53 protein-coding genes (1 of these 53 cut by a window edge) are annotated in these 56,308 nt (G+C 71.6%); 23 read left to right on the forward strand and 30 right to left on the reverse strand.

Translation table 11 applies throughout. The features are described from left to right. The coding region (locus KDK95_RS13320; RefSeq protein ID WP_212518442.1) for a M56 family metallopeptidase at positions 1-777 on the forward strand (777 nt) is incomplete at its 5' end. Positions 778-974: 197 nt separating this feature from the next. Continuing rightward, positions 975-1,610, forward strand: coding sequence for a DedA family protein (locus tag KDK95_RS13325; protein WP_212518443.1), 636 nt, complete (start codon positions 975-977; stop codon positions 1,608-1,610). Positions 1,611-1,669: 59 nt separating this feature from the next. On the opposite strand, the gene KDK95_RS13330 is transcribed toward KDK95_RS13325, so the two are convergent. Continuing rightward, on the reverse strand, positions 1,670-2,185 hold the full coding sequence (locus tag KDK95_RS13330) for a gluconokinase (protein WP_249161133.1): 516 nt from the start codon (positions 2,183-2,185) through the stop codon (positions 1,670-1,672). Positions 2,186-2,305: 120 nt separating this feature from the next. Here KDK95_RS13330 and KDK95_RS13335 point away from each other — a divergent pair, with 120 nt between their 5' ends. From KDK95_RS13335 to KDK95_RS13345, 3 genes are all read left to right on the forward strand, one after another. After that, positions 2,306-2,476, forward strand: coding sequence for a hypothetical protein (locus tag KDK95_RS13335; RefSeq protein WP_212518444.1), 171 nt, complete (start codon positions 2,306-2,308; stop codon positions 2,474-2,476). A 267-nt stretch (positions 2,477-2,743) separates the two neighbouring features. Further along, a complete protein-coding gene (aspS, locus tag KDK95_RS13340) occupies positions 2,744-4,069 on the forward strand; it encodes an aspartate--tRNA(Asn) ligase (protein WP_212518445.1) in 1,326 nt (441 codons plus the stop codon). Between the two features lie 345 nt (positions 4,070-4,414). Next, positions 4,415-7,528: an EAL domain-containing protein gene (locus KDK95_RS13345; RefSeq protein WP_212518446.1), complete on the forward strand. Its 3,114-nt coding sequence runs from the start codon at positions 4,415-4,417 to the stop codon at positions 7,526-7,528. A gap of 90 nt (positions 7,529-7,618) precedes the next feature. On the opposite strand, the gene KDK95_RS13350 is transcribed toward KDK95_RS13345, so the two are convergent. Both KDK95_RS13350 and KDK95_RS13355 read right to left on the reverse strand, forming a co-directional pair. Next, on the reverse strand, positions 7,619-8,851 hold the full coding sequence (locus KDK95_RS13350; RefSeq protein ID WP_212518447.1) for an MFS transporter: 1,233 nt from the start codon (positions 8,849-8,851) through the stop codon (positions 7,619-7,621). 149 nt (positions 8,852-9,000) lie between these two features. Further along, positions 9,001-9,861, reverse strand: coding sequence for an aldo/keto reductase (locus KDK95_RS13355; protein ID WP_212518448.1), 861 nt, complete (start codon positions 9,859-9,861; stop codon positions 9,001-9,003). Positions 9,862-9,982: 121 nt separating this feature from the next. Between KDK95_RS13355 and KDK95_RS13360 the strand changes: the two genes are divergently transcribed. Both KDK95_RS13360 and KDK95_RS37685 read left to right on the forward strand, forming a co-directional pair. Next, entirely contained in the window at positions 9,983-10,858 is an 876-nt protein-coding gene (locus KDK95_RS13360) for a LysR family transcriptional regulator (protein WP_212518449.1), read from the forward strand. 7 nt (positions 10,859-10,865) lie between these two features. Continuing rightward, entirely contained in the window at positions 10,866-11,672 is an 807-nt protein-coding gene (locus KDK95_RS37685) for an Fpg/Nei family DNA glycosylase (protein ID WP_212518450.1), read from the forward strand. Positions 11,673-11,810: 138 nt separating this feature from the next. Here the strand turns inward: KDK95_RS37685 and KDK95_RS13370 are convergent, their stop codons facing one another. After that, positions 11,811-12,170 (reverse strand): DUF6204 family protein, encoded by a 360-nt coding sequence (locus tag KDK95_RS13370; protein ID WP_212518451.1) that lies wholly within the window; start codon positions 12,168-12,170, stop codon positions 11,811-11,813. An 83-nt stretch (positions 12,171-12,253) separates the two neighbouring features. Here KDK95_RS13370 and KDK95_RS13375 point away from each other — a divergent pair, with 83 nt between their 5' ends. After that, positions 12,254-13,240 (forward strand): LLM class F420-dependent oxidoreductase, encoded by a 987-nt coding sequence (locus KDK95_RS13375; RefSeq protein ID WP_212518452.1) that lies wholly within the window; start codon positions 12,254-12,256, stop codon positions 13,238-13,240. Positions 13,241-13,492: 252 nt separating this feature from the next. On the opposite strand, the gene KDK95_RS36930 is transcribed toward KDK95_RS13375, so the two are convergent. The 6 genes from KDK95_RS36930 to KDK95_RS13405 all read right to left on the reverse strand — a co-directional run bounded on the left by KDK95_RS36930 (position 13,493) and on the right by KDK95_RS13405 (position 21,515). Beyond that, positions 13,493-14,116 (reverse strand): TetR/AcrR family transcriptional regulator, encoded by a 624-nt coding sequence (locus tag KDK95_RS36930; RefSeq protein ID WP_212518453.1) that lies wholly within the window; start codon positions 14,114-14,116, stop codon positions 13,493-13,495. A 37-nt stretch (positions 14,117-14,153) separates the two neighbouring features. Further along, a complete protein-coding gene (locus tag KDK95_RS13385; RefSeq protein WP_212518454.1) occupies positions 14,154-14,930 on the reverse strand; it encodes an enoyl-CoA hydratase family protein in 777 nt (258 codons plus the stop codon). Between the two features lie 48 nt (positions 14,931-14,978). Next, positions 14,979-16,142 carry an acyl-CoA dehydrogenase family protein gene (locus KDK95_RS13390; protein ID WP_212518455.1) on the reverse strand — a complete coding sequence of 388 codons (1,164 nt, stop codon included), beginning with the start codon at positions 16,140-16,142 and terminating at the stop codon, positions 14,979-14,981. Further along, entirely contained in the window at positions 16,139-18,070 is a 1,932-nt protein-coding gene (locus KDK95_RS13395; RefSeq protein WP_212518456.1) for an acetyl/propionyl/methylcrotonyl-CoA carboxylase subunit alpha, read from the reverse strand. The genes KDK95_RS13390 and KDK95_RS13395 overlap by 4 nt, the downstream gene beginning before the upstream one ends. Positions 18,071-18,141: 71 nt before the next feature. Next, on the reverse strand, positions 18,142-19,746 hold the full coding sequence (locus tag KDK95_RS13400; protein ID WP_212518457.1) for an acyl-CoA carboxylase subunit beta: 1,605 nt from the start codon (positions 19,744-19,746) through the stop codon (positions 18,142-18,144). Continuing rightward, positions 19,743-21,515 carry an acyclic terpene utilization AtuA family protein gene (locus tag KDK95_RS13405; protein WP_212518458.1) on the reverse strand — a complete coding sequence of 591 codons (1,773 nt, stop codon included), beginning with the start codon at positions 21,513-21,515 and terminating at the stop codon, positions 19,743-19,745. Before KDK95_RS13405 ends, KDK95_RS13400 begins: the two co-directional genes overlap by 4 nt. Positions 21,516-21,682: 167 nt before the next feature. On the opposite strand from KDK95_RS13405, the gene KDK95_RS13410 reads away from it, so the two are divergent. Further along, entirely contained in the window at positions 21,683-22,324 is a 642-nt protein-coding gene (locus KDK95_RS13410) for a dihydrofolate reductase family protein (protein ID WP_212518459.1), read from the forward strand. Positions 22,325-22,684: 360 nt separating this feature from the next. On the opposite strand, the gene KDK95_RS13415 is transcribed toward KDK95_RS13410, so the two are convergent. After that, a complete protein-coding gene (locus tag KDK95_RS13415) occupies positions 22,685-23,965 on the reverse strand; it encodes an RICIN domain-containing protein (RefSeq protein WP_212518460.1) in 1,281 nt (426 codons plus the stop codon). Positions 23,966-24,384: 419 nt separating this feature from the next. On the opposite strand from KDK95_RS13415, the gene KDK95_RS13420 reads away from it, so the two are divergent. Further along, complete coding sequence (locus KDK95_RS13420; RefSeq protein ID WP_212518461.1) at positions 24,385-25,863, forward strand: dihydrolipoyl dehydrogenase family protein; 1,479 nt, start codon at positions 24,385-24,387, stop codon at positions 25,861-25,863. A gap of 424 nt (positions 25,864-26,287) precedes the next feature. Here the strand turns inward: KDK95_RS13420 and KDK95_RS13425 are convergent, their stop codons facing one another. From KDK95_RS13425 to KDK95_RS13440, 4 genes are all read right to left on the reverse strand, one after another. Next, on the reverse strand, positions 26,288-27,277 hold the full coding sequence (locus KDK95_RS13425; RefSeq protein WP_212518462.1) for a Gfo/Idh/MocA family protein: 990 nt from the start codon (positions 27,275-27,277) through the stop codon (positions 26,288-26,290). A gap of 195 nt (positions 27,278-27,472) precedes the next feature. After that, the gene (locus tag KDK95_RS13430; RefSeq protein WP_212518463.1) at positions 27,473-28,156 is read right to left on the reverse strand and encodes a hypothetical protein; all 684 of its coding nucleotides are present in this window, start codon (positions 28,154-28,156) and stop codon (positions 27,473-27,475) included. Further along, positions 28,153-29,079, reverse strand: coding sequence for an ABC transporter ATP-binding protein (locus tag KDK95_RS13435; protein ID WP_212518464.1), 927 nt, complete (start codon positions 29,077-29,079; stop codon positions 28,153-28,155). The genes KDK95_RS13430 and KDK95_RS13435 overlap by 4 nt, the downstream gene beginning before the upstream one ends. Then, positions 29,076-29,468: a GntR family transcriptional regulator gene (locus KDK95_RS13440; RefSeq protein WP_249161147.1), complete on the reverse strand. Its 393-nt coding sequence runs from the start codon at positions 29,466-29,468 to the stop codon at positions 29,076-29,078. The genes KDK95_RS13435 and KDK95_RS13440 overlap by 4 nt, the downstream gene beginning before the upstream one ends. A gap of 379 nt (positions 29,469-29,847) precedes the next feature. Between KDK95_RS13440 and KDK95_RS13445 the strand changes: the two genes are divergently transcribed. The 6 genes from KDK95_RS13445 (at position 29,848) to KDK95_RS13470 (ending at position 36,465) form a co-directional block, all read left to right on the forward strand. Continuing rightward, the gene (locus KDK95_RS13445; RefSeq protein ID WP_212518465.1) at positions 29,848-30,609 is read left to right on the forward strand and encodes a DeoR/GlpR family DNA-binding transcription regulator; all 762 of its coding nucleotides are present in this window, start codon (positions 29,848-29,850) and stop codon (positions 30,607-30,609) included. A gap of 151 nt (positions 30,610-30,760) precedes the next feature. Further along, the gene (locus KDK95_RS13450) at positions 30,761-32,146 is read left to right on the forward strand and encodes an ABC transporter substrate-binding protein (RefSeq protein WP_212518466.1); all 1,386 of its coding nucleotides are present in this window, start codon (positions 30,761-30,763) and stop codon (positions 32,144-32,146) included. 81 nt (positions 32,147-32,227) lie between these two features. Further along, positions 32,228-33,172 (forward strand): carbohydrate ABC transporter permease, encoded by a 945-nt coding sequence (locus KDK95_RS13455; protein WP_212518467.1) that lies wholly within the window; start codon positions 32,228-32,230, stop codon positions 33,170-33,172. Position 33,173: 1 nt separating this feature from the next. Then, entirely contained in the window at positions 33,174-34,034 is an 861-nt protein-coding gene (locus KDK95_RS13460; protein WP_212518468.1) for a carbohydrate ABC transporter permease, read from the forward strand. 65 nt (positions 34,035-34,099) lie between these two features. Continuing rightward, positions 34,100-35,557, forward strand: a complete 1,458-nt coding sequence (locus KDK95_RS13465) for a mannitol dehydrogenase family protein (protein WP_212518469.1) — start codon at positions 34,100-34,102, stop codon at positions 35,555-35,557. Beyond that, positions 35,554-36,465, forward strand: a complete 912-nt coding sequence (locus KDK95_RS13470; RefSeq protein ID WP_212518470.1) for a carbohydrate kinase family protein — start codon at positions 35,554-35,556, stop codon at positions 36,463-36,465. The genes KDK95_RS13465 and KDK95_RS13470 overlap by 4 nt, the downstream gene beginning before the upstream one ends. An 11-nt stretch (positions 36,466-36,476) precedes the next feature. Here KDK95_RS13470 and KDK95_RS13475 read toward each other — a convergent pair whose 3' ends face one another. Next, on the reverse strand, positions 36,477-36,671 hold the full coding sequence (locus KDK95_RS13475; protein ID WP_212518471.1) for a hypothetical protein: 195 nt from the start codon (positions 36,669-36,671) through the stop codon (positions 36,477-36,479). 11 nt (positions 36,672-36,682) lie between these two features. After that, positions 36,683-37,048, reverse strand: coding sequence for a hypothetical protein (locus KDK95_RS13480; RefSeq protein ID WP_212518472.1), 366 nt, complete (start codon positions 37,046-37,048; stop codon positions 36,683-36,685). 199 nt (positions 37,049-37,247) lie between these two features. On the opposite strand from KDK95_RS13480, the gene KDK95_RS13485 reads away from it, so the two are divergent. Next, positions 37,248-38,978, forward strand: coding sequence for a cholesterol oxidase substrate-binding domain-containing protein (locus tag KDK95_RS13485; RefSeq protein WP_212518473.1), 1,731 nt, complete (start codon positions 37,248-37,250; stop codon positions 38,976-38,978). A gap of 49 nt (positions 38,979-39,027) precedes the next feature. Here the strand turns inward: KDK95_RS13485 and KDK95_RS13490 are convergent, their stop codons facing one another. Further along, positions 39,028-40,257 carry an NAD(P)/FAD-dependent oxidoreductase gene (locus KDK95_RS13490; RefSeq protein ID WP_212518474.1) on the reverse strand — a complete coding sequence of 410 codons (1,230 nt, stop codon included), beginning with the start codon at positions 40,255-40,257 and terminating at the stop codon, positions 39,028-39,030. Between the two features lie 152 nt (positions 40,258-40,409). On the opposite strand from KDK95_RS13490, the gene KDK95_RS13495 reads away from it, so the two are divergent. Beyond that, positions 40,410-41,309 carry a dihydrofolate reductase family protein gene (locus tag KDK95_RS13495; protein ID WP_212518475.1) on the forward strand — a complete coding sequence of 300 codons (900 nt, stop codon included), beginning with the start codon at positions 40,410-40,412 and terminating at the stop codon, positions 41,307-41,309. Here the strand turns inward: KDK95_RS13495 and KDK95_RS13500 are convergent. Then, a complete protein-coding gene (locus tag KDK95_RS13500) occupies positions 41,233-41,631 on the reverse strand; it encodes a hypothetical protein (RefSeq protein ID WP_212518476.1) in 399 nt (132 codons plus the stop codon). The two genes, KDK95_RS13495 and KDK95_RS13500, sit on opposite strands and share 77 nt — an antisense overlap. A 192-nt stretch (positions 41,632-41,823) precedes the next feature. On the opposite strand from KDK95_RS13500, the gene KDK95_RS13505 reads away from it, so the two are divergent. Both KDK95_RS13505 and KDK95_RS13510 read left to right on the forward strand, forming a co-directional pair. Then, positions 41,824-42,195: a cupredoxin domain-containing protein gene (locus tag KDK95_RS13505; RefSeq protein ID WP_212518477.1), complete on the forward strand. Its 372-nt coding sequence runs from the start codon at positions 41,824-41,826 to the stop codon at positions 42,193-42,195. Between the two features lie 50 nt (positions 42,196-42,245). Continuing rightward, positions 42,246-42,986 (forward strand): VOC family protein, encoded by a 741-nt coding sequence (locus KDK95_RS13510; protein WP_212518478.1) that lies wholly within the window; start codon positions 42,246-42,248, stop codon positions 42,984-42,986. 7 nt (positions 42,987-42,993) lie between these two features. On the opposite strand, the gene KDK95_RS13515 is transcribed toward KDK95_RS13510, so the two are convergent. The 7 genes from KDK95_RS13515 to KDK95_RS13545 all read right to left on the reverse strand — a co-directional run bounded on the left by KDK95_RS13515 (position 42,994) and on the right by KDK95_RS13545 (position 50,689). Continuing rightward, complete coding sequence (locus KDK95_RS13515; RefSeq protein ID WP_212518479.1) at positions 42,994-43,950, reverse strand: catechol 2,3-dioxygenase; 957 nt, start codon at positions 43,948-43,950, stop codon at positions 42,994-42,996. Positions 43,951-43,976: 26 nt separating this feature from the next. Next, complete coding sequence (locus KDK95_RS13520; protein WP_212518480.1) at positions 43,977-45,020, reverse strand: PrpF domain-containing protein; 1,044 nt, start codon at positions 45,018-45,020, stop codon at positions 43,977-43,979. Then, positions 45,013-45,717 carry a 4-carboxy-4-hydroxy-2-oxoadipate aldolase/oxaloacetate decarboxylase gene (locus tag KDK95_RS13525; protein ID WP_212518481.1) on the reverse strand — a complete coding sequence of 235 codons (705 nt, stop codon included), beginning with the start codon at positions 45,715-45,717 and terminating at the stop codon, positions 45,013-45,015. Before KDK95_RS13525 ends, KDK95_RS13520 begins: the two co-directional genes overlap by 8 nt. Further along, positions 45,714-46,463, reverse strand: a complete 750-nt coding sequence (locus tag KDK95_RS13530) for a PIG-L deacetylase family protein (RefSeq protein ID WP_212518482.1) — start codon at positions 46,461-46,463, stop codon at positions 45,714-45,716. Before KDK95_RS13530 ends, KDK95_RS13525 begins: the two co-directional genes overlap by 4 nt. A 10-nt stretch (positions 46,464-46,473) precedes the next feature. Beyond that, positions 46,474-47,130 carry a GntR family transcriptional regulator gene (locus KDK95_RS13535; protein WP_212518483.1) on the reverse strand — a complete coding sequence of 219 codons (657 nt, stop codon included), beginning with the start codon at positions 47,128-47,130 and terminating at the stop codon, positions 46,474-46,476. Positions 47,131-47,238: 108 nt separating this feature from the next. Beyond that, positions 47,239-49,017, reverse strand: coding sequence for a tannase/feruloyl esterase family alpha/beta hydrolase (locus KDK95_RS13540; RefSeq protein WP_212518484.1), 1,779 nt, complete (start codon positions 49,015-49,017; stop codon positions 47,239-47,241). A gap of 91 nt (positions 49,018-49,108) precedes the next feature. Next, positions 49,109-50,689 (reverse strand): MFS transporter, encoded by a 1,581-nt coding sequence (locus tag KDK95_RS13545; protein WP_212518485.1) that lies wholly within the window; start codon positions 50,687-50,689, stop codon positions 49,109-49,111. 249 nt (positions 50,690-50,938) lie between these two features. On the opposite strand from KDK95_RS13545, the gene KDK95_RS13550 reads away from it, so the two are divergent. Together KDK95_RS13550 and KDK95_RS13555 are read left to right on the forward strand one after the other, a co-directional pair. After that, complete coding sequence (locus KDK95_RS13550; protein WP_212518486.1) at positions 50,939-52,198, forward strand: ROK family protein; 1,260 nt, start codon at positions 50,939-50,941, stop codon at positions 52,196-52,198. Positions 52,199-52,262: 64 nt separating this feature from the next. Further along, the gene (locus tag KDK95_RS13555) at positions 52,263-52,931 is read left to right on the forward strand and encodes a hypothetical protein (RefSeq protein ID WP_212518487.1); all 669 of its coding nucleotides are present in this window, start codon (positions 52,263-52,265) and stop codon (positions 52,929-52,931) included. Here KDK95_RS13555 and KDK95_RS13560 read toward each other — a convergent pair. The 4 genes from KDK95_RS13560 to KDK95_RS13575 are packed head-to-tail and all read right to left on the reverse strand — an operon-like array spanning position 52,882 to position 56,102. Beyond that, positions 52,882-53,148 carry a ferredoxin gene (locus KDK95_RS13560; RefSeq protein WP_212518488.1) on the reverse strand — a complete coding sequence of 89 codons (267 nt, stop codon included), beginning with the start codon at positions 53,146-53,148 and terminating at the stop codon, positions 52,882-52,884. The genes KDK95_RS13555 and KDK95_RS13560 overlap by 50 nt on opposite strands. 13 nt (positions 53,149-53,161) lie before the next feature. Then, positions 53,162-54,472, reverse strand: coding sequence for an NADH-ubiquinone oxidoreductase-F iron-sulfur binding region domain-containing protein (locus KDK95_RS13565; RefSeq protein ID WP_212518489.1), 1,311 nt, complete (start codon positions 54,470-54,472; stop codon positions 53,162-53,164). Then, positions 54,469-55,062, reverse strand: coding sequence for a ferric reductase-like transmembrane domain-containing protein (locus KDK95_RS13570; protein ID WP_212518490.1), 594 nt, complete (start codon positions 55,060-55,062; stop codon positions 54,469-54,471). The genes KDK95_RS13565 and KDK95_RS13570 overlap by 4 nt, the downstream gene beginning before the upstream one ends. Next, complete coding sequence (locus KDK95_RS13575; RefSeq protein WP_212518491.1) at positions 55,059-56,102, reverse strand: FAD:protein FMN transferase; 1,044 nt, start codon at positions 56,100-56,102, stop codon at positions 55,059-55,061. Before KDK95_RS13575 ends, KDK95_RS13570 begins: the two co-directional genes overlap by 4 nt. Between KDK95_RS13575 and KDK95_RS13580 the strand changes: the two genes are divergently transcribed. Further along, a protein-coding gene (locus KDK95_RS13580) for a hypothetical protein (RefSeq protein ID WP_212518492.1) crosses the window boundary here: on the forward strand, positions 56,082-56,308 show its 5' portion. It continues 184 nt past the right edge of the window; only the first 227 of its 411 coding nucleotides appear in the window; it begins with the start codon at positions 56,082-56,084; the stop codon falls past the right edge of the window. The genes KDK95_RS13575 and KDK95_RS13580 overlap by 21 nt on opposite strands.

Raw genomic sequence — 56,308 nt, forward strand, 5'->3', positions numbered from 1 at the left:
GCGGTGGCGCTGGGGGCCGCGGTGCTCGCGGCGGTGGCGTTCGCGGTTCGGCGGGGGCGGGCGCTGGCCGACGCTTGGAGGCACGCCCAATCGCTGCCGGGGCACGGCGAGCTCGTGGTGACCGGGGACGCGGCGGCGGACGCGTATGCGGTGCCGGGGTGGCCCGGGCGGATCGTCGTGTCGGAGGGGATGCTCGGCGCGCTCGACGATCGTGGGCGGGCCGCGTTGCTCGCGCACGAACGTGCGCACCTGAAGAACCACCATCACTGGTTCACGGCGGTTGCGCGCCTGTCGGCTGCGGCGAATCCACTGGTCAGGCCCCTTGCGTCGGCAGTTGAGTACGCCGTCGAGCGTTGGGCGGACGAGGCGGCCGCTGCGGAGGTCGGCGATCGGCAGCTCGTGGCGCGAGCGATCGCCAGCGCAGCGATGGCGGCGAAGGCCACCCGCGCCGCATCCGCAATGGGCGGCGCCCTCGGGGCCCTCGGCTCGGGAATCTGCGCGAGGGCGAGCGGGCGTGGGCAGATCGCGCAGTTCAGCGTCGGAGGACGGCGGCCGTTCGCCTGGTTGGCGGGCCGCGATCAGCGGCTCGCCGGCGCTGGGCCGGTTCCCCGGCGAGTGGCGGCATTGCTCGCACCGGCGCCCACGTCGCGCGGCGGTCTGGCCACGCTCGCGGCAAGCCTCCTGTTCCTCGGGGCCGTGACCGTCTGCGCCCTGGTGGCAGCCGACCACCTGCAGGATCTTCTCTCTTTCGCCCACGCGACCGTAGACCGGGGCTAGACCGGGACTAGACCGAGTTCTGGGCCTGGGCTGGTCCGCGGCCGCGCACGCGGAGGTCGACCCGGGCTGGGGCACACCGTTTCTCTCCAGCTTCTCCCCAGCCGGGCGTCGCCGTTGAAGCACGCAATCCTCTACACTGCTGTAAAAGTTCTACAGCGGCGTAGATTTGATCTCGAACCGGCCGGAGGGCCCACTCCATGCACTATCTGGCGTTCGACCCGCTCAGCGCGAACGGCTATCTCTCCAGCCTCGGCGCGTTCGGGGTGTTCCTTGTGCTCTTCGCCGAGACGGGGCTGCTTGTCGGGTTCTTCCTGCCGGGGGATTCGCTGCTGTTCACGGCCGGATTGCTGTGCACGACGTCGGCGGGCGGGAGCAGTGTGCATCTGAGCCTCGCGGCGGTGATCCCGGCGGCGATCGCGGGGGCGCTGCTCGGGGCGCAGGTCGGGTATGTGATCGGGAAGCGGGGCGGGCGGCCGTTGCTCGCGCGGAGTGAGAACAAGCATCTGCAGCGCGGGATCGAGCGAGCCGAGGAGATCCTGGAGCGCTACGGGCAGGGCAAGGCGATTGTGCTGGCTCGCTTCATTCCGGTCGTGCGCACGGTGCTCAACCCGCTCGCGGGCATCCTCGAGGTGCCCACGCGCACGTTCGTGCTCTGGCAGTCGATCGGCGGCGTGGTCTGGGTCGTCGGCGTCACACTCGCCGGGTACGCGCTCGGCTCCAGCATTCCGAACATCGACAAGTATCTGCTGCCGATCATCGCGGTCATCGTCGTCATCTCGCTGATTCCGCTGGCGTTGGAGCTGCGCCGCTCCCGCCGCAGCAGCGAGGGATAGCCGGCGAGGCGGGCGCGGCGGCGCGGTCAGGCCGGGTCAGGCCGGGTCAGGGGTGCCGCTCAGCCGAGGGCGGCGAGGATGTCGGCTACGACGTCGTCGGGGGTGGAGTCGGCGGTGATCGGGACGTCCAGCACGTGCTCGTCGGGGTCGGGCGCTTCCAGGTCACGGTACTGACTCGCCAGCAGGTCGGCTGGGAAGAAGTGGCCTGCGCGCCTGGCCAGCCGGGCGCCGACGAGGTCGGCCGGGGCGTCCAGGAACACGAAGCGGACGTTCGGCCGGCCCGTGCGGAGCTCGTCGCGGTAGGCGCGCTTGAGTGCGGAGCACGTGACCACCGCGGGGTGCTCTTCGGCGGTCGCCTCGTCGATGAAGGCGCCGATGGCCCTGAGCCAGGGCTCGCGGTCGGCGTCGGTGAGGGGCAGGCCGGAGGCCATCTTGGCGACGTTGGCGGGCGGGTGGAAGGCGTCGGCCTCGGCGTACACCCAGTCGAGGCGCTTCGCGAGAAGGGTGCCTATCGTCGTCTTGCCGCTGCCGGACACGCCGCACACGAGCAGCACCGGGACCTGGTTCGCCATCATGATCTGAAAAAATACGCCATCGGCGGCTGCCCGGTCTCCCGGCGGAATGCGGCGACGAGGGCGCTGGCCGACTCATACCCGACCCGCCTGGCCACACGGTCGACGGCCGCTCCTGCCACGGTGCTGACCCGGCTTCAGATGCTCGGGTTCGCGCAGATCACGGTGGTCCTGGACGAGAAGCTCAAGTTCACCGCCAGGAAGGCGGCCGCGAAGGTGGCCCCGCGAAATGCGGTTGCGGGACGAGGCGCCGAGGATCTAGCCTCGTCGCAACGCGCTGACGGAGACGAGTAGCCGCACCGGTTCAGGCAGTAGGAGAGAGCCGCCCCCAGGCTGAGAGGGCCCGGCACTGCCTCGGTCGGCGAAGACCCTCCCGAGTGCGGGGAGGAACGGAGCCGCCGTGCCGCGCGGCTCCCCATGCCCCGCCGGCCGGCCCCCGTCATCGGGCCGATTTCGAGGCCGCCGCCGTCGTACGGCAGCGGCGGCGAAGGTGCGGTGGTACCGCGAGTCCCCTTCTCGCCCGCACCCCCAAGGGATCACCACACATGTGAAGGCACTGTGATGATCTCCATCCCATCCACCGGCTCCGCGGAGCGGGTCCTGATCAGCGAACTGCCCGCGTGCGCGGACCGGCCGGTGTCCGTCGAGGGCTGGCTGCACCGGCGGCGCACGCTGAAGACGGTCACCTTTCTCGTCCTGCGCGACCGGACCGGTCTCGTCCAGGCCGTGCTGCGCGAGCCGCATGCGAGCGCCCTCGAGCATCTGACCGAGGAGAGCGTGCTGCGGGTCAGCGGGATCGTTAAGGCGAACAGGCAGGCTCCGGGCGGAATCGAACTGATCGAGCCGCACGTGGCCGTGCTCTCCGGCAGCACCGAGCCGGCCCCGTTCGACCTGTATCGGCCGACCGTTCCCGCGACGCTGCCGACGATCCTCGACCACTCCCCGGTCACCCTGCGGCATCCGCGACTTCGTGCGCCGCACGTGATCGCGGCCGCCTCCGTGGCCGGCTATCGGGCGGCGTTGGACGGGCTCGGGTTCACCGAGATCCACACGCCGAAGATCGTCGGGTCATCGACCGAGTCCGGCGCGAACGTCTTCGAGGTCGACTACTTCGGCACGCGCGCATACCTGGCGCAGTCCCCGCAGTTCTTCAAGCAGATGATGGTCGGCGTCTTCGAACGCGTCTACGAGACCGGCCCGGTCTTCCGCGCGGAGCCGAGTGACACGGCGCGTCACCTGGCGCAATACACGTCGCTGGACGCCGAATTGGGGTTCATCGACGACCACCGCGACGTGATGGAGGTGCTGCGCGAGGCCGTGGACGGCATGCTCTCCGCGGTCCGCGAGCGGGCGCAGGAGGAGTGCGAACTGCTCGGAGCGCGGCTGCCCGAGGTTCCAGCGCGGATCCCGGAGATCCATTTCGCGCAGGCGCAGGAGCTGCTGGCCGCGCACACGGCGCAGGACCCGCGCGGCGAGCCCGACCTCGCTCCGGCGCACGAGCGCTGGCTGTGCGAGTGGGCGGCGCGCGAGCACGGCAGCGAGTTCCTGTTCGTGACCGGCTACCCGATGCGCAAGCGGCCGTTCTACACGCACGCGGAGCCGGGCCGGCCCGAGTACTCGAACAGCTTCGACCTGCTGTTCCGCGGGCTGGAGATCGTCACCGGCGGGCAGCGGCTGCACAAGTACGAGGACTACGTCGCGGCGCTCGCGGAGCGCGGCGAGGGCGTCGAGGCGTACGAAGGCTACCTGCAGGCGTTCCGGCGCGGGATGCCGCCGCACGGCGGGTTCGCTATGGGGCTCGAACGCTGGGTGGCTCGGTTGGTCGGCGCGGAGAACGTTCGGCTCGCGACGCTCTTCCCGCGCGACATCACGCGGCTGAGCCCCTGACGGGGGATGAGCTCGAAGGGGTAAGGGAGCTGCCTCGAACGGGGCGGCTCCCCCTCGCCGCGTGCCGGATCTGCGTCGGGACCGGCGCGAGGCCGAAGTGGTCGGGGTCCGCGGCCGACCAGTTTGCGGCCGCCCAGTTTGCGGCCGCCGAGTCCGCGGCCGGCGCGCGGCGGCGACCCTGGCCGCCTGGAAGCGGTGGACGCGGAGCGACCAGGCCAAATCGTTACCTCACGGACTTCTCATGAATTCTGGACACTACATTATGTACTGGTATAGTCACTCGGGCCTGACCTCCGGACATAGGGTGAATATCTGAACTCGCTGTGCTTGGGAGGCTGATCCGCCTTGTCCCGCATCGAGGACCGAACGCTGCACCGGATCATCCGGTACGGGATCTGCCTCACAGCGCTCCTGCTCGCAGGGGCGCTCTCCTCGTCCGCCCGCCTGGCGACCTGGCCGGCCGCGGCGCTCCTCGCGCTGTCCGCGGTCTGCGTGGGCCCGGCGGTGAACCGCTCCGCCCGGCGCCGCGCGTGGTGGACCACGGCCGTCCTGCTGGCGGTCAACGCCGCGTGGATCATCACCGCGGTCGTCAATCACGGACATTCCGTCTATAACGGATCATTCGCCACCGGAAAGGTCATCCTGGCCTATCTGGTGACGGGGATCGCGGTGATGCTGACGATCACCGGGCGGATCCGCCGCTCGACCTGGCTCGGCGAGGTGGACCTGCTGGTCCTGCTCGTCACGCTCACGGCGCTGATCTGGACGCAGCTCGTCCTGCTGCTCACCCATGACTCGGCGAACACCGGCTCGTGGATCGCGATCATGGCCGCGTACGCGGCGGTCGACGTGATCGTGCTGGCCGCGCTGCGCCGGGAGCTGCGCCGCGAGCTGCCCGCCCCGCTGCGCGTCTGGGCGCTCGTGGCCGGCGCGCAGATGATGCTGCTGGCGGTGATCGGGTTCCTGATCACGCACCACGGCGGCGTCCACCTGCCGGACTACTGGTCCACGGCGATGCGCCTGATCTGGCTGACCGGCCTGGGACTGGTCGGCGGCTTCGCGATCATCCCCGCCCCGGCCGCCGCCGAGCCGAGCCGGGACGCGGCGCCCGCGGCGTGGTCCGCGACCTTCACCTCGGCCCCGATCGCCCGGCCGACGGCCGCGACCGCGACGCTGCTGTTCGTCGTGCTGCTCGGGCCGCCGCTGGAGATCGCCGAGCCCGACATCGCGGGCTTCGTGATGCTGCTGCTGATCGTCGTGGTCGCGCTGCTGCTGCGCGACGCGCGGCGCCGCGCGAAGACCGACGAGACGATCCGCGAGATCGCCGTCGCGCTGGCCGGGGCTCCGGACACGGCGCACGTGCTGGCGTCCACGATGTCGGCCGTCGCGGCGTGCCCGGCGACGCGGCGGCACGGCGGGATCGTGGTGTGCGCGAACGGCCCCGAGGGTCCGGCCGCCACGGCCACGCTGGCGGCGGACCAGGCGGCCGCCGAACGCGCCACGGACGACGCGCGGCCGGTCGCGCGGATCGGCCGGGTGCTCGCCGGGCGCCCGCACATCACCGTCGTCCCGCCGGGCCAGCCCTCTGACATGGCCCAGCTGGCGATCGGCGTGGTGGGCGAGGTCTCCGCGCTCGGTGCCGGCCGCGCGCCGCTGGAGCTGCTCGCCGCGCAGGCGAGCCACGCCCTCGACCGGGTCCGGCTGACCGCCGAGCGCTCCCGCCGGGCCGGCGAGGCGCAGTTCCAGACGCTGGTGCGCAACGCCGCGGACGTGATCATGATCGTCACCGGCAGCGGGGCGGTGCGCTTCGCCAGCACCTCGGCGCGCGAGCTATTCGGTGAGTTCGACCCCTCGCGGGCCTGGGCCGAGGACGTGTTCGGCGAGGTCAACGCGCGGGCCGTGCGGCACCGCTTCACACTCCCCTACGACGAGTCCGACGAGCAGGTCCCCGAGTACTGGACCGTCGAGCGCGGCAAGGACGCACTGGAGCTCGAGGTGCGGTTCGCGGACCTGCGCCAGGATCCGACCGTGCGCGGCATCGTGCTGACCATAAGGGACGTCACCGAGCAGAAGCGGCTGCAGCGGGAGCTGGAGTACCTCGCGTTCCACGACTCACTCACCGACATCGGCAACAGCCACCGCTTCGTCGCGCAGCTCGACGCGGCGCTCGCGCAGCCGCGCTCCTCGGCGCCCGGTTCGGCCCCGGTCGTGGCGATGCTGCAGATCAACAACCTCTGGGACATCAACAACCTGCGCGGCCTGGACATACTGAACAAGGTGACGGTCGCGGTGGCCCGGCGGCTCGAGGCGCTGACCGGCGCTCCCGCCCGGATCACCGGGGCCGTGTTCGGCGCGCTCGTGGTGCCCGACGAGTGCGGCTGCCACGACGCCGAGTCGCTGGCCAGGCGCCTGCAGATGGAGCTGTCGCGGCCGATCGAGATGGACGCCGACCTGGTCACGCCCGAGGTGATCGTCGGCACGGTGCCGCTGGTCGCGATCGGCAGCGCGCACGACGCGATCAGCCGGGCCGGGCTGGCGATGGCCGAGGCGAAGAACGACCTCCGGCGGCCCTGGCGCGCCTATCAGCAGTCGATGTCGGAGCGGGCCGTGAGCCGGTTCGCGCTGCGCAACGACCTGTCGACCGCGCTCGCCGGGAACGCGCTGAGCCTGCACTACCAGCCGGTCGTCGACATGAAGACGGGCGGCGTGGTCGCGTTCGAGGCGCTCTCGCGCTGGCAGCACCCGCTGCAGGGCGCGATCCCGCCGGACTCCTTCGTGCCGCTGGCCGAGGAGACGGGCCTGATCGTGCCGCTCGGACGCTGGGCGCTGCGGCAGGCGGTCGCCGACTTCGAGCACCTGCGGCAGCTGGCCACGCCGCCGTGCCGCTTGCTGCGGGTCGCGGTGAACGTATCGGCGCTGCAGCTCGCGGAGCCGGACTTCACGGCTGACGTCGCGGCCGTGCTGGAGTCGAGCGGGATGGCGCCCGCGTCGCTGTGCCTGGAGATCACGGAGAGCTCGGTGATCGACGGCACCGGCCGGACGCTGGAGGCGCTGCGCGATCTGAAGTCGATGGGCGTCTCCCTCGCGATCGACGACTTCGGCACCGGGCACTCGGCGCTCAGCTACCTGCCGGACATGCCGTTCGACGTGCTGAAGGTGGACAAATCGTTCATCGACACGATCAACACGTCCACGGCGCGGGCCGAGATCGTGCGGGGCATCGTCGGCATGGCGGCCGCCGTGGGCATGCGCGTGGTGGCCGAGGGCATCGAGACGCGCGAGCAGGCGCAACTGCTCAGGGAAGCGTCGTGCCACTACGGCCAGGGCTATCTGTACTCGAAGCCGCTGCCGCTGGCGAAGGCCGTCAGCGAGTTCGGTCCGGCGCAGGAGCCCAAGCCGCCGCAAGCGCGCGCGAACAACGGCCACCACGTGAAGCGGCCGAGCGTCGGCCTCGCGTAGACGGTGACCGGCGGACGGTAGACGGGCGGCCGGTAGACGGCTGTCGTCCGATCAGGCGTCGAAGTCGATCCGCCCGGAGCCCGTGGCCGGTCAGTTCACCTTGGCAAGCTGGTCGCTATCACGAGCCTCCGGCAGGAGCACGGACTCGCGTCCGTGCCGGCGCTCGACGAAGGTGGCGGCGACGGCCAGGCCGAGGCCGATGACGACGAGGATCCCGGCGACGAAGTTGGGCGAGCTGTATCCGTAGCCTGCGGAGATGGCCAGGCCCGCCAGGTACGCGCCGAGGGAGTTGGCGATGTTGAAGGCCGCCTGGATCGAGGCGGCGGCCAGGTTCGGGGCGCCGCCGGCGAGCGCGATGATGCGGCCCTGCATCGTGGGCAGGCCCGCGAGCGACGTGAGCGGGAACAGGAAGATGGCGATGGCCGCCGTGACGCGGTTGTGGTCGGCGCCGAGGAAGGCGAACGCGACGACGATCTCCGCCACCAGCGAGAGCAGCAGGGTCCGGGTCGGGAACCGGTCGGCTATTCGGGCGCCGGCCAGGTTGCCGACCGTCATGCCGAGGCCGAACAGGACGAGCAGCCAGGTGATGCTGGAGTCCGCGTATCCCGTCACGTTCGTCATCATCGGCGTGATGTAGCTGAAGGTGGCGAACAGCCCGCCGCCGCCGAGCATCGCGATGCCGAGGACGAGCCAGACCTCCGCCTTCGCGAAGGCCCGCAGCTCGTGCACGATCGAGACCTCGTGCTCCGGGTCGGCCGGGGCCGCGTCGCCGGGCACTGCGACGGCGATGGCGGCGACGGCCAGCAGGCCGATCACGCCGACGATCGCGTAGACCGCGCGCCAGCCGGTGTGCTGGCCCAGGATCGTGGTCAGCGGCACGCCGACGATGTTCGCGACGGTGAGCCCGGCGAACATCACGGCCATCGCGCTGTTCTTGCGATTCTTCTCGACGAGTGACCCGGCGACGACCGCGCCAGCGCCGAAGAACGCGCCGTGCGGCAGGCCTGAGACGAAGCGGCCGAGCATCACCAGGCCGAAGGTCGGGGCGGCGGCGGAGAGCAGGTTGCCCGCCGCGAACCAGCTCATCAGCACCAGCAGCACGGTCTTGCGCCGGAAGCGCACCGACGCGGCGGTCAGCAGCGGGGCGCCGACCACCACGCCGAGCGCGTAGACCGAGATCAGCTGCCCGGCCCGCGGGATCGAGACGGACAGGTCGGAGGCCACCTGCGGCAGGAGGCCCATCATGACGAATTCGCCGGTGCCGATGGCGAATCCGCCGACGGCGAGGGCGAGCAGGGCACGGCGGACGTCGCCGGTGAGCATTGCGCTGGCCAACTTTCCGTGAGGACGGCAGTTTCAGGTGAGAGTCGGCGACAGCGCTGTCACCCTCCGGAACAGCGCGAACGGCGAGCCCGGCTATTCCCGCTGTGGACTTAACGTCTCTGATTTCAAGCGGCGGCGAAGGCGGCCCTCTACGCGGCGTCGAGGCGGCCGAGCTCCTCGGCGCCGAGCGTGAGCGACGCGGCGGCGACCGAGTCGCGGATCGTCTCGGGCCGCGAGGAGCCGGGGATCGGGACGACGGCCGGCGCCTTGGCCAGCATCCAGGCAAGGCAGACCTGCTGCGGGCTCACCCCGTGCGCGGCTCCGATCTCCGCGTACACGGCGAAACGGTCGCCGAGGCCGGCGGCGCGGGAGATGCCGCCGAGCGGGCTCCAGGGCAGGAAGGCGAGGCCGAGCTCGTTGCACAGCTCGAGTTCCGGCTCGCTGGAGCGGAACGCGGGCGAGAACTGGTTCTGCACGCTGACCAGGTCCTCGCCGAGGATCTCGCGCGCCTGCCTGATCTGCGCCGGGTTCGCGTTGGAGATGCCGGCGCGCACGATCTTGCCCTCGTCGAGCAGTTCGCGCAGCGCGCCGACGGAGTCGGCGAACGGCACGCGCGGGTCGGGCCGGTGGAACTGGTAGAGCCCGATCGCCTCGACGCCGAGGCGCTTGAGCGAGGCCTCGCAGGCCTGCTTGACGTACGCCGGGTCGCCGTTCTGGGTCCAGGAGCCGTCGCCCGGGCGCAGGTGGCCGCCCTTGGTGGCGATCAGCACGCCCGAGGTGTCGCCGCCGTAGCTCGCGAGGGCGCCGGCGATCAGGCTCTCGTTGTGCCCGACCTCGTTGGCGTCGCGGTGGTACGAGTCCGCGGTGTCGATCAGCGTGACGCCCGCGTCGAGCGCCGCGTGGATCGTGGCCACGGACCGCTGCTCGTCCGGCCGCCCCTCGATCGACATCGGCATGCCGCCGAGCCCGATCGCGCTGACTTCCCGGTCACCGATCCAGCGAGTCTGCATGATGGGTTGACTCCTCCAAGGTCGTACGAATTCCCTCATCAAGACTCGCGGTTCGGGGATTAGTCTGTCCAACAGAAAATAATGATCCCACTGAGCACTCGCACTGATAGGTCCGTGAACCGTGGAACTGAGGCAGCTCGAGCACTTCGTCGCCGTGGCGCAGGAGTGCCACTTCACCCGTGCGGCGCAGCGTCTGCACATCGCCCAATCGGGTCTCTCGGCCTCGATCCGATCGCTCGAGAAGGAGCTGGGAGCCACGCTGTTCCTGCGCAGCACGCGGCAGGTGCAGCTCACGGCCGCGGGCCAGGCGCTGCTCGTCGAGGCGCTGCGCGCGCTGTCGGCGAGCAGCGCGGCGAAGGAGGCCGTCGCCGCGGTCCAGGGGCTGCTGCGCGGCTCGCTCTCGATCGGCTCGCTCCAGTGCCTGCACGCCGTCCACCTGCCGACGCTGCTCACCGGCTTCCTCAGCGACCACCCGGGCCTCGAGATCCGGCTGCGCCAGGGCGGCTCCGAGGAACTGATCGAGCACGTGCGCACCGGACGCCTGGACATCGCCTTCGTCTCGCGGCCCGCGCGCGACCCCGAGAACGTGCTCGTCAGCGCCCTCGACAGCGAGAACCTCGTCCTGGCCTGCGCGCCCGGGCACCCGGCCGCCGCGAAGCCGCGGGCCAAGCTGCAGGACCTGATGGACGAGCAGTTCGTCGACTTCCCGCCCACCTGGGGCACGCGCGACCTCGCGGACCGGGTGCTCTCGGCGGCGGGCGTCGAGCGGCGGGTCTCGCTGGAGGTCACGGACGTGCACTCGCTGCTCGACCTCGTCGCCTGCGCCCTCGGCGTCGCACTCGTCCCGAGCTCGTTCTCCGTCAAGAACAGCCGGGTGCGCTTCATCCCCCTCGACGGCGAAGTCCCTGCGTGGGAGACGGTCAGCGTCACCGCCGACCCGCCGAGCCCGGCCGCCGCGGCGCTTCTGGTGCAAGTGCACGCCGCGCAGGTGAAATGATGGGGACGTGCCCGAGGGAGACACGGTCTATCAGACGGCGGCGCGCCTCGACGATGCGCTGGCAGGACGCGAACTGACGCGCAGTGACCTGCGGGTGCCGAGGCTCGCGACGGTCGACCTCACCGGCGACGTCGTCGAAACCGTCCAGTCGCGCGGAAAGCACCTGCTGATGCGGCTGGACAACGGCTGGACCCTGCACTCGCACCTGCGGATGGAGGGCTCCTGGCGCATCTTCGAGGCCGGCGAGCCGTGGCGCGGCGGGCCCTCCCACCAGATCCGCGCCATCCTCGGCACCGCCGCCCGAACGGCCGTCGGATACCGCCTCCAGGTCCTCGAAATGCTGCGGACGGCGGAGGAGCACCGCGCCATCGGCCACCTCGGACCCGACCTGCTCGACCCCGCCTGGAGCGGCCCGCTCGCCGACGAGGCGGTCCACCGGCTGCGGGCGGCCCCGGAGCGCCCGGTCGGCGAGGCGCTGCTCGACCAGCGCAACCTGGCCGGGATAGGGAACGTCTACAAGTCAGAGCTCTGCTTCCTCAGCGGCGTCACCCCGTGGACCCGGGTCGCCGAGGTCCCCGACTTGGCGCGCCTGGTCGACCGCGCCCACCGCCTCCTCGTCGCCAACCGCGACCGCCCGATGCGCATCACCACCGGCGAGACCCGCCCCGGCCGCAACCTCTGGGTCTACGGCCGCAAGCGCGGCGAGTGCCTGCGCTGCGGCACCCCCGTCCGCTCCGCCGACCAGGGCCCGGCCGGCGAGAAGCGCGTCACGTACTGGTGCCCGCGCTGCCAGCAGGGCCCGGGACCGGCTTAGCCCGCGGCTCCGCGCGTCGTCCGACGGCGGGTCAGCGGCGTCACGCATCGCCCGACGGCGGGTCCGCGGCGTCACGCATCGCCCGACGGCGGTTCGGCGGCTCCGCGCGTCGTCCGACGGCGGGTCCGCGGGGCGCGCCTACGCCTGCGTCTTGCGGATCTGCTGCTTCTGCCGCTTGCCGAGGGCGGCCTGCGAGAGGTCCTCGGCCTGGGACTTGAGGTTCTTGTAGGCGTAGCCGTGCTGCTCGAGCCAGGCCTGCGCGGACTGCTCGGCGCGCTCGGCGGCGAGCAGGATGTCGGCCTCGTCCTCGCCGGAGTCCTCGAAGCGGAAGGTGAAGGCCGGGCGCGCGGCGATGTCGTATGTGAGGTGGCCCTCGCGGGTGTACGTCGCCTCGAGGATGTCGTGGGCCGCGGCGTCGGCGAGAAGCGCGGCGCGCTGGTCGGCGCCGAGGTCGGCGAAGGTGCCGCGGACGGTGATGCGGAAGGTGCGAGAGGTCACCCGGGGATCGTAGCCGCGCGATCCGGATCGATCACCGGATTATCGCGGCCGAGGTAGTTGACCATGGAACTAAGCTGGGGGCCATGCGCTTCGGATTGTTCATTCCCCAGGGCTGGCGGCTCGACCTGGCCGGCATCGCCCCCGCGGACCACTGGTCGACGATGCTGGACGTGGCCCGCTTCGCCGAATCCGGTCCCTACGAGTCGATCTGGGTCTACGACCACTTCCACACCACCCCCACGCCGACGGACGAGGCCACGCACGAGGCGTGGACCCTGATGGCCGCGTTCGGCGCGGCGACCTCGCGGGTGCGGCTCGGCCAGATGTGCACGTGCATGGGGTACCGGAACCCGGCTTACCTCGCGAAGGTCGCGGCGACCGTGGACATCGTGTCCGGCGGGCGCGTCGAGATGGGTATCGGCGCGGGCTGGTACGAGCACGAGTGGCGGGCGTACGGATACGGATTCCCCCGCGCCGGCGAGCGGCTGCAGCAGCTCGACGAGGGCGTGCAGATCATGCGCCAGCTGTGGACCGAGGGCGTGGCGACGCTGAACGGCAAGCAGTACCAGGTGGACGGCGCGATCTGTCGTCCGCTGCCGCTGCAGGAGGGCGGCATCCCGCTGTGGATCGCGGGCGGCGGCGAGCGCAAGACGCTGCGGATCGCGGCGCAGTACGCGTCGTACACGAACTTCGACGGCTCGCCCGAGGGATTCGCGCGGAAGTCGGAGCTGCTCGCCGAGCACTGCCGCGAGGTGGGCACGGACTACGACGCGATCGTGCGCTCGGCGAACTACAACGTCATCATCGGCGAGACCGAGAAGGACGTGCGGGACAAGATCGCCTGGTACCGCTCGCACCTCGAGCCGCTGCTGCCCGCGGACGTGCTGGAGAGCCGGTTCCAGGGCTACACCGACGGCCCGCTGGTCGGCACGGTGGAGCAGGTCGCGGAGAGGCTCGCCGAGCTGCGGAAGCTCGGCATGTCGTACGCGATTCTCTACTTCCCGGAGATCGCGTACGACCGCTCCGGCGTCGAACTGTTCAACCGTCAGGTCGCGGCCGAGCTGGCCTAGAACCCTCGAAAGTTCCCAGGGCCGAGCGGCGTGTACTCCCCGTTTTCGTCGGTGCGCGCCGATAGCTTACTCGGCTGACGAGGCACATCGCGGTTCCTCTCGGACAGGGGACGAGGGGAGCCGGGTTGCCGTCACCGCCACCGTCGTGACGCCGGATCACCTGACGCGGAGTCGCTGCGGCGTGGTGGTCAGCGCGGTGATCGGCGGCGTGCTGCGGTGGCGGCGGTCGCTCACCGCGTTGGACGGGAACTGTCAGCCTTCTGCGAGGGCGGCGTCGAGGATGGCGGACCAGCGACGCACTACGCGGGCGCGGCGGGCGGAGTCGTCGGTGAGCAGGTTGGCCAGGCCCAGGCCGCGGGCCATGTCGAGGGTGGCCTGGACGGCCTCGCGGGTGCCGGAGGCGTGCTCGTCCACACCGAGGAAGGCCACGGCGGTCCGGTGCGCCTCACGGCCGACGCGGTTCTCCAGGGCTACGACGCGCTCGCGCAGCGGCTCCTCGGTGGCCGCGGCGACCCACAGGTGCAGCGCGGCCTTGAAGGACTGGTCCATGTACATCCGCACGAGCAGGTCCACGACGGCCTCGGTGCGGGCCGGGCCGTGGGCGGGCAGGGCCGCCTGCCGGCCGCGCAGGAAGGCGATGCGCTCGTCGGCGACGTGCTCGATCGCGGCTGTGAACAGGTCCTCCCGGGTCGGGAAGTGGTGCTGGAGCGCTCCTCGGGTCACGCCGGCGCGCTCGGCCACGACGGCGACCGTGCTGCCCGTCCAGCCGAGTTCGGCGAGGCATTCGATCGCCGCTTCGAGCAGCCGCTGCCGGGTCGCGCGGCTGCGGTCCTGCTGCGGCGCCCGGGTCGGCGCCGCGTCCACGTTCGTCGTCATCGCTCGCTACTTCTGAACTCGTGCCACTGTGTCGTCACTACTGCGCCCAGGATGGGGGCCGGCGCTCGAGGAACGCGCGCATGCCCTCCTGCGCCTCGGCGGAGCCGAACAGGCGCGAGGACGTCTCGACCATCGCGTCGCCGTACCGGTCGAAGGCGGCGAGGACGTCGGTGGTGACCAGGCGCTTGGTCTCGGCGAGTCCCTGCGGCGAGGCCTTGCGCATGCTGTCGAGGTACTCGTCGCAGGCGGCGTCGAGGCTGTCGTCCTCGGCGGCGGCGTAGGTGATCAGGCCGATCCGCGCCGCTTCGTGCGCGTCGAAGACGCCGCCGGTCAGGTACCAGGCGGACGCCGCGCGCGGGTCCAGGCGCACAAGCAGCGGCAGCGAGATGACCGCGGGGGCGAGGCCGAGTTTGACCTCGGTGAACGCGAACGTGGACTTGGGGCCGGAGACCGCGATGTCGCACGCGCCGGCCAGGCCGAGCCCGCCGGCGCGCACGTGGCCGTTGATCCTCGCGACGACCGGCTTGCCGAGCTCGACGATCGTGCGCATCAGCGCGACCAGGTTGCGGGGCCCGCTGGCCGGGTCGCTGCCGGTGACCTCCTTGAGGTCCGCTCCCGCGCAGAAGACCGAGCCGGTGTGCGTCAGAACGACCGCTCGCACATCCTTGTCGCCGTCGGCCTGCGCGAGGCCCTCGGAGAGCTCGGCGACGAGGCGGGTGGACAGGGCGTTGCGATTGGCCGGGGAGTCGAGCGTCAGGGTGACGACGCCGCGGTCCAGGCTCCGGCGGACCAGCGGTTCCTGCTGTTCGGACATGAGCTCCGTTGCACCTTTCCTTCAGCGCGCTAACGACGCGGCTCGCGTCTAGTACGACTTCGGCAGCCCCAGCGTGTGCTGGGCGACGAAGTTGAGGATCATCTCCCGGCTTACCGGCGCCACTCGCGTGACACGTGCGAAGTTGATCAACGCAGCTAAACCATACTCCTGCGTGAGGCCGTTGCCGCCGAGCGTCTGCACGGCCTGGTCGACCGCGTGGGTGACCGCCTCGGCGGCCGCGTACTTGGCCATGTTCGCGGCCTCGCCCGCGCCGAGGTCGTCGCCGGCGTCGTTGAGCAGCGCGGCCTTCTGCGTCATCAGCCGGGCGAGCTCGACCTCGATCTTGGCTTGCGCGAGCGGGTGCGCGATGCCCTGATGCGAGCCGATCGGGCCGCGGAAGACGGTCCGCTCCCTGGCGTACGCGACCGCCTTGTCCAGCGCGTGCCGGGCGATGCCGTTCGCGAGGGCCGCGACCATGATCCGCTCCGGGTTGAGGCCGGCGAACACCTGGGCGATTCCCGCGTCCTCGTCGCCGACGAGCGCGTCGGCGGGCAGCCGGACGTCGTCGAGGTAGAGCTCGAACTGCCGGTCGGGCGAGATCAGCTCCATCGGGATGGCCCGGTACTCGAAGCCCGGCGCCTCGCGCGGGACGATGAAGAGCGCCGGCTTGAGCTTGCCCGTCCTGGCGTCCTCGGTGCGCGAGACGATCATCGTGGTCGCGCAGTTGTCCACGCCCGAGATGAAGACCTTGCGGCCCTTCAGGATCCAGTCGGCCCCGTCGCGGCGAGCGGTCGTGGTGATGGCGTGCGAGTTGGAGCCGGCGTCCGGCTCGGTGATCCCGAAGGCCATCCGCTCGGTTCCGTCGGCGAAGCCGGGCAGGAAGCGCTGCTTCTGCGCCTGCGTGCCGAAGCGCGCGATGATGCTGCCGCAGATCGCCGGGGTGACGACGAGCAGCAGCAGCGGGCAGCCGGCCGCGCCGAGCTCCTCCTGCACGATGACGAGGTCCGCGATGCCCCCTCCCCCGCCGCCGTACTGCTCCGGCAGGCTGACGCCGAGGTAGCCGAGCTTCCCGGCCTCCAGCCACAGCTCGTTCGAGTCCTCCCCGGCGCGACCCTTCCCTTGCATGTACGCCGAGCCGTAGCGCTTGCCCAGCGCCGCGACGGCGCTCCGCAGCGCGCGGCGTTCCTCGCTCTCGAACGGGAACTCGGTCATGACTGCGGGCCCTCCTTGGGTTCCACAACAGCGAGAATCGCGCCGACGGATACCTGCTGGCCTGCCGTGACGTGCACCTTGGCGAGTACCCCGTCGGTCGGCGCGGCGACGAGGTGCTCCATCTTCATCGCCTCCAGCCACAGCAGCGGCTGGCCGGCGGATACGACGCCGCCTTCGGCCGCCGCGACGCGCGCGACGGTGCCGGGCATGGGAGCGAGCAACGACCCGGGGCCGGGCTTGGCCGACGTATCCGGGAAGCGGGACACGGGGCTGAGCGCGACGCTCATGCCGGGTGCGTCGATGTGGATGGAGGCGTCGTCGTACGTTGCGACGCGGAACGTACGGCGGATGCCGCGCTCGTCGAGGACGACGCTGTCCGGCGCGCTGGAGATGAGGTGGACGTCGGCGAGCCCGTCGGCGCGCAGACCGTCGCGGGTCAGCCGGTAGCGGACCTCGTGCTCGGTTCCGTCGCCGTCGAGATAGCGTTTCACCTGCGGTTGCGCGGCGAGATTGCGCCAGCCGGCCGGGACTGCGACCGGCTGCGGGCCGGTGTACGACGCGGCTTCGGCAAGGGCTGCGGCGAGCGGTGCCAGCGGGCTGACGGTGCTCGCGGCGAACAGGTCGACGGCGTGGTCGGCGAGGAAGGCGGTGTGCACTTCGCCCGCGAGGAACGCGGGGTGGGTGAGGGCTCTGGCGAGCAGGTCCCGGTTCGTCGTGAGGCCGTGGATGCGCGCGGCGGCGAGCGAGTGCGCGAGCAGGCGCGCGGCCTCGTCGCGGGTCTCCGCCCACGCGATGACCTTGGCGAGCATCGGGTCGTACTCGACACCGACGACGGTCCCGGCCTCGACCCCGCTGTCCACGCGGATTCCAGGCGCAGAAGGGATCTCGAAGCGGCGCACGGTCCCGGTACAGGGCCGCCAGTCGCGGGCGGGGTCCTCGGCGTAGAGGCGGGCTTCGATCGCGTGGCCTCGGGGCGTCGGCGGCTCGGGCGGCAGGGCGCGGCCCTCGGCGATGCGCAGCTGCCAGGCGACGAGGTCGAGGCCGGTCACGAACTCCGTCACCGCGTGCTCGACCTGGAGGCGCGTGTTCATCTCGAGGAAGTAGAACCGGCCGTCGGGGGCGAGCAGGAACTCCGCCGTGCCGGCTCCGACGTAGCCGATCGCCTTCGCCCCGGACGAGGCCGCGTCAGCCAGGGCGCGACGTGTCTCGTCGGTCAGGCCCGGTGCCGGAGCCTCCTCGATGACCTTCTGGTGGCGGCGTTGGAGCGAGCAGTCGCGCTCGCCGAGCGTCCAGACGGTGCCGTGGGTGTCCGCGAGGATCTGGAGTTCGACGTGCCGGCCGCGCTCGACGTACGGCTCGCAGAACACTTCATCGGAGCCGAACGACGCCGCCGCTTCGGCTCGGGCTCCGGCCAGCGCCTCCGGCACGGCGCCGAGGTCGCGGACGATCCGCATTCCGCGTCCGCCGCCGCCGGACGCCGCCTTGATCAGCAACGGAAGGTCGGCGGACGTGGCCGACTCGGGTGCCACGGCCGAGAGAATCGGGACTCCGGCGGCGGCCATCAGCTTCTTGGCGCGCGTCTTCGAGCCCATGTCCGCGATGACCGCCGGCGGCGGGCCGATCCAGGCGAGGCCCGCGTCGAGGACCGCCTGCGCGAAGCCGGCGTTCTCGGAGAGAAAGCCGTAGCCGGGGTGGACTGCGTCGGCGCCGGCGTCGAGCGCGGCGCGGACGATCAGGTCGCCGCGAAGGTACGTCTCGGACGAGGCTTTGCCTGGCAGCCGGACCGCGAGGTCGGCCTCGCGGACGTGCGGCGCGTGCGCATCTGCGTCTGAGTACACGGCGACCGTCGCGATGCCGAGTTCACGGCACGTGCGAAAGATCCGGCGCGCGATCTCACCGCGGTTGGCGACCAGGAGCGACGTGATCACCGCAGCCTCACCTCTTTTGGAAGACGCAGCCGTATCCGATCGTGGACGGCGACGTGATGCAGCGACATGGCTCACATCCGGAAGACGCCGTAGCCGCGGGCGCCTTCGATCGGGGCGTTGTGCGCCGCGGACAGGCACAGGCCGAGGACGGTCCGCGTGTCGCGCGGGTCGATGACGCCGTCGTCGTACAGGCGGCCGGAGAGGAACGCGGGCAGCGACTCGGACTCGATCTGCTGCTCGACCAGCGCGCGCATCGCGGCGTCGCCCTCCTCGTCGAACGGGCGCCCGCTCGCCGCCGCCGATTGCCGCGAGACGATCGAGAGCACCCCGGCGAGCTGCTGCGGGCCCATGACGGCGCACTTGGCGCTGGGCCAGGCGAACAGGAATCTGGGTTCGAACGCGCGGCCGCACATCCCGTAGTGGCCCGCTCCGTAGGACGCGCCGATCAGGACGGAGATGTGCGGAACCCTGCTGTTCGAGACCGCGTTGATCATCGCGGAGCCGTGCTTGATCATGCCGCCCTGCTCGTATTCGCGGCCTACCATGTAGCCGGTCGTGTTGTGCAGGAAGAGCAGCGGGATGTCGCGCTGGTTCGCGAGCTGGATGAACTGCGCGGACTTCTGCGACTCCTCGCTGAACAGCACGCCGCGCGCGTTGGCGAGGATGCCGACGGGGTAGCCGTGGACGGTGGCCCAGCCCGTTGCGAGGCTCGGGCCGTAGAGCGGCTTGAACTCGTCGAAGTCCGATCCGTCGACGGTCCGGGCGATCACCTCGCGCGGATCGAACGGGGCCTTCAGGTCGCCGGGGACGATGCCGAGCAGCTCGTCCTCGTCGTGCTCGGGAGCGGGGGCGCTCCCCGACGCGAGGGGACCCGGACCGGACTTCGTCCAGTTCAGCCGGCTGACGATGCGGCGAGCGGCCCGGATCGCGTCGAGCTCGTCGACCGCGAAGTAGTCGGCTAGCCCGGAGACGCGCGCGTGCATCTCGGCGCCGCCCAGCGACTCGTCGTCGGACTCCTCCCCCGTGGCCATCTTGACCAGCGGCGGTCCGCCGAGGAACACCTTCGAGCGCTCCTTGACCATGACCACGTGGTCTGACATGCCCGGGATGTAGGCGCCGCCCGCGGTGGAGTTGCCGAAGACCACGGCCACGGTCGGGATCCCGGCGGCCGAGAGCCTGGTCAGGTCGCGGAAGACCGCGCCGCCGGGGATGAAGACCTCTTTCTGGCTGGGCAGGTCGGCCCCGGCCGACTCGACGAGGTTGACCAGCGGCAGGCGGTTGACGCGCGCGATCTCGTTGGCGCGCAAGGCCTTCCGCAACGTCCACGGATTGCTGGCGCCGCCGCGCACGGTCGGGTCGCTGGCCGTGATGACGCACTCGACGCCTTCGACGACGCCGATGCCGCTGACGAGCGCCGCGCCGACCGGGTACTCGGTGCCCCACGCCGCCAGCGGCGAGAGTTCGAGGAACGCGCTGTCAGGGTCGATCAGCAGCTCGATCCGCTCTCGCGCCAGGAGCTTGCCGCGCTTGCGGTGCCGCTCGACGTATTTCGGTCCGCCGCCGTCGAGCGCCTTGCCGTGCTCGGCGTCGAGGGCCTCGAGCTTGGCGAGCATGTCGAGGCGATTCGCCTGGTACGACTCGCTCGAAGGGTCCAGCCGCGTGGCGAGGATCGTCATCGCGCACGTCCCAGCAGTGCGACGGGGATGTCGAGGTGCCGAGAACGCAGCCACTCCCCCACAGCCTTGGCCTGGGGATCGAAGCGCACCTGCGCGCCCACGCCCTCGCCGAGCAGCCCCTGGACGACGAAGTTCACGGCCCGCAGATTCGGCAGCACATGCCGCGTGACCGGCAGACGGGCGACCTCCGGCAGCAGTTCGCGCAGCATGCCGACGGTGAGCGTGTGCGCCAGCCACGGCCACGCGTCCGCCGACCGCGCCCACAGGCCGATGTTGGCGTCGCCGCCCTTGTCGCCGCTGCGTGCCCCCGCGACCAGACCCAGGGGCGCGTGCCGCGTTGGGCCTGTTATCTTGCCGAAGGGTACCCCGGGCTCCGCGACCGGCTCCAGCTCCCGGGTGACCACCGGCGGCCGCACCGGCAGGCGCCGTCCATCCGGCAGCACGACGGCGTGGTCGACCTCTGCCGCACTGACGAATTCGGCCTCGAAGACACCGTACGGCGACGCATCGGCAGGCGGCGCCGTCACGTGGAAGCCCGGGTACCCGGCAAGCGCCAACTCGACCGCCGCGCTGCTCACGGCGCGCCCGACGAGGCGCGCGTCCGCGTCCCGGACCACGAGTCGCAGCACCGCGCTGGCCTGCTCCTCGCTCGGCGCGTCCGGCCGATCGGTGTGCACAAGCGTCCAGCGGACCTCGGCCGGCCGGCGATCGGTGAACGCGGCCTCCATCTGCTCGCGGACGAGTCCGGCCTTCGCCTCGATCTCCAGCCCGGTCAGCACGAACTCGACCTGGTTGCGGAAGCCGCCGACGCGGTTGAGCCCGACCTTGAGCGTCGGCGGCGGCGCCTCGCCCTTCACCCCCGTGATCTCGACCCGGTTCGGGCCGGCCTCGCGCAGCCGAAGCGTGTCCAGCCGCGTGGTCACGTCAGGGCCCGCATACCGCGCGCCCGACGTCTCGTAGAGCAGCTGCGCGGTGACGGTCTCGACGGTCACCGCGCCGCCGGTGCCGGGATGCTTCGTGATCACACTGCTGCCGTCGGACCGCAGCTCGGCGATCGGGAAGCCGGGATGGCGCGCGTCGATCTCGGCGAAGAAGGAGAAGTTGCCGCCGGTCGCCTGCGTGCCGCACTCCAGGACGTGGCCGGCGACGGTGGCGCCAGCCAGCGCGTCGAGGTCGTCACTCGTCCAGCCGAATCGTGCGATCGCCGGCCCGACGACGAGCGAGGCGTCCGTGACCCGGCCGGCGACGACCACGTTCGCGCCCGCCCGCAGCGCCTCGGCGATCCCGAACGCGCCGAGGTACGCGTTCGCCGCGAGCAGCCCGGGACGCTCGGCGAATCCCAGCTCGGCCGCGCGCGGGAACAGGTCGTCGCCCTGCACGTGCGCGATCTGCACCTCGACGCCGAGCCGGGCGGCGAGCTTGCGCAGCTCGTCGGCGAGGCCGGCCGGGTTGAGGCCGCCGGCGTTGGTGACGAGCGTGACGCCGCGGGCCGCGGCGATGCCGAGGCAGTCGCCCATCTGGCGCAGGAACGTCTTCGCGTAGCCGAGCGCCGGGTCCTTGCGCCGGTCCGCGGCGAGGATCGCCATGGTCAGCTCGGCGAGGTAGTCGCCGGTCAGCACGTCGAGCGGGCCGCCTTCCAGCTGCTCGCGGACGGCCGCGAGCCGGTCGCCGTAGAAGCCGGAGGCGTTGCCGATCCGCAGCGGGCCGGCAGCACCCGCGTGCGCGGCGCCGGAAGCTCCGACCGCGTGCCCAGCATCCTGATCCGCCATCAGACCCGTCTCCTCGCTCCGCGGACCCCGCCCGTGCCCACGCTTCCACCGGTCCGAGAAAAAATCAAGCGTGCTTGCTTGTTTTTCGCCCGGCGGCCGCGTGGTCCGCCCGCGTCTTCCCGGCGGTTGTCGGGAGGCGCCGCTACGCTGGGCGGCGAGGTGATGACATGTCCCGGGTCAGGGTGCACAATCTCGCGGTATCGCTCGACGGCTTCGCCACCGGCGAAGGCCAGAGCCTGGAGGATCCGTTCGGGCACGCGGGCCAGCGGCTCATGCAGTGGTTCTTGGCCACGAACAGCTTCCAGAGCATGCACGGCGCCGGAAGCGGACGTACCGGGATCGACGACGCGATCGCGAGCCAGTGGGCTCCGGGCATCGGCGCCGAGATCATGGGCCGCAACAAGTTCGGCCCGCAGCGCGGCCCGTGGCAGGACCACGAGTGGAAGGGCTGGTGGGGTGACGAGCCGCCGTTCCACACGCCGGTCTTCGTGCTCACCCACCACCCCCGGCCGTCACTGGAGATGGCGGGCGGCACGACGTTCCACTTCATCGACGCCGCGCCCGAGGAGGCGCTGCGCCAGGCGCGCGAGGCCGCGAACGGCCTGGACGTGCGCATCGGCGGCGGCCCGCGCACGGTCCGGCAGTTCCTCGCCGCGGACCTGGTCGACCACCTGCACGTGGTCGTCGTGCCCATCGTGCTCGGCCGCGGAGAGCGGCTGTGGGACGGCCTCGAGGGCCTCGAGGAGCGCTTCGAGATCGAGTCGACGACCACGCCCAGCGGCGTCACGCACCTCGTCTTCAGCCGGTGAGGTCTGGTCTGCGGCCGGTGAGGTCTGGTCTTCAGCCGGTGAGGACTGGTCTTCGGCCGGCGAGGTCGTCGGCTGGCGAGGTCCTCGGCCGGTTAGGGCTGGTCTTCAGCCGGTTAGGTCTGGTCTTCCGCCGGTGAGGCCTGCTCCTCGGCCGGCGAGGTCCTCGGCTGGTGAGGCCTTCGGCTGGCGAGGTTTCCGGCCGGTGAGGTCTGCGGCCGACCGGTGACGACGTCGGTCGGTACACCGTCCGCCGGACGGGTTGGCGTTGCCGGCTGGCGACGTGTCGGCGGACCGCCGGTCCGCCGGTCCGCCGGTGACGGGTCGCCTAGCCGGTGACGAATGGCCTGCCCGGCCGGCGGCTCAGTCCCAGAGCTGGGTCCCGTCGCTGCCGCAGTTCTGCAGCTGGACGTCCGCGCCCTGCGCCGCGGTGCCGCCGGCGACGTCGACGCACAGGCCCGAGTTCTTGCTGACGATCATGCCGTTGGACTGCACGGTCCACTCCTGGTTGGTGCCGCCGTTGCACGTCCAGACGTCCACCTCGGTGCCCGCGGTGGTGCCGAAGCCGTAGTCGTCGAGGCAGTCGGCGCCGTTGTTGATGGTGATCTGGCCGCCGCTGGTCAGCGTCCACTCCTGGGTGGGATCGGCGGTGCACGAGTCGGTCTGGACCTGGGCGCCGTCGCTGAACGAGCCGTCGCTGCTGGTGAGGCAGAGCCCTGACGACTGGCCCACCACCTCGCCGGGCACTCCTATCCCGATGGTCTGCGTGGCCGACGCGGAGGCCGAGGCGGACGCGGTGGCGCTCGCCGAGGTGGTGCCGGCGGTCGTCGGAATGCTGATCGTGTTCGAGGACGCCGACGCGCCCGCGGAGGCCGACGACGAGGCGTCGGCAGACCCCTGCGCCGAGGCGGTACCCGCGCTCGCGGCGTTCGCCGAGCCGCCGCTGTTCCCGCCGAGCGAGAGCAGCACGCCGACCACCAGCGCCGCGACCACGGCCGCCGCGCCGAGACCGAGCTCAGCGGGGTGCTCGCGCACGAACGCCGGCAGCCGCGAGTCCCCGCCGCCCGACCCGCCGCCGGGGCCGCCGCGGCGCGGGCCTTCGTAGGGGTCGTATTCGTCGGGAGACGGGTACTGGGCCTGGGGTTGGTTTGCGGAGGGGAAGTACTGTGTGGGGGCTGGTGAGCCGGGAACGTCGCGCGGGCCGGAGACGGGCTGCATGACGGAGGTCGGCTCATAGCCCCGGCCGGGTGTACCCCAGTTCGACGCGGGAGAAGGAGCCTGTGGCGGGATGTACTGCGTGGGCTGCTGCTGGAGCTGCTGCTGCGGCACGGCCGGCGGCACCACCTGCGTCGGCTGCTGCTGGCCGATCAGCTGCGTGGGCTGCTGCTGACCGATGGACTGCGTCGGCTGCTGCTGACCGATCAGTTGTGTGGGCTGCTGCTGGCCGATCAGTTGTGTGGGCTGCTGCTGACCGATCAGCTGCGTCGGCTGCTGCAGGAACGGCTGCTGCGGGACGACGGGCGGCACCAGCTGGGTGGGCTGCTGGCCGGGCTGTGGGAAGCTGCCGAGATACTGGGTCGGCTGCTGGACGCCGGGGAGGTACTGCGTCGGCTGGTTCGGCGCGGCGGCCTGCGCGGGCGCCACGGACGGTCCCGAAGCCCCGGACGGCCCCGACGCTGCGGACGGTCCCGACGCTCCGGGGTGTCCCGGCACACCTGGCTGGGCTGGGACTCCGGACTGTCCCGGAGCTCCGGACGCACCCGGCGCGCCGGGCCAACCGGGCTGCTGGAAGCTGCCGAGGTACTGGGTCGGCTGCTGGACGTCACCCCCGGGGTACTCGGTCGGCTGCTGAACGATCCACGCGTCGCTGTCGTCGGACCCGGTTCCGGGTCGCCAGGGGTCGCCGCTCACGAGCCGTCCGTCCTTCGTCCTCGTCCACGGACACCGCTTATCAGTGTCCGAGGCATTCTAAGGACTGTCTGAGGGCGTCGAGACCAGCCCGCCGTCGCCCGGTGACGGAAAATCCCGATTTCCATTAGATTGACCCCAAGGAGGCGCGACCTATGAACGAACTCCAGGCGCAGGACACCGATACGTGGGACGTGATCGTCATCGGCGCCGGTCCGGTCGGGGAGAACGCGGCGCAGTACGCCATCCAGGGCAGCGGCCGGACCGCCGTGCTGATCGAGGCCGAGCTGGTCGGCGGCGAGTGCTCGTACTGGGCGTGCATGCCGAGCAAGGCGCTCCTGCGGCCCATCGAGGTCCTCTCCGCCGCGCACGCCCTCCCGGGCGTGCTGGGCACCCGCCTGGATCCCGCGGGCATCCTGAAACGCCGGGACGCGGTCATCGGCAACCGCGACGACTCGGGCCAGGTCGAGTGGGCGAACGGCGCCGGGATCGACGTGATCCGCGGCCGCGGCAGGCTCGCCGGCGTGCGCACCGTGGAGGTGACGGAGCCCGACGGCACCGTGCGCGTCATTGAGGCCCGCCAGGCGGTCGTGCTGGCCACCGGCACCACGGCGGCGATCCCGAACGTCCCGGGGCTCGCCGCGGCCCGTCCGTGGATCTCCCGGGACGCCACGAACCTCGCCGAGGTGCCGCGCCGCGTGGCGGTCATCGGCGGCGGCGTGGTCGGCTGCGAGGCGGCCACTTGGCTGAGCTCGCTGGGGTCGAGCGTGACCGTCCTGCAGCAGGCGCCGCGCCTGCTGCCGCGCACCGAGGCCTTCGCGCACGAACTCGTCGCCAAGCGCCTCGAGGAGGCCGGAGTGCGCATCCGGACCAATGCGAAGGTCGAGCGGGTCGAGCGGCCCTCGGTGAACGAGGCGGGCGTCGGGCGGATCCACGGCGGTCCGGTGACGGTCACCGTCGACGGCGAGGAGCTCGCGGTCGACGAGGTGCTGGTCGCCGCCGGGCGCGTATTCGGGACGGGCGATATCGGCCTGGAGAACGTCGGCCTCGGCAAGCTCGCCGAGAACCACGCGCCGATCCCGGTGGACGAGCAGCTGACCGTGCGCGACGTGCCGGGCGACTGGCTCTACGCCGTCGGCGATGTCAATGGCCTGGCTCTGCTCACGCATATGGGCAAGTACCAGGCGCGGGTGTGCGGCGACGTGATCGCGGCGCGGGCCGAGGGCCGCCCGATGGACAGCGTCCGCTACCGCGACCTCGCCGACTCGCGCGCCGTGCCGCAGGTCATCTTCACCGACCCGCAGGTCGCCGCCGTCGGCATGAGCGAGCGGGAGGCCCTGGCCGCGGGCGTGGACGTGGAGACCGTCGAGTACGACCTCGGAGCCATCGCCGCGACCTCGATCCAGCGCCAGGACTACCGCGGCCGGGCGAAGCTGGTCATCGACCGCGAGGCGGACACGCTCGTCGGCGCGACGTTCGTCGGCCCCGAGGTCGCCGAACTGGTGCACGCGGCGACGGTCGCGGTCATCGGCCAGGTGCCGCTGGAACTGCTACGGCACGCCGTGCCCTCGTACCCGACCGTGTCAGAGATCTGGCTCCGCCTGCTGGAGAGCCGGGAGCCGCGCGTCTCTTAAGGCGCGGCAGCCCCCGCGTACCGGGCCTCGGCAGCCCCGCGTCCCGGGCCACGGAAGGCCCGGAAGCGCGGGGAGGCGCGAAGCCCGGCAGGCCTGTAGCGCGGAAGGTCTGAAGCGCGGAAGCGGCCCGGGTCCCGGGCCGCGGAAGGCTCGGAAGCGCGGGAGGCGTGAAGCCCGGCAGGCCTGAAGCGCGGCAGGCCTGAAGCGCGGAAGCGGCCCGCGTCCCGGGCCGCGGAAGGTCTGGAAGCGCGGGATGCGCGAAGCCCGGCAGGCCTGAAGCGCGGGAGGCCTGAAGTGCGGTAGCGGCCCGGGTCCCGGGCCGCGGAAGGCCTCAAGCGCACGGCGCCCGAAGCCCGGCAGGCCTGGGCGGTCAGAGGTGCCGTCGCTCCCCCCAGAGGTGCCGGCGCTCCCCTCAGAGGTGCCGTCACTCCCCCGGGTACGCGAGGCCGATCCGCTCGCGTACCCGGTCGAGCGTGCGCATGATCGTCAGCGTCTCGTCGAGCGTCATCACCGGGCTCTCCGACTCGCCGGCGCGCAGCCGCAGGCCGACCTCGGCCGCCTGGTGTCGCAGGCCGCTGCCCTCGTGCGGAGCCACGGTCGTGTACGCGGAGCCGTCGTTGCGGATCACCTCGACGGGGCAGATCCTCCCCCACGGCTCGCTCAGCACGATGCGGCCCTCGCTGCCGGTGATCACGGCCCGGTTCCCGCTGCGGGCGTCGAGCGAGGTGGAGATGATCGTCTGCGCGCCGTCGTCGTACGAGAAGACCATCGAGGTCTGCGCGTCCACCCCGGTCTGCGTCATCCGGCCCACGGCCTCGACGTGCTCCGGCGCGCGGCCGCCGACGGCGAAGGAGTTGAAGGAGACCGGGTAGATCCCGAGGTCGAGCAGCGCGCCGCCGGCCAGCAGCGGGTTGTTGATGCGGTGCAGCGGGTCGGTGCTCAGGATCTCGCCGCGGTCCGCGATGACCTGGCGCACCTGCCCGATCGCGCCCTCCGCGAGCAGCGAGCCGACCTGCTGGAAGTGCGGCAGCCAGCGCACCCACATGGCCTCCATCAGGAACGTCCCGGCCGCCCGCGCGGCGTCGATCATCCGCTCGGCCTCGGCCGCGTTCACCGAGAACGGCTTCTCCACGAGCACGGCCTTGCCCCCGGCGATCCCGGCGAGCGCCGCCTCACAGTGCCCTGAGTGCGGTACCGCGACGTAGATCGCATCCACCTCGTCGTCCGCGGCCAGCGCCTCGTAGCCGACGTGCCGGTTGCGAATGCCGTACCGGTCGCCGAAGACGTCCGCCGACGCCTGACTCCGCGAGCCGACCGCGACCACCTCGGCATCCGGCAGCAAGCCCAGATCCTCGGCGAAACGCGCGGCGATCCCGCCGGTCCCGGCGATGCCCCAACGGATTCGGTCGCCCACGGCACAGCTCCTCGTTCGCTCGATGCGGGCCCGCTCGGCCCGGAGAGACCGGTCTTCCCGGTCAGCCCATCCGACTCAGGTAAGCCGAGATCGGCCCGCCGGAAGGTTACCCCCGCGGCGGCACGCGCGGGAACTCCTGCCGGCCGACCGCGAGAAGCGGCCGTGTCACGGGGCGACGCTGCCGAACGGCCGTCCTCACACCGTGGCGCGGCGAATGGTGGCCTGGCCGCCCACGACCAGCAAACCTGCAAGGGCGGCGATGACTCCGGTCAGACCCACGGTGGTCAGGCCGGCGAAGGTGGGGCTTCCGATGGACCAGAAGCGCCAGTGCTCGAAGGAGGCGAGCAGAACCCCGGCGACGATCACAAGCGTCTGCGCCGCGATGAACGTCAGGGTGCCGAGCAGGCCCCACCGGCTGTGGACGATTCCGTACCAGATCCCGTAGACGAACAGCGTGAACAGGACCACCGCGGAGGTCAGCCACGTGTCGTACCACGGGCCGTCGAGCAGGTAAGGCACGCGGAAGAAGCGCATCGACATCCCCCATCCGCCGGTGGCGCGCTCGGTCGATTGCAGCGCGGCCAGCATCAGACCCGACAGCATGGCGAGTACCGCTCCGAGCAGCGCCGTCCCGGAATAGAAGGACCGGCGGCTCGCGCCGAGCGTGAGGGCGAACGGCAGCGAACGGCCGACGGCTTGCAGGCCGAGGGTGAAGAAGTAGATGAAGTAGCTGGCCAGGTACGCGGCCCCGTTGCGGCCGGGCTGACGGCCGACCGTGACCACGGCGATGGCGAAGCAGAACGGGAGTATCCAGGGCAGAACGAGATAGTTCTCCCGCCGCTGCAGGTTGTAGCGGGCCATCTTCACCCAGGTGCTCATGCGCACGTCCTTTCGGTCGCGAAGCCGCTCTCGAGGCCGATCCGGGGCGCGGAGCCGAACGCACCCGCGGCCGCCTGCACCGCGATCTGCTGCAGGGACAACGGGGTCAGATCGACACCGGACAGGCGCGCCTGCTCGCGGTCGCCCGGAGCGATCGGGCCGGCCAGCACGACAGAAGCCTGCGACCCGAGCCGCCGCCGCTCCCATACCGCCCGCCCCTCGGCGAGCGCGTCCACGGCGAGACAGGGACCGCTCACCCTGGTGACCGCACCGCGCAACTCGTCGACCGCCGCATTCAGGACGACCCGGCCCCGGTCGATGACGACGACGTTCTCGAAGAGCGCGGCAGCCTCATCGATCAGATGTGTGGACAGCAGCACTGTGCGCGGGAACGCGGCGAAATCCGCGAGCAGCCGGTCGTAGAACAGTTGCCGCGCCACCGCGTCCAGGCCCGCGTACGGCTCGTCGAACAACGTCACCTCGGCACGGGCGGCCAGCCCGATCGCGATCCCGAGCGCCGAGCGCTGCCCGCGCGAGAGCCTCTTGACCGGCTTGTTCGTCTGCAGGCCGAAGTCCTCCAGGAGCGAGGACGCGAACTCGCCGTCCCAGTTCGGACAGCACCAGGACGCGGCACGCAGCGCCTGCCCGATTTTGATGTCCGGGTAGACCTGGTCCTCGCGAACGAACACGAGACGGCGAAGCACCTGCTCGTCCTCGGCCGGCGCCGCCCCGTGGATCCGCGCGGTTCCCGACGACGGGAACTCCTGGCCGGCCAGAATGCGCAGCAACGTCGTCTTGCCGGCGCCGTTCCGCCCGAGCAGGCCGGTGATCGTCCCCGGTTCGATCACGATGTCGACCTCGTCGAGCGCGGCGTGCCCGCGATACCTCCTCGTCAGACCGCTGACCGAGATCGCCGGCGTCACAGCGACGCGCCTTCCCGCTCACGGTCGGCCTCTTTGACCAGCGCGATCAACTCGTCGCTGCCGATCCCGAGGCGGACCGCCTCGGCCACCAGCGGACTGACATACCGCTGCGCGAACTCCGCCCGGCGCCGGGCCAGCAGCCGCCCCCTCGCCCCGGCCGCGACGAACATCCCGATGCCCCGCCGCTTCTCCAGGAGCCCGTCATCGGCCAGCAGGTTGATCCCCTTGGCCGCGGTCGCCGGGTTGATCCGGTAGAACGCGGCGAGCTCGTTCGTCGAAGGCACCCGCTCGCCCTCCCCCACACCGCCGTCCGCGATCTCCCCCGCAAGCCTGTCGGCAACCTGGACGAACAGCGGAGCCCCGTCGCCCAGCCCAGCCATCTCCGGCATCGTCGCCACCCTCACCCTTACCTCATCGGTTAGTTACTCAAGTAACGTACCGCTGAACCGATGCACCGGTCAAGCGGCCGAGAGCGGCTCCGCCGACCACGGGGCGGCAGGGCGCGGGCTGCGGACCGCGCGAATCAACACCCGGGTAAGGCCCCAATCGGCAACGCTCTGATTACGGGCGCTCCCTGGGCGGCGTGCGGGCCGGACCGGGCCGAACCGGGCATTTCCGTTATTCGACCGAGACCGCTGCCGTATTGCGACGGCTCGTGCGGAGAACGAAACTCGCCTCATCCGGGCAGGAACGGAACGGAAACCGCACTCGCGGGGCCGTCCCACGCGGACCCGGTGCCCGCTCGCGAGGAAGGGAGCGTCGCTCGGCATGTACGTGATCGAACGTCGTCAGATGCTGCTGGAGAACGCGCGGCGGACCGGGCGGGTGGACGTCGCGCAGACCTCCAAGGAGCTCGGGCTGGCCCCCGAGACCATCCGGCGGGATCTGAAGGACCTGGAGCGGCAGGGGCTGCTGCGGCGGGTCTACGGCGGCGCGGTGGCCGTGGAGCGGCTGAGCTTCGAGAGCGCGCTCTCGGTGCGCTCGACCCGGCATCAGGCGCAGAAGAACCGGATCGCGGCGGCCGCGGTGACGTATGTGAAGTCCGCGGAATCCGTGTACATCGACGAGGGCTTCCTGCCCTCGCTGATCGGCGAGCATCTGCCGCCGGATCGGCCGCTTACGGTGGTGACGCCGTCGCTGGCCACCGCCAAGGCGCTGGTCGAGCGGCCGGAGCTGACGGTTCTGGTCGTCGGAGGGCGGGTTCGGGCGAAGACCCTCGGTGCCGTCGACCACTGGGCGGTCTCGATGCTGGAGACGCTGGTGCTGGATCTCGCGTTCATCGGCGGCAACGGGATCAGCCTGGATCGCGGGGTGACGGTGCCGGAGAGCGCGGTCGCCGCGGTCAAGTCGACCGCGATGCGCGTCTCCCGCCGCAGGATCCTGATCGCGGACAGCTCCAAGTACGGCGTGGACTCGTTCGTCCAGTTCGCGCGCCTGCAGGACTTCGAACGCTTCATCACCGACGACGGCCTGCCCGCCGAGCAGGCCGTGCACCTGCACGACCACGGCATCGACGTCACCAGAGCCTGACGGAGGAACCGGGGGCGGCCCGACCCTGGCCGGCCGGCCGCCCCGATCCGCGCGAACGCAGTCCCGGCAAAGAGCCTGCGCGAGCGCCCTCCCGATCGCGGCACGCCCCGAATCACGCAGCGCGGTACCTACAGCAGGAGGAATACAGGTCATGAGTCTAACAAGCACGACGCGTCACCGTCGCGGTCTGCCGGCGGCGGCAGCCGCCGCGGCGCTGCTGGCCGCCACGGCGAGTGCGTGCTCGAACCCCAATGCGTCGTCATCCGGTTCGAGCAGCGGGGCGCAGACCATCACGGTCGCCGTCACCGCGAACCCTTTGATGACCACGATCGAGAACCTGACCGCGAGCGGCTTCGAGGCCGGCCACCCGAACATCAAGGTCAAGTTCGTGACCTACGACGAGAACACCGAGCGCGCCGACGTGGAGAAGGACGTCGCGGCGCACGGCGGCCAGTACGACGTGGTGATGATCGGCCCGAACGACATCGCGAGCTGGGCGTCCAACGGCTGGATCGACTCGCTGGACTCCGAGGTCGCCGCGGACACCTCGTACGACGTCGGCGACCTGCTTCCGCCGATCAAGGACGCGCTGAGCTCGAAGGGCCACCTGTACGCGCTTCCGTTCTACGGCGAGTCCTCGTTCATCATGTACAACAAGAAGATCTTCGCGGCGGACGGGCTGACGATGCCGGCCGCTCCGACCTGGGCGCAGATCGAGCAGCTCGCGGCGAAGGCGGACGACACGTCGAAGAACGTGGCCGGGATCTGCCTGCGCGGGCTGACCGGCTGGGGCGACAACCTCGCCAGCCTGGACACGGTCATCAACACGATGGGCGGCGCCTGGTTCGACAAGAACTGGAACGCGGAGCTGACCTCGCCGGCCACCGAGGCCGCGGTGAACTTCTACGTGAACCTGGTCAAGAAGTACGGCGAGCCGGGCGCGGGCAACGACAGCTTCAACCAGTGCCTGAACATCTTCGAGCAGGGCCAGGCCGCCATGTGGTACGACGCGACGGTCGGCGCCTCGACGGTGGACGCCAGCGGCAGCCCGATCGCGGGTGACGTCGGCTTCGCACCGGCGCCGGTCGACAAGACGAAGTCCTCGGGCTGGCTGTGGACCTGGGCGCTGGCGCTGGAGAGCTCGTCGAAGCACCAGTCGGCGGCCGAGCAGTTCATGAACTGGGCCACGTCGAAGCAGTACATCGCGTACGACGCGTCGAAGAACGGCTGGGCCGCGGTCCCGCCCGGCACGCGCACCTCGACGTACCAGAACCCGGAGTACCAGAAGGCGGCCGGGGCGTTCGCGAACCTGACGCTGCAGGAGATCGACTCGGTGAACATCAACCAGCCGGGCGTGGCCCCGCAGCCGGTGCCCGGCGTGCAGTACGTCGGCATCCCCGAGTTCGAGGACTTCGGGCAGCAGGTCTCGGCGCAGATCACCGCCGCGATCGACGGGCAGGAGTCGGTGTCGCAGGCACTGACGACGAGTCAGCAGATCGCGCAGCAGGCCGTGATCAACGCGGGCTACAAGAGCTGACCCGAGCGGCGCCGGGCGGGTCCGCACTGCCCGCCCGGCGCTCGCGGCCCGGTCCCCTTCCTCGACGAAAGGCCCGCTGACGTGACTGCCCTGACCACCGCGCCGCGCGAGTTCGCGCTGGCGCCACCCCGGACCCGACGGCGCGGCGCCGCATGGCTCAAGCGGCTGCCGCTGATGCCGGCGATGGTCTTCACCGTCGTCGTCACCCAGATCCCGTTCCTGCTCACGCTCTGGTACAGCTTCCAGAAGTACAACCTCAACTACCCGAACCGAGCCCGGCAGTTCCCGACCGTCGCGAACTACCGGGCCGTGTTCGCCGACCCGATCTTCCGCACCGCCGCACTGAACACGCTGGAGTTCACGGCGGTCCCGGTGATCTGCTCGATCCTGCTCGGGCTCGGCATCGCGATCCTGCTCAACCGCCGCGTGTTCGGCCGCGGCCTGCTGCGCACGCTGATCATCAGCCCGTTCCTGGTGATGTCCGCGGCGGCGGCGCTGATCTGGAAGTACTCGATCCTGGACACGACGTTCGGCGTGCTGAACTACGTGCTGCGGCCGTTCGGCGTGCACGACGTGAACTGGATCGGCGTGCACTCGCAGCTGACGATCATGACCTTCCTGACCTGGCAGTGGACGCCGTTCATGGTGCTGCTCATCCTGGCCGGACTGCAGAGCCAGAACGAGGAGATCCTCGAGGCGGCGCGGGTGGACGGAGCGGGGCCGTGGCGGATCTTCCGCGCGCTCACGCTGCCGCACCTGCGGATGTACCTCGAACTCGGCGTGCTGCTCGGCTCGATCTACATCGTGCAGGCCTTCGACTCGATCTACCTGATCACGCAGGGCGGGCCGGCGACGGACACGACGAACCTGCCGTACTACATCTACCAGGTCGCGTTCCAGGCCTACGACATCGGCCGCGCCTCGGCGATGTCGGTGGTCGTGGTCGTCGCCACGATCCTGATCGCCACCCTGGCGCTGCGCACGATCTCCTCCATCTTCAGCGACGAGACCCTGAGCCGAGGCTGACGTGAAGACTCCGCTGACCCTCGCCGAGCGCCGCACGCCGCTCTCCGTGAAGCTCGGGCTCGGCCTGCTGACCTGGTTCATCGTCCTGGTGTTCTTCTTCCCGGTGCTCTGGATGGCGTTGACCGGGTTCAAGTCCGAGACCGCCGCGAACACCCCGACCCCGAAGTTCGTCTTCTCCCCCACGCTCTACGAGTACCAGTCGGTCTGGTACGGCACGGCGGGCACCGCCGGCCTGCGCGGCTACCTCGAGCACTCCATCGCGATCTCGGCCGGCTCCACGGTCATCGTCATCGCGCTGGCGCTGCCCGCGGCCTACGCCCTCGCCATCCGGCCGATCCGCAAGTGGCGGGACGTGCTGTTCTTCTTCATCTCGACGAAGATGCTGCCGATCGTCGGCGCGATCATCCCGCTGTTCATCATCGCCCGCGACCTGAACATCCTGGACACCCAGCGGCTGCTGATCCTGCTTTACACGGCGATGAACCTGCCGATCGCGGTCTGGATGCTGCGCTCGTTCCTGCTCGAAGTCCCGCTCTCGGTCATCGAGGCGGCGCAGGTGGACGGCGCGCGGCTGCCGCGGCAGCTGCGGTCCGTCGTCATCCCGCTGATCATGCCGGGACTGGCCGCGGCCGCGCTGCTGTGCTTCATCTTCAGCTGGAACGAGTTCTTCCTCGCGGTGAACCTGACCACGACGAACGGCGCGACCGTGCCGATCTACCTCGTCGGCTTCGTCGCCCCCGAAGGCGAGTTCCTCGCCCACCTCTCGGCCGCCGCTACGGTGGCCTGCCTACCCGTGCTCATCGCCGGCTGGGCCGCGCAGGACAAGCTCGTGCGCGGGCTGTCCATGGGCGCCGTGAAGTAGGCGGGTCCGGCGAGTCCCCGAAAGACATCTTCTTCTCAACCCTCGAACCACAGGGAGATTTCGGCATGCCCTCGTACCCGACCTACGACCGGTCCGCCGTGAGCGTCGGCATCGTCCACTTCGGCGTCGGCGGGTTCCACCGCGCGCACCAGGCCGCGTACATCGACTCGCTCATGGCACAGGGTACGGCCATGGACTGGGGGATCTGCGGCGTGGGCGTCAAGCCGGCCGACGAGGCGATGGCCCGGGCGCTGGTACCGCAGCAGTGCCGGTACACGCTCGTCACCAAGCATCCGGACGGCAAGCTCGAGCCGCGCGTGATCGGGTCGATCGTCGAGTACCTCTACGCGCCGGACGATCCCGAGCGGGTGCTCAGGGTCCTCACCCGGGAGCAGACACGGATCGTCTCGCTCACGATCACCGAGGGCGGATACAACTTCAACCAGGTCACGCGGGAGTTCATCGCCGACGAGCCCGAGGTCGCGGCCGACCTGGTGCGGGGGGCCACGCCGTCGACCGTGTTCGGGTACGTCGTCGAGGCGCTCGATCGCCGCCGGCGCGGCGGGATCGCGCCGTTCACGGTGATGTCCTGCGACAACATCCAGTCCAACGGGCACGTCGCGCGCGAGATGTTCACCGCGTTCGCCGCGTTGCGCGATCCGGAGCTGGCGCGGTGGATCACAGAGCACGTGCACTTCCCCGATTCGATGGTCGACAGGATCACGCCGGCGACCACGGACGACGACCGCGAGCAGGTGCGTGAAGAGCTCGGCGTCGTCGACAATTGGCCGGTGATCTGTGAGCCGTTCACCCAGTGGGTGCTGGAGGACGATTTCAGCCTCGGCAGGCCGCCGCTGGAGCTCGTCGGCGTGCAACTGGTCGACGACGTCGCGCCGTACGAGCTGATGAAGCTGCGGCTGCTCAACGCGAGCCACCAGGCGATCGCGTACTTCGGGCACCTGCTCGGGCATCGGTACGCGCACGAGGCGGCCACCGACCCGCGGCTCAAGGAGTTCACGCGCGTCTACATGGACGCGGAGGCGACGCCGACGCTGCTTCCGGTGCCGGGGGTCGACCTGGAGGCGTACAAGGCCGAACTGCTGGAGCGCTTCGCAAACCCGGGTATCCGGGACACCGTCGCCCGGCTGTGCGCCGAGAGCTCGGACCGGATCCCGAAGTGGGTGCTCCCGGTGATCCGGCAGAACCTCGCGACCGGCGGGCCGATCTCGCACGCGACCGCGATCGTGGCGAGCTGGGCGCGGTACGCGGAGGGCGTGGACGAGCAGGGGCGGACGATCGAGGTCGTGGACCGGCTGGCCGACGAGGTCGGTGCGGCGGCGCGGCGGTACCCGGAGGATCCGCTCGCGTTCGTCCGGATGACGCAGCTGTTCGGGGATCTCGCGCAGGACGAGCGGTTCGCCCGGGAGTACCTGCGCCTCGCCGCGAGTATTCACGAGGTCGGCGTTGCCGAGACGCTCGCGGGGCTGGCCACCTCCGTGGACGCATCGGCGGCGGAGAGATGATCGTCGTCTCCGGGGAGAACGTGGCCGACCTCCTTCCGGCCGAGGCCGGGCTGCTGCGCGCCGCGCTCGGCGGCGGGCCGGCGAACACCGCAGTGGCCGCCGCCATGCTCGGCGCCGAGGTGAGTTTCGCGGCTCGCTTCGGGTCCGACGCGTTCGGGCAGGCGTTCCGCGGCCGGCTCAGCGCGGCCGGGGTCGACCTGAGCCACGCCGCCGATCTCGATGCGCCCTCGGCGCTCGCCCTGACGAGCATCGACGCGAGCGGCTCGGCCGATTACGACTTCTGGCTCACCGGGGCGGCCGACTTCGCCGCGACGGCGCTGCCGGACGTCGGCCCGCGCGACATCCGGCACATCGGCTCGCTGGGCGCTTATTGGCCGCCGGGGGCCGACGTGGCGGAGCGCTGGGTGGAGAAGAGCCCGGGGCCGGTGACCCTCGACGTCAACCTGCGGCCGATCGTGCTCGAGCACCAGCCCGACGCCGTCACCCGGCTCGAACGGCTCGTGCAGCGGGCCGACGTCGTGAAGGCCAGCGACGAGGACCTGCGCATGGCCCATCCGGACGTCGCGCCGGAAGACACCGCACGCAGGTGGCTGACCGGCGGCTCGCTCGGCGCCCCGGCGCTGGTCGTGATCACGCTCGGGGCCGACGGGGCGGTCGGGATCGCCCGCGACGGACGCCGCGTGCACGTCCCGGCTCCGAAGGTCGAGGTCGTCGACACCATCGGAGCCGGCGACGCGGCGATGGGCGCGTTGCTGGCACGGCTCGCCGCGACGGGCCTCGACGCGGTGTGCGAGCACCTCGAGGAGGCGCTGAGCTTCGCCGTCGCCGTCGCGGCGATCGCGTGCACGAGGGCCGGTGCCTGCGCTCCGTCCACGGACGAGGTCGAGGCTTTTCTCGCGGCGGCGTGAACGCGGCTCGTCTAGGTGAACACCGTGCTGAGCAGGTGGTTCGCCGCCGAGAACAGGGCGTTGACCTCGCCGGAGATCCCGGTCTTCGAGACCTGGGCGCCGAGGAGCAGTGCGATGAACAGGTGACTGACCCGGAGGCCGTCGCTGCGCAGGAAGAAGTACAGCAGACCGCCGAGTACGCCGAGAACGGGTAGTGAGAGCACCACGGTGAATCGCCTCAGTGAGTTCGTGGAACCTGCGGAAGCTGGCAGAGCTCGCTCTTCGCGCCGGTCGACAGGTCGGTGAGCCACAGCGCACCGCCGCCGCCTTCGCCCTCCAGCATGGCGACGACGTCGTGCCCGAACTCGACCGTTCCGCCCTTGCCGGCGACCAGCACGCGGTCGCCGGCCGGGCCGGGCCGGGAGAGTACGAGCGCGTAGTCGCCCGGGGTGGCCCGCTGCTCCTCGCCGACGGTGAGCGCACCGTCGACGTGCAGCTCCGCGGTGCGGCGCAGCGGGCTGACGCGGAAGCCGTCCCAGGTGCCCGAGGCGGTGGCCGCGCCGAGCGCGACCGTCCAGTAGCCGGTGGTCGTCTCGTCGTTCATCCGTCCGCCTTCGCGCCTGGGATCGAGCTGCGCTCGGGGGATCCCGGGCGCCACCACCATCATTCGGCCGCCGCCGGACGGGTGCCAACCGCTGCGAACCCGAATGGACGCGCCGCCGATCGGGTGAAAATTCATCCGATCGTGTGAGGAAACTCCGAAACAGGGATGAGCCGGGAGCCGGGCCGCGACCCTGGAATGCATGCTGCCCTCATCGCAGAACCCTCACATCATGGGCCAGATGCCGCGCCGCACGGTGCTGCGCGCCGCCGCCGTATCGGGTCTGGCCGCGCTCGGCTGGGAGAGCGCCTTCCGGACACCGGCCGCCGCCGATGCCGCCGTGCCGCCGGATGTGGACTGCTATACCCAGGCGTACCGCAACTGGTCGGGAGAGATCAAGGCGGACGACGTGCCGACCTGCTCGCCCCGGACGGTCGAGCAGGTCGTCTCGGTGGTCAACTGGGCGCATGCCAGAGGCCTGCGGGTGCGGCCGGCGGGAATGCGGCACGGCTGGGCGCCGCTGACGATCACCGACGGCGGCGGGGACTGCATCCTGATCGACCTGACCGGGCATCTGACCTCGGTGTCGATCTCCGCGGACGAGCACGGTCCGCTCGTGACCGCGCAGACCGGCGTGACGATGACCGCGCTGCTCACCGAGCTCGAGGAGCACGGCTACGGCTTCGCGTCGTGCCCCGCTCCCGGCGATCTGTCGCTCGGCGGCGTGCTGGCGATCGACGGCCACGGTACGGCCGTGGCGGTGGACGGCGCGGCGAAGACGCCCGGGCAGACCTTCGGCACCGTCAGCAACCTGATCGTCTCGCTCACGGCGGTCGTCTGGGATGAGTCGCAGCAGGCGTACGTGGCTCGCACCTATCTGCGTTCGGACTCCGAGATGCGGGCGCTGCTCGTGCATCTCGGCCGCGCGCTGATCGTGCAGGCCACGCTGCGGGTCGCGCCGAACCAGCGCCTCCGCTGCGTGAGCCGCACTGATCTCGCCGCGCAGAGGCTGTTCGCGCCGCCGGCCGAGGCGGGCGAGGAGAGCTTCGCGGCGCTCCTCGAAGGCTGCGGCCGGATCGAGACGATCTGGTTCCCCTACACGCAATCGCCCTGGCTCAAGCTGTGGAGCGTCGCCCCGGAGAAGCCGCCGGCGTCGCGGGAGACCGTCACCCCGTTCAACTACCCGTTCTCCGACGAGATCCCGCAGGCGGCGTCGGACCTGCTGAAGCTGGTCATCCAGGGCGACACGTGGGTCACGCCGCTCTACGCGCAGGTCGTCTCGGCGTCCGTCCCGACCGGCCTGGCCGCGACGGACAGCGCGGACCTGTGGGGCTGGGCGAAGAACACGCAGCTCTACGTCCGTCCGACGACCCTGCGCGTGACGGCGAACGGGTACGCGGTGCTGACGAAGCGGGAGAACATCCAGGAGGTCGTGTCCAAGACGTACGCCTTCCTGACCCGCACCCTCGAGGAGTACCAGTCCGAGGGCAACTTCCCGATGAACGGCCCCTGGGAGGTCCGGGTGACAGGGCTCGACGACGCGGCCGACTGCCTGGTCGCGGGAGCGCGCGAGGGCATCCTCTCCGCGGTCCGCCCACGTCCGGATCGCGGCTACGACACGGCTGTCTGGCTGGACGTCCTCACGCTGCCCGGCACACCGTCGTCGATAGCGTTCTACCGGGACTTCGAGCAGTTCCTGCTGCAGGAGTTCGACAATGCTGTGGCAACCGCGCATCCGGAGTGGTCGAAGGGCTGGGCGTACGGCGCGAACGGCGCGTGGACCAGCACGACGTTCCTGCACGACACGATCCCGGCGGCGGTGCAGGGCGGTCACGCGTCAGACGACGGCTGGAACGCCGCGCTCGCCGCGTACGACGCGCTCGATCCGCATGGCGTGTACGGCAATCCGTTCCTCGACGTGCTGATGGGCTGACCTTCTGATGGGCTGACCTTCTGGTGGGCCGACCCCCAGCGGATCCGGGCTAGGCTCCGAGCTCCTCCAGCGGCGTGTTCGGATCTGCGAGCCTGGCCGGGTCGATGCGCTGTCCGGAGCGCACGAGCCGCTGGATCTGGTCGTTCACGCCCCAGATGTTGACGTTCATACCGGCGCGCACGCGGCCGTCGGCGAGCCAGAACGAGATGAACTTCCGGCTCGCCAGCTCGCCGCGCACCACGACGCTGTCGTAACCGCCGGGCTCGACGTATCCGGCGTACTCCATGCCGAGATCGAACTGGTCGGTGAAGAAGTAGGGAACGCGGTCGTCGGCGACCTGCTCGCCGAGCATCGCGCGGGCGGCGGCCTTCGGCTGCCTGCGGGCGTTGTCCCAGTGCTCGACGCGGATGTGCTTGCCGACCAGCGGGTTGAAGGCGTTGGCCACATCCCCGGCCGCGTAGATGTTCGGGTCCGACGTGCGCAGCGAGGCGTCGACGAGAACGCCGTTGGCGACGTCGAGGCCCGCCTCGAGGGCCAGCTCCGTGTTGGGCGCGGCCCCGATCGCGACGATCACCGCGTCGGCGTCCACGCGGGCGCCGTCCGCGAGCTGCACTCCGGTGGCCCGCCGGCCGTCGGTGAGGATTCCGGCGACGCGGGCGCCGGTGCGCAGGTCGACGCCGTGGTCGCGGTGCAGGTCGGCGAACACGCCGGCCACCTCGGGACCGAGCACGCGGAGCAGCGGCAGCGACTCCATCTCCACGATCGTCGCCGCGACCCCGGCTTCGCGGGCCGCGGCGGCCACCTCGAGGCCGATCCAGCCGCCGCCGACGAACGCCAGGCGCGACGCCGAGCCGAACAGGCTCTTGATCCGCTCGCTGTCCGAGACCTTCCGCAGCGACAGGACGCCGTCCACGTCCGCGCCGGGCACGGGAAGGTGGCGCGGGCCGGCGCCGGTGGTCAGCAGGAGCGCGTCGTAGGCGACGGTGTGCCCGTCCGCGCGCGCGACCGTGCGCCGGTCCCGGTCGATCCCGGTGACCGCGACACCGAGCAGGAGGTCGATGTTCTGGTCCGCATACCAGCCGGGCGGGTGCACGAAGATCTTCCCGCGCTCCTCCTTGCCCTGGAGGTAGCCCTTCGAGAGCGGGGGGCGTTCGTAGGGCAGCTCGTGCTCGTCCCCGATGAGCGTGAGGCGGCCCTCGAAGCCCGCTTCGCGCAGCCCCTCGGCGGCCTTCGCCCCCGCGAGGCTCGCCCCGATGATCACGATCGACGACGGTGCCATCCTGCTCACTTCCCCTGCGCGCGCTTCCCGGCCCGTTTCCCTCCAGCCAAGCCCGCACCGGGCGGTCTGGCAACCGTGGCGGGTCCCGCGTGCGGCATGAACCGTGAGCGCGGCGGGTAACGGACAACAGATCGAAAGGACGTGTACGACCGGTGAACGCACAGCACCCGGCGCCCGCGACGACGGCCCGCGAACCGGCGCCGGAGGCTCCCGGTCCCGACGGCGGCGCCCTGGTCGCGCTCTTCGAGCATCCGGATCTCCCGCACCGGCCGCTGCCCGCCAAGCTGGAGGCGCTCTACGGCGGTGACCTCGACGTTCCCGATCCATGCCTGTACGCGAACTTCGTGTCCTCCATCGACGGCGTCGTCGCGCTCGGGCCGCAGTTCCCCTCCTCCGGGTCCGCGATCAGCGGCCAGGCCGCCGCGGACCGCTTCGTCATGGGACTGCTGCGCGCCTGCGCGCATGCCGTGGTCGTCGGCGCGGGCGCGCTGCGCTCGGCTACGAACGGGCAGCGCTGGCTGCCCGAGAGCGTCTTCCCCGCCGCGGCCGACGACTTCGCCGAGCTGCGCCGCTCCCGCGAGCTGGCCGCGGAGCCCACGCTCGTCGTGGTCACCGCGAGCGGCGCGCTGCCGGTCGAGCATCCGGCGCTGCGCGCGGGCGGGGTCATCGCGACGACCGCCGCCGGAGCCGCGCGGCTGAACGGACTCGTCCCGCCGACGTGCACGGTGCTCTCGCTCGGCGACGGCCTGACCGTCCGGGCCGGCGCGCTGATCGACGCCCTGCACGCGCGGGGGCTCACCACGATCCTCTCGGAGGCGGGACCCCGGCTGGCCGGGCAGTTCGCCGACGAGGGCGTGCTCGACGAGCTGTTCCTGACCGTCTCCCCGGTGCTCGCCGGCCGGGACCACGAGGCGCGCTACGGCCTGGTCGCCGGCGTGGAGCTGCTGCCCGACCGCCGCGAGATCGGCGGCCTGCTCAGCGCACGGCAGCAGGCTTCGTACCTCTTCCTGCGGTACCGGCTCCGGTCCGGCGGCGCGGCACCAGCTGGATGACCAGCAGGGCGGCGCCGGCCGCGGCGGCGACGGCCTCCGCGATCGCGCTCACGGTCTTCTCCGTGTACCAGATCGGCTCGTACATGTTCGGCAGCGGCCCGAGCGCGCCGACATCGACGTACCGGTAGAGCAGCACGGCGCCGAGCGCGCTTGCGGCGATGAGCAGGGCGAACGCGGCGGCCAGGCGCTTGCCGCGGACCAGGACGAGCAGCGCGGCGAGCGCGGCCAGTCCCGCCTGCACGCGGAAGAGCGTCCCCTGGGTCACGTGCGTACCGTTGCCGTCGAACTGTCCGGCCAGGTCGGCGTGCACGTAGGCATCCACGGCGAGGCCCGCGGCGGCTATGACACGTAAAGGAAGGTATTTCATAATCCATGACACGCGCGGGGTGGCGGCCCGGCTCAGTGACTCGGCCGATCAGGTGAAAGTTCGCCGCGGGTGAGCGTGCCGCGCGCGGGTCGATCGCGGCGGTGCCCAAGGTCGGAGTCGACACGGCCCACGCCCCCGGAGGTCCCGATGCGCCGCCTGACCGCAACCCTAGCCGCGCCCCTGGCCGCCTCGGCCCTGCTGCTCGCCGGCTGCTCATCGTCGACGAATAGCACCACGTCGACCGGCACGACGTCGGCCGCGGCGGCCGACACGATCGTCATCAAGAATTTCGCCTTCAGCCCCGCGACGCTGACCGTGGCGCCGGGCACGAAGGTGACGGTCATGAACGAGGACTCGGTCACGCACACCCTGACCTCGACCGCGTCGCCGCACGCCTTCGACACCGGCGACATCGCCGCGGGGGCCACCATGACCTTCACCGCGCCGGGCAAGGCGGGTTCGTACCCTTACATCTGCACGATCCACACCTACATGCACGGGACTCTCACCGTGAGCTAGGCCGGTGTGTCGGCGGTACGCTCGACATATCAGGGAACGGAGGATCGCCGATGATCCGTTGGGTCTACGCCTTCGTCGACCGGCCGAAGGAGCTCTTCGAGCAGGCGGCGGCGTTCTGGACGGCGGTCACCGGCACCACGCTGTCCGCCCGGCGCGGCGCGGAGGGCGCGTTCGCCACGCTGCTCCCACCCGCGGCGTCCGGCCGCGACGCCTGCGTCAAGATCCAGGGTGTCGCCGCGGCGCCCGCCGGCGCGCATCTCGACCTCGCGGTCGCCGACGTCCGGGGCCTCGCCAAGCGCGCGACCGACCTCGGCGCGCGCGTCCTGCTCGACCGGGGCGGCCTCGTCGTGCTGGAATCCCCGGCCGGGCACCACTTCTGCGCCGTGCGCTGGGCCGGTGAGTCGCGGCGCCCGGAGCCCTACGCGGGCACGCGGCTCGACCAGGTCTGCCTCGACATCGCGCCGGACGAGTACGAGGCGGCCGTCGCCTTCTGGGCGCAGCTGACCGACTGGCCGGTGGTCTCCGGCCGCCGTCCCGAGTTCCGCGCCGTGAAGCCGCCGTCGCACGAGCTCCCGGTCCGCATACTGCTCCAGCGGCTCGACGCGCCGGGCCTGCCGTCCGCCGCGCACCTGGACTTCGCGTGCGCGGACCGCGCCGCCGCGCGCGCCGCCCACGAGCGGCTCGGCGCCGCGTTCGTCGCCGACCACCCGTACTGGACCGTGATGCGCGATCCGACCGGCGGCCTGTACTGCCTCACGGCCCGCGACCCGGAGACCGGCTCGCTGCACTGAGCGCGGGCTACGGCTCGATCGGCGGTGTGCCGTGGGTGTGGAAGGACTCGATGGTCTTCAGGCCCCAGGCCTGGCCCTTGGCGCGCTCGATCTCGGTCCAGGTCACGGTCTGCCAGTCGGGCGCGAGCAGCAGCCGGGAGACGGGGTTGCACAGCTCGATCCGGTTGCCGCCGGGCTCGTAGACGTACAGGAAGAACGTCTGCTGGATGGCGTGCTTGTGCGGGCCGGTCTCGATGAACACCCCGGCGTCGAGGAATAGGTCCGCCGCCCGCAGGATCTCCTCGCGGGTGTCGGTGGCGAAGGCGATGTGGTGCAGCCGGCCCTGGCTGCCGGTCCAGTCCTCGGTGTAGACCAGGTCGTAGGACTTGTTGCCGAAGTGGTGCCACTGCGCGGCGATCCGCCCGTCGTCGAGCCGGATCTGCTCGCTGGTGCGGGCACCGAGCGCGTCGCGCAGGAAATCGCCGTTCGGCTCCACGCTGGAGGCGAGGAAGTTGACGTGGTCCAGCCGGCGCACCCCGACGCCGTGGGCGGGCTTGGCCTCGGCCTGGTTCTTCAGCGCGGGCCGAGAGGCCTCGGGCGCGGTGTAGTGCTCGGAGTCCCAGTAGAGCTCGAACTCGTGCCCGTCCGGGTCGCGGAACGCGTAGGACTGGCCGATGCCGAAATTGCCGTCCCGCCACCCGATGCCCAGCCCGGCTTCCTCGATCGCCGCCACCCGCCGCTTGAGCGCCTCGGCGCTCCAGGTGCGCAGGGCGGTGGTGCGTATGCCGGAGGTCGAGTGCCCGGTCAGGATCAGGCTGTGGTGCTCGTAGTCGTCGTAGGTGCGCAGGTAGACCGAGTCGCCCTCGCGGGCGCACTCCCGCAGGCCCATCACCTCGGTGAAGAACCGAAGGCTGGCCTCGGGTTCCGGGGTGAGCAGTTCGACGTGGCCGAGGTGCGCGACCTCGTGGAAAGCGGACGGAGTCATGGGCCTGGTTCCTGTTCTTCGTTCGATTACGCGGCGGGGCGGGGAAAGACGGTGCCCTCGAAGAGTTTGCGTGCGGTGCGCACGAGCCCGGCGTTGCGGGTGCGCGGCCGCTCGGGCGGGGCGTCGGGGTCGAGCTCGACCGAGACGTCCACGGAGCCGGTCGGATGCTCGATGCGCAGCGGACCGTCCTGCGGAAGATCCGCCAGCTCCGCGCCTACCGCGCCCGGGAGCAGCAGCGCGGTGGCCACGCTCACGGCCCCGAGCACGCCGATGGCCTCGTGCACCCGCACCGGGATGAAAGTGCGCGTACTGACAGTGCCGCCCTCGCGCGGCGGTGCGAGCAGCGAGATCTTCGGCAGCGACGGGGCGTCACCGAGCCCCATCAGCGCCAAGGCCTTCTCGCGGATGACGGCGATGCGCTTGGTCAGCGCCTCGTCTGCCTCGAGCTCGGCGGGGGATTCGTAGCCGGTGACGCCGAGGTCGGATGCGCGCAGGACGACGCTCGGCATGCCGTTGTCGACGCAGGTCGCTTCGAGGCCGTCGAGCACGTCGACGACGTTGCCGGTCGGCAGCAGCGGCTTGCCCTCCGGGGAGGCGAACGCGAGCAGGATGGGATCGGCGTACTCGACGCGTCCGCCGGCCGTGGTGAAGGTGGCGGTGGCGGACTCGCCGGTGTTGACCAGGTGGATGCGCACGCTGGTGCGCTCCCCCGCCGCCCGGACCAGCCCTCGCTCCACGGCGAACGGGCCGACCCCGGCGAGCAGGTTTCCGCAGTTCTGCCTGTCGGTGACGAACGCCTCGGCGACACCCACCTGCAGGAAGAGGTAGTCGACGTCCGCATCGGCGCGCGCGGACGGGGAGACGACGGCCACCTTGCTGGTCAGCGGGTGCGCGCCGCCGATGCCGTTGATCTGCCGCGGATCAGGCGTGCCCATCACGCGCATGATCACGTCGTCGCGCTCGCCGGGGTCGGACGGCAGGTCGGAGGCCAGGAAGTACGGGCCCTTCGACGTGCCGCCGCGCATCAGGATGCACGGGATGCCCTCGTCGGCGTGAGAGTCCTCATTCATGGTGTTCCTCGTAGGGCACGTACTCGACGCCGAGTTCCTTGAGCAGCGGGCGCAGGTTGTACCGGTCCAGGCCCAGCTGCCCGCCGGCCAGCGCCTCGCGGGTGGCCTGCTCCTTCGCCTCGCGCGCCTTCGAGGCCTCGATCGCGCGCGGCAGATCCGCCGCCTCGATGCTCATCACCCCGTCGTCGTCGGCCAGGATCACCGAGCCCGGACGGACCACCTGCCCGCCCACGACCACCGGCACGTTCACCGCGCCCGCCGTGGCCTTGACCGTGCCCTGCGCGCTCACGTGCCGCGACCACACCGGGAAACCCATCTCCCGCAGCTCAGCGGTATCGCGCACGCCCGCGTCGATCACCAGGCCGCGTACCGACCGCGAGGCCAGCGAGGTAGCCAGCAGCTCCCCGAAGTACCCGTCCGTGCACGGCGAGCTAGGCGCCACCACGAGGATGTCCCCGGGCGCGCACTGCTCGACCGCCGCGTGGATCATCAGGTTGTCGCCCGGCCACACCAGCGCCGTGACCACGCTGCCCGCCACCCGCACACCCTGCTGGATCGGGCGCAGCTCAGGACCGAGATACCCGATCCGGCCCAGTGCCTCGTGCGCCGTCGCCACCCCGAACCCGGCCAGCTCGTCGAGCTGCGCGAGCGGCGGGCGCGGCACGCCGGTCACCACCACCTTCGTCTTCGCGGTCACGACAGCTCCCCGGTGGTCTGCGGGAAGTGGCGGAAGAAGGCCTCCGCGCGAGTGTCGACGGCCAGGCCCAGGTTCGGGCCCGCGTTGCGCTTGAGCTGCACCCCGCGCCGCTTGGCCAGGTCCGTGTAGTAGTCCCACATGTGCTGCTGCGCCGGCAGGCACTTCATCGCCGCCTGCTTCGCCTCCCACACCGCCGTGATGTCCAACAGCAGGTTCGGCTTGAAGTCGCACTGCTCCGACTGATGCGGCTCGAACGAGAACACCGGCGGCGCGCCCAACGGCTCGCCCGGAGCCTCGTACCCGATCGCCTGCGCCAGGATCCGCGCCTGCAGCGCCATCCGCGCCGCCGCCGGATGATCCCCGTTGTAGGGGTCCACCAGCGTGTGCGTGAGCACCACCGCGGGCTGCAGCTCGCGGTAGACCAGCACGAGGCGGTCGACGGTCTCGTGGCTCTCCGGCAGGGGGTAGTCGCCGATGTCGAAGAACTCGATCTCCGCACCCAGCGCCGCCGCGGCCGCCTCCGCCTCGGCGCGGCGGATCTCCTTGATCTCCTCCAGCTTCTTGCCCGCCAGCCACGCCTTCGCGGACTCCCCGCGCTCGCCGTAGGACAGGCACACCACCTTCGCCCGCTGCCCGCGCGAGGCGGCCAGCGCGATCGCGCCGCCTGATCGCCACACGAAGTCGCCCGCGTGCGCGCTCACCACCAGCAGCGCACCCTGGTCAGCCGTCGTAGCAGCCTCAGTCATCTTCGCTATCTCATTTCTCTTCGGTGCTTCGGCGCAGCGCCTCGGCGACGCTCGCCAGGTGTTCCCGCGCGGCCCGCTCGGCGGCCGGGGCGTCGCCCGAGCACACCGCCTCGATCAGCGCGAGGTGCTCGGGCAGCGAGGTCTGCGGCCGTCCGGGCCGCAGGCTCAGCCGGAACTGGTGCCGGACGATCTGCGCGTTGAGCCGCTCCAGCAGGCCGGCCGCGACCTTCTGGCCGGACAGCCGCAGGATGTGCGCGTGCAGCTGCTGGTTGAGCTTCGAGTACGACATGACGTCGCCCGAGCCCACCGCCTCGCGCATGCCCGCGCCGATCGCGCGCAGCAGCTCGCGGTCCGCGTCCTGGACGTGCTCCGCGGCCCTCGCCGCGCACAGGCCCTCGAGCGCGGCCCGGCACTCGACGATCTGCACGGCCTCCTCCAGCGGGATCACCCGGACCCGCGCGCCGCGATTGGCGATCCGCTCGACCAGGCCTTCGCCGGTCAGGTCGAGCAGCGCGCCGCGCACCGCGGCCCGGGTGACCCCGTACCGATCGGCGAGGTCGAATTCGACGAGCCGGTGGCCGGGAGCCATCTCGCCCGCTCTGATCGCCTCGCGCAGTATCTTCGCCACGTGGTCCGTGGCTTCCTGACCACTCGTCGGATTCCCCATGATCGAACGCTAGGTCCCTGGCGAAGAAAGTGTCAACAATCCTGAGAGCAGGATGGGCGATACGAGTCGCCGCCAGGGACGTGCGCTGCATGGGGACCGATCACCGCCTCAGTTCTGCCCGGAGCCCAGGTTCGCCGGCCGGGTGACCCACTGGCCGTCGACCCAGCCGCTGACCTGCTCGTAGCCGGAGCCGAACGAGCCCAGCCAGGAGATGTTCAGGTTCTGCTCGGCCCGGGAGACCTGCGGGGTGTAGCTGGCGGCCGAGGTGGCCGGGCCGCCGGTCGTGTCCACCGCGATGTCCGGGTAGGAGTAGATCGGCAGGCTGGCGGTCACCGTGCCGCTGCTGTCGGTCGAGGTGGCGAGCAGGCTGGTCGGCGCGGTGCCCTCGGTCACCCACGCGGTGATCGCGGTCAGCGCGTCGAATTTGTTCGGGCCCTGGCCGCCGCCGCAGTGCGCGACGCCGGGGAGCAGGTAGAGCTTCGCGAACCGCTCGGTCGCGGCCAGACCGCCCATGGCCTTGGTCACGGCCTGGTAGTAGGAGATCGTGCCGACCGGGTTGATCGCCGGGTCGGCGTAGCCGGCCCACAGGATCAGCTTGCCGCCGGCCTTCTCGAACGCCGACAGGTTCGGGTCGGTCGCGTCCAGCTCCCCGTCGTTCTCCTTGGTGACCTTCTCGAAGTTCGCCTTGGTGAACTGCACGTCCATGTAGTTCGCGGCGCCGTCGAACGTGCCGGTCGGGGTGATCCAGTCCTGCCACGCGGTGGTCGCGATGTTCGCGTCGATCGCGCCGGACTCCGCATTGCCGCTCGGCACGATCCAGCCGGCCCAGTTCAGCTCGGAGCCGCGCACCTCGTAGCCCGGGTAGAGCCGCTCGCCCTGTGCGTCGGTCGGTCCGGCGTAGAGCTTGTCGACGGTCTCGACCTGGGCCGCCGTCAGGCAGAAGTCGCTCGAGGTCGAGGTCTGGCCCGGCTTGCACGCGATGCTCGCCGGGTTCCAGGTGCACGCCAGCGGGTCGGCGAGGTAGCCGAGCGAGACGGCGCTCGCGCCGCCGCAGGCCTGCAGGACCGCGGTGTGCAGCGGGGCGAGGTCGGCGGAGGTCAGGATCGGGGTGCCGTTCGCGCCCGTGTTGGCCTGCGCGTTCCAGGCCTCCTCGAAGGCGTTGAGCTCGCTCTGGATCGAGGCGGGCGAGCCGGCGATGATCCCGTTGAAGTCGGTCGGGTAGCGCTGCGCCTCGGTTAGCGCCTCACGGCCGCCGTCCGAGCAGCCGTCGAAGTAGGACTGCGCGGGGGCGCTGCCGTAGAAGCCCTTGATGATCGCCTTCGAGACCAGCGCGAGCTGGTGCTCGGACTCGTAGCCGAACACGGCCTTGAGCTCGGGGTCCTGGAAGGCCATGACGCTGAAGCCGCCGCCCTCGTGGCCCTCGTCGTCCGCGGCCACGGCGAAGTCACCGTCGGTGGCCTGGGTGCAGCCGGCGGCAGCCGTCGGGTAGCCGGTGTTGATGCTGCCGCAGCCGCCGCCGCAGCCCTCCTGCAGGTACTCGCCCGCGTAGGTCGTGGTGGGCAGGTAGAGGGTGAAGTGCGTCTCCGGGGCGATGATGCCCTGCACCTCGCACGCGGCCCACGAGCCCGCAGGGTTCGCCGAGGCGGCGACGGCCGACGCGGAGGTAATCGAGGTCTGCGCTCCCTCGAGGGTCAGCAGATCGAGGCTCGCCAGCGCGGAGCAGCTGGTCGTGGGGGCGACGGCGGAGGCGGCCGCGGACGAGCCGCTCGCGGCGGCGGAGCCGCTCGCCCACAGGCCGGCGGCCAGCATCACCGTCGCGGTGAGGGCCGCGAGCGTGGGCCATCGGCGCGCGCTCCTCGGGTGGTCAAACGCAGGTAAAGTACTCACGGTTCTCCTTGATCGCAGCATTGAGAAGGAGGACACCTCCCAGGCCCGGGGCAACGGGCCTGGGAGACTCGGCATCAGGGGTGGAACGGGGTTACGCGGCGGCGGGGGCGGTGGCCGCGTCGAACTCCTCCGCGACCTCCTCCGCGGATCCCCGCAGCAGCGTCACGGCGACGACCGCGCAGACCAGCGCGGCGATGCCGGCCACGGTGAACCCGAGGCCGTAGGCGGTGCCGAGCGAGGAGTGCGCGATGCCCGCGACGGTGGTGTTGCTGTCCGCGTGCAGCACCGCGATGGGGCCGCCGCCGGACAGGATGCCGTGCGCCTTGCCGGAGTCGGCCGCGCTGAGGTTCGCGCCCGCCAGGCCGGAGGTGAGCAGGTTGGTCGCCTTCGCGGTCGCGATGGCGCCGATCACGGCCGGGCCGAGCGTGAAGCCGAAGTCGCGCAGCATGCTCGTCGTGGCCGAGGCCATGCCGGCCAGGCTGTGCGGGACGGTCTCGACGACGGTCGCGGTCACGGCGGAGACGGCGAAGGCGAAACCGATGCCGACCAGGCCCATCGGGACGATGATCGAGGTGAGCGTGGCGTCGTCGATCGGCAGCTGGCCGGCCCAGATGTCGCCGGCGGCCATCAGCAGGAAGCCGAGGCCGAGCACCCAGCGCGGGGCGAGGGTGGCCATCAGCTTGTGGGTGACCGGCAGCAGCGGGAGCGCGATGCCGGACAGCAGCAGGAACGCCACCGCGGTGCGGATCGAGGACTGGCCCTGGATCGGGCCCATCCGGATGCTGATCGCGTAGGCGGTGCCGAGGAAGGCGAACATGCCCACGACGGTGACCCCGGCGGCCAGCGCGAAGTTGCGGTTCTTGAACAGGTCGACGCGCAGCAGCGGGTTCGGCACCCGCAGCTCGATGATCACGAACGCGACGAGCATGACCGCGGAGACGATGAACGCGGCGACGACCATCGTGTTGCCCCAGCCGTCCCCGGTGCCCTGGATCACGCCGAACAGCAGCGCGAACAGGCCGAGGCCGATGGTGGTCTGGCCGGCCGGGTCGAGCGAGCGGCCCTGCGGCGAGCGCGAGTCCTGCGCGGCGAAGCCGGTGACGACCATGTCGCCCAGCGCCAGGATCAGCACGACGAAGAACGCGTCGCGCCAGCTGAAGTACGTGGCGGTGATGCCGCTCAGCAGCGGGGCGAGGAAGTTGCCGGTGGACAGGATGGCGGCCCACACGGCGATCATCTTGGCGCGCTTGGCGTGCGAGCGCTCGCCGCCGACCAGCATCGCGAGGGTGGTCGGGAACAGCGCCGCGCAGCCGAGGCCCGCGATGATCTGGCCGACCCAGAGCACGTGCACGTTGGAGGCGGGGGCTATACCGGAGACCAGCTCGCCGACAGCGAGCAGGAACGCGCCGCCCATCAGCAGTCTCTTGCGGCCGAACAGGTCGCCGAGCACGCCGAAGGTCAGTTCCATCACGGTGATGGGCAGCAGCGAGCAGTCGGAGATCCACGTCAGCTCGGAGCCGGACGGGTTGAAGACCGACTGGAATGTTCCGTTCAGCGTGGCGGGCATGGCCAGGCCGATCTGCGCGAGGCAGACGGCGAACAGGGCGGCAGCGATCGTGCCCGCGCGAAGCGCGCCGCCGTCGGTGCCGGAGGCACGGGTTTGCGTCGTCATGGCGTCCTTCACGTCGTTGTGATCCCGGCGCGGTCAGCCGCCGGTCCCACAGAGTATTAGCGCGGCAGCTATTTATTTCAACGGTCGGAAAATTACGTTTAGGTAACACGCGCTGGGCGGGCCGCCAACGGGCCGGGCCCGCCCGGCGAGCAGCGGCGGTCGGGCAGGTCTATATTCTTCAGGGTGAGAAATATTGTGATCGCCCCCGGCGCGCCCTCGGGGACGCCGGGATCGGCCACAATCGGGCCTGTGACCAGTCCGACCGGCCCCGCCGACGTCCGCCGCCGCAACCTCTCGCTGGTGCTGCGGCACATCGCCGCCCACGGCCCGTGCGCCCGCACTGAGGTCGCCGACGCGACCGGCCTCGTCCACGGCTCGATCACCGCGCTCACCGCCGAACTGATCGGCAGCGGCCTGGTGCACGAGGTCGGCCTGGCCTCCTCGGGGGCGCGCGGCAGGCCGCGGCGGCTGCTGGAGCTCGCCCCAGGCCGGGTGCTCACGATCGCGATCCAGGTCAAGAAGTCCCAGCTGCTCTGCGCGGCGACCGACCTCGGCGGCGCGATCCTGTGGCGGGACGAGCGCCCGCACCACGCGGAGTACGGCGATCCGCGGCCGGTCGTGCGCGCGATCACGGAGATCGTGGACGACGCGTGGAACGCGATCCGCCGCTCGCAGGCGCGCGAGCGCGGGCACCTGGCGCGCGTCGTCGTCGCCGTGCCCGGGGCGGTCGTCGAGGACGAGGTGGTGGCGGACTCGATCCTGCTCGGCTGGCGCCGCGTCGACCTGCGCGGCCTGCTGCGGGCCCAGGACCCGACCGTCACCTGCCCGATCAGCGTCGTCAACGAGGCCAACATGGCCGCGTTCGCCGAGTACGGCGCGCTGGTCGACCGCACCGGCGAGGTCCCGAAGGTCTTCGCCTACCTCCGGGTGCTGCGGACCGGGATCGGCGGCGGTCTCGTCGTGGACGGCGCCGTGCAGACCGGCGGCCACGGGATGGCCGGCGAGTTCGGCCACATCCCGGTCTCCTTCGACGGCCCGGCGTGCAAGTGCGGCGACCACGGCTGCCTGGTCACCTACCTCGGCGTCCCGGCGCTGCTCGTCGCCGCCGGGATGGATCCGGACGACTACGATCCGGACCTCCAGGACGGCCACGCCGAGTTCGACCGGCGGCTTCGCGGCGGCGACCCCGCGACGATCCGCGCCCTGGAGACCGGGGCCCGCGCGCTCGCCACCGCGCTGACCGCCGTCTCCCGCGTCGCCGACCCGGAGAAGGTCGTGCTCGGCGGCCATCTCGCGGCCTGGTCCGGCCACCTCGTTCCCAACGTCCTGCGCCACCTCGCCGGACGGCGCGCCGTCACCCCCACCGACGAGCCGGAGATCAGCACCGACCTGCTCGGCGAGGACGCGACGCTGCTGGGCGCGCTGCGCTACGGCTGCGAGACCGTCTTCGACGACCCGACGAGCGTGCCGCAGGTCGAATCGGTCGAACGCCCGGCTGTGCTTCCATAACAGAGGCGAATCCGTAACGTTACGACTCTCGTCGGCGACCTGTTGTTTACGGCACAGTAACCGCATGGTGGTGCTGATTCTCGCTCTCGCGATACCGCTCTGGGTCTCGACGGTGCGCGACCGGGCGCTGGGCTGGAAGGTCGCCGGCGTTCTGCTGGGCCTGCTCCTGGCGGAGGCGGCCGTGGCCGCGCATTGGGTCTTCCCCGGAGCGCGGGTGACGCTGCTCGTCCTGCTGGCTCTCGCGTCGGCGGCGACGCTGGCGATCGGCGTGCGCTCCAACGCCGCCCGGCCGGCCAGACGCCGGAGACGCGGCGACGGCCGGCGGGGGGTCGCCGGAGTCGTGCTGTGCTGGGCGTACTGCGTCGTCGTCACGCTGGGCGCGCTCGGCGTCGCGGGTCCCTACGGGTTCAACGGGCTGCCCCCCGCGACACCGGACGCGTCGGAGATGCTTCCGCTGCCGTCCGGCCTGACCGTCACCGCCGATATGAACGACGGCTGCAGCGGCGGCGCCACCGAGCTGTGCGTCCGGGAGATCGACGTCGCCGGCACCGACGGACAGGACCAGGCGGCGGTCATCTCGCAACTCGAAGCGCTCGCCGTCGCGCGCGGCTGGCCGAGCGGTTCGAGCTGCCGGACCGTCGGTGTGATGCTGGACCGGCACTCGGAGTGTGTGCAGGTCGGCCTCACCCGCGGTGTGCTGAGCGTGCAGCTGCAGGATTCGAGCGGATGGTGACCTGCTGCTCCGCCGCCCTCAGTTTGAGCGCGAGCGCCGGGCAGTCGGCGACCGCGCGGCGGGCGCGCTTGGCGGCGGCCGGGGAGAGCGGGCCGGAGACGATCGGGTAGCCCCAGTCGTCGAGTGTGATGTGGTCGGGGAGCAGTTCGGCGCACAGGCCGTGGCCCTGGCAGGCGGCCCAGTCCACGGACAGGTCCCGCGGAGCGTTGTCTCGCATCGTGGTCTCCCTCTCAGTGGACGAGTTCGCGGGCCGGTGCGGGCAGCAGCGGACGGCGGTCGCCGCCGGTGCACTGGCCCGCATGATGGGCCGCGATCTCGGTGCGGAAGGTCATCAGGGCGCTACGGACGAGCCGTACGCTGCCGTCCGGGTGGTGGCACAGGCCGCGGCCCTCGACCATGCCGCACCAGCGCTCGATCCGCTCGAGGAGCCCGCGGTCGCGAGCGGCCTGGTGGGGGTCCGCGAGCTGCTCCAGCGCGGCGGCGATGCGCGGCAGGCCGTTGAGGCACGGTCCGCACTGGCCGGCGGATTCGAGGGCCAGGTAGCGGACGATGTGCGCGGTCTCGGCGAGGCCGCAGCGGTCGGCGGGCAGCGCGGCGATCAGGCCGGCGCCCAGCGGAGCGCCGAGGTCGGCCTCGGTGAGCCGGGCGTGCCGGGCCAGCGGCGCGGGGATCCACGAACCGTGGTACCCGCCGACGAGGACCGCGTCGATCGGCCCGGCGTCGGCGATCAGCGGCGCGAGCGCGGCGCCCGCGGCGCTGTGCACGACGCGCGGACGCTGCCGGCCGGAGTAGACCGTGAACAGCTGCGGTCCGGGCTCGGCCGCGGTGCCGTAGTCGCGAAACCAGTCGGGGCCGTACCGGGCGATCAGCGCCACCTGGGCGACCGTCTCGACGTTCTGAACCAGCGTCGGGGCTCCGCCGACGCCGCTCTCGCGGACCGACAGCTCGCTGTAGGGCGGCAGGCCCGGTCCGCCGTCGAGTGTCGAGACGAGCGCGGCCGACTCGCCCGCGATGAAGCGCCCGGGTACCTCGGCGAGCTCGATGCGCACGCCGTCCTGGCGCACGTCGCGCTCGTTCAGCGCCTCGCGCAGCCGTCGCACGAGGTCTCCGCGGCCGTTCGGCGCTCCGGCCTCGACGGCGAGCACGGCGCGCGTCGCCCGCAGTTCGCGGCCGAGCAGCACCAGGCCGTCGAGCACGAGGTGCGGGGCGAGCCAGAGCAGGTGCTTGTCCTTGTGGCTGGCCGGTTCGCCCTCGCAGCCGTTCGCGACGATCGCGGGCGCGATCCGGCGGGCCCGCGCCGCGCCGGAGACCGACACCAGCTTCCGGTACAGGGGGAACCCGGCGCCGCCGCGGCCGCGCACCCCGGCGTGGCCGATCATCGAGGCCAGCTCGCCCAGCGGCAGCCGGTCCGGGGCGGGCAGCACGCCGTAGTACGCGCGGTGCTCGGCGTGGTTGAGCGGCCGGGAGGGCAGGACCCCGTTGCCCTGGGCCTGCTGCGGCTCGATCACGAGGGTCTCGGTTCGGTTGTCGGTGGCTGTCATGCGCGGACTTGGCTCCTCGTCGTGTGCAGAACCTGGGCGGGGGTGCGGCGGGACCGGGCGCGCTCGACCGAGATCCGCCAGGCGAGCGCGCCGAGCACGGCGAGCACGCAGGCGATGGTCAGCCAGAGCTGCCAGCCGTTCATCAGCTCGCCGCGGCCGGAGCCGAGGCCGATGGAGTGCGCGATCGCGATCGGCCAGAAGGCGTAGGCGAGCCAGTGCACGGCGCGCCAGAGCCTCGGGCCGATCCGGTCGCGCAGCAGGCTGGTGACGATGAGCGCGATCGTCAGGTCGACCGCCACGGCGCCGAGCCCGATCAAGAGGGGCTCGTAGGCGGAGGCGAAGGGGACGAACGCGGAGAGCACCGAGATGTCGACGTAGCCGTCCAGGATCGCGGTGCCGATGTGCAGGGCGAGGAACACCAGCGACAGCAGCGAGATCGAGCGGTGGAGGGCCACGACGCCGAAGCGCGGTAGGCCGGGCAGCCGTCCCCGGCCCACCACGGCAATGCCGAGCAGCATCACCGCCGTGTAGAGGACCAGGCTGACGACGCCGGTGCCCTGGGACAGGTACCAGAGCGCTGTCGAGTTCATCTGGCACTCTCCGCCGGAAGCGTGGAGACCTCGGCCTCGGCCGGCCAGCCCGGCGTGTAGACGATCGGGCCGCCGTCCTCGGGGACCAGCCGCGCCGGCAGGCCGTGCAGGGTCAGCCAGGCCGGGGCCTTCGCGCCGAGCAGCATCGCGGCGGTGGACGCGGTGTTGGCGTCGAGGCAGTTGCCCGCGGCGACGCTGACGGTGCGCCAGGGGGTCGCCGCCGGCAGCCCGGTGCGCGGATCGAGGATGTGGTGCAGCAGATCGCCGCCGCGCAGCCAGCGCCGGGACGAGGTGCCGGAGGTGGCCAGGCCGCCGTCGGTGATGCTGATCTCGGCCTCCGGGCCCAGGTCGGCGGGCGACTCGGGGATCGGGGCCGCGCCCACCGCGGCGCGCACGTCGGTGCGGTCGCGGACGGTGATCCGCCAGCAGCGCTCGCCGTCCTCGCGCAGCGGGGGCTGCCCGGCGACGGCGATGTCCCCGCCGAGCGCGACGAGCACGCCGCAGTCGGCGACCTTGGCCAGCTCGGTGGCGGCGCTGTCGGCGGCCCACGCCTTGGCGGTGGCGCCGAGGTCGAGCGTGATCCCCTCGCGCAGCCGCAGGACGCAGGGTCCGGAGACGCCGTCGCCGGGCCGTTCGAGGTCGATCAGCTGCCAGCCGGGAACCGGCCGCAGCGTCACGCGGATCGGCGCGCCGTCCGCCTCCATCAGCTCGAAGTCGCGGTCGTAGCCGACGGCCGCCATCGCGGCGCCGACGGTCGGGTCGACGAGCCCGTCGGTCAGCCGCGCCGCCCGGAGCGCCGCGTCCAGCGCGTCGGCGAGCAGCGGGCTGATCTCGGCAGGCCCGGTCTTCCGGCAGACCTCGGAGAGCTCCGAGTCGGGCCGGAAGCGGCTGCACGCGCCGTCCACGGCGTCGAGCCAGGCGGCCAGCCGGGTGCGGCACAGCTCGAGCCTGGCCGGATCGGCGACCACGAGGCGGACGGAGCAGCCGAGCGCGCGCCAATCCGCGGCGGCCGGGGCGAGGTGGTCGGTCTGAACGGTCATCAGGAGCTCCCGGAGTTCGCGTCGCTGTTGCCGGAGGAGGAGTTGGAGCCGGACGAGGAGCCCGAGCCGCCGCTCGATCCGCTCGATCCGCTCGACGAGCCGGAGTTCGAGCTCGTGCCGCTGCTGGCCGTCGGCGTGGAGGAGGCGGTGCTGAGCGTGCTCGTCGAGCTCGAGCCCGACGACGAGCTCGAACTCGAGCTCGACGT

The sequence above is a fragment of the Actinospica acidithermotolerans genome (assembly GCF_018139625.1).
In the GTDB taxonomy this organism is placed as follows: domain Bacteria; phylum Actinomycetota; class Actinomycetes; order Streptomycetales; family Catenulisporaceae; genus Actinospica; species Actinospica acidithermotolerans.

Excerpts from the sequence above, each read along its gene's own strand:
- KDK95_RS13465 (WP_212518469.1), top strand. The coding sequence starts at position 34,100 with ATGCCCTCGTACCCGACCTACGACCGGTCCGCCGTGAGCGTCGGCATC.
- KDK95_RS13430 (WP_212518463.1), bottom strand. The coding sequence starts at position 28,156 with ATGAGCACCTGGGTGAAGATGGCCCGCTACAACCTGCAGCGGCGGGAG.
- KDK95_RS13325 (WP_212518443.1), top strand. The coding sequence starts at position 975 with ATGCACTATCTGGCGTTCGACCCGCTCAGCGCGAACGGCTATCTCTCC.
- KDK95_RS13480 (WP_212518472.1), bottom strand. The coding sequence starts at position 37,048 with ATGAACGACGAGACGACCACCGGCTACTGGACGGTCGCGCTCGGCGCG.
- KDK95_RS13545 (WP_212518485.1), bottom strand. The coding sequence starts at position 50,689 with ATGACGACGCAAACCCGTGCCTCCGGCACCGACGGCGGCGCGCTTCGC.
- KDK95_RS13555 (WP_212518487.1), top strand. The coding sequence starts at position 52,263 with ATGGTGGTGCTGATTCTCGCTCTCGCGATACCGCTCTGGGTCTCGACG.
- KDK95_RS13485 (WP_212518473.1), top strand. The coding sequence starts at position 37,248 with ATGCTGCCCTCATCGCAGAACCCTCACATCATGGGCCAGATGCCGCGC.
- KDK95_RS13565 (WP_212518489.1), bottom strand. The coding sequence starts at position 54,472 with ATGACAGCCACCGACAACCGAACCGAGACCCTCGTGATCGAGCCGCAG.
- KDK95_RS13375 (WP_212518452.1), top strand. The coding sequence starts at position 12,254 with ATGCGCTTCGGATTGTTCATTCCCCAGGGCTGGCGGCTCGACCTGGCC.
- KDK95_RS13560 (WP_212518488.1), bottom strand. The coding sequence starts at position 53,148 with ATGCGAGACAACGCTCCGCGGGACCTGTCCGTGGACTGGGCCGCCTGC.
- KDK95_RS13420 (WP_212518461.1), top strand. The coding sequence starts at position 24,385 with ATGAACGAACTCCAGGCGCAGGACACCGATACGTGGGACGTGATCGTC.
- KDK95_RS13490 (WP_212518474.1), bottom strand. The coding sequence starts at position 40,257 with ATGGCACCGTCGTCGATCGTGATCATCGGGGCGAGCCTCGCGGGGGCG.
- KDK95_RS13400 (WP_212518457.1), bottom strand. The coding sequence starts at position 19,746 with ATGACGATCCTCGCCACGCGGCTGGACCCTTCGAGCGAGTCGTACCAG.
- KDK95_RS13515 (WP_212518479.1), bottom strand. The coding sequence starts at position 43,950 with ATGACTCCGTCCGCTTTCCACGAGGTCGCGCACCTCGGCCACGTCGAA.
- KDK95_RS13530 (WP_212518482.1), bottom strand. The coding sequence starts at position 46,463 with ATGACTGAGGCTGCTACGACGGCTGACCAGGGTGCGCTGCTGGTGGTG.
- KDK95_RS13520 (WP_212518480.1), bottom strand. The coding sequence starts at position 45,020 with ATGAATGAGGACTCTCACGCCGACGAGGGCATCCCGTGCATCCTGATG.
- KDK95_RS13440 (WP_249161147.1), bottom strand. The coding sequence starts at position 29,468 with ATGCCGGAGATGGCTGGGCTGGGCGACGGGGCTCCGCTGTTCGTCCAG.
- KDK95_RS13450 (WP_212518466.1), top strand. The coding sequence starts at position 30,761 with ATGAGTCTAACAAGCACGACGCGTCACCGTCGCGGTCTGCCGGCGGCG.
- KDK95_RS13410 (WP_212518459.1), top strand. The coding sequence starts at position 21,683 with ATGTCCCGGGTCAGGGTGCACAATCTCGCGGTATCGCTCGACGGCTTC.
- KDK95_RS13405 (WP_212518458.1), bottom strand. The coding sequence starts at position 21,515 with ATGGCGGATCAGGATGCTGGGCACGCGGTCGGAGCTTCCGGCGCCGCG.
- KDK95_RS13355 (WP_212518448.1), bottom strand. The coding sequence starts at position 9,861 with ATGCAGACTCGCTGGATCGGTGACCGGGAAGTCAGCGCGATCGGGCTC.
- KDK95_RS13330 (WP_249161133.1), bottom strand. The coding sequence starts at position 2,185 with ATGATGGCGAACCAGGTCCCGGTGCTGCTCGTGTGCGGCGTGTCCGGC.
- KDK95_RS13510 (WP_212518478.1), top strand. The coding sequence starts at position 42,246 with ATGATCCGTTGGGTCTACGCCTTCGTCGACCGGCCGAAGGAGCTCTTC.
- KDK95_RS13570 (WP_212518490.1), bottom strand. The coding sequence starts at position 55,062 with ATGAACTCGACAGCGCTCTGGTACCTGTCCCAGGGCACCGGCGTCGTC.
- KDK95_RS13505 (WP_212518477.1), top strand. The coding sequence starts at position 41,824 with ATGCGCCGCCTGACCGCAACCCTAGCCGCGCCCCTGGCCGCCTCGGCC.
- KDK95_RS13390 (WP_212518455.1), bottom strand. The coding sequence starts at position 16,142 with ATGACCGAGTTCCCGTTCGAGAGCGAGGAACGCCGCGCGCTGCGGAGC.
- KDK95_RS13350 (WP_212518447.1), bottom strand. The coding sequence starts at position 8,851 with ATGCTCACCGGCGACGTCCGCCGTGCCCTGCTCGCCCTCGCCGTCGGC.
- KDK95_RS13575 (WP_212518491.1), bottom strand. The coding sequence starts at position 56,102 with ATGACCGTTCAGACCGACCACCTCGCCCCGGCCGCCGCGGATTGGCGC.
- KDK95_RS13385 (WP_212518454.1), bottom strand. The coding sequence starts at position 14,930 with ATGTCCGAACAGCAGGAACCGCTGGTCCGCCGGAGCCTGGACCGCGGC.
- KDK95_RS13535 (WP_212518483.1), bottom strand. The coding sequence starts at position 47,130 with ATGGGGAATCCGACGAGTGGTCAGGAAGCCACGGACCACGTGGCGAAG.
- KDK95_RS36930 (WP_212518453.1), bottom strand. The coding sequence starts at position 14,116 with ATGACGACGAACGTGGACGCGGCGCCGACCCGGGCGCCGCAGCAGGAC.
- KDK95_RS13470 (WP_212518470.1), top strand. The coding sequence starts at position 35,554 with ATGATCGTCGTCTCCGGGGAGAACGTGGCCGACCTCCTTCCGGCCGAG.
- aspS (WP_212518445.1), top strand. The coding sequence starts at position 2,744 with ATGATCTCCATCCCATCCACCGGCTCCGCGGAGCGGGTCCTGATCAGC.
- KDK95_RS13445 (WP_212518465.1), top strand. The coding sequence starts at position 29,848 with ATGTACGTGATCGAACGTCGTCAGATGCTGCTGGAGAACGCGCGGCGG.